This window comes from Rhizobium sp. Root1220 (assembly GCF_001426265.1).
Lineage (GTDB): Bacteria > Pseudomonadota > Alphaproteobacteria > Rhizobiales > Rhizobiaceae > Rhizobium.
Genome location: NZ_LMDG01000035.1, coordinates 171584 through 228132 on the forward strand (window position 1 = coordinate 171584; position 56549 = coordinate 228132).

Consider the following 56549-nt stretch of genomic DNA (forward strand, 5'->3'; position numbering starts at 1 on the left):
GCCGCCAATATTGCCGATTGCATCGGCTTCGGAGCGCCCCAGCCGCAACCACGCCTCTTGCACGGCATCATCCGCCTCGGCACGCGATCCCAGCATGCGGTAGGCGACCCCTCTGAGATGCCCCCTGTTCGCCTCGAATTCCGCCGCCAGCCAGTTTCTCTCGTCCATCCGTCACATTCCTCCATGCTCTTCCGTCAACACCATGACGAACGAAACCGGGACTGTGTGACAGTGCACCGCCGGCGGCGTCAATTGTGGAAAACACCTCAAGGAGACACATGATGCAAGCAAGAATGGGAAATCCGGCAGTCGTTCTTCCGGAAGCAATGCAGGCGCTGATCGCGCTCGCCTCGGTGCCGGCCAAAACAGGCCTCTCGCCGATCCTGCTCGAACTGGTTAACCTGCGGGCCAGCCAGATCAACGGCTGCAGCGTCTGCATCGACGGCCACCCGCGTATTGCCAGGAAAGCGGGCGAAACCGACGAGCGGCTCTTTGCCGTCAGCGCTTGGCGCGATACGCCCTATTTCAACGACGCCGAACGGGCAGCCCTTGCGCTGACCGAAGCAGTAACCCGTGTCAACGATCGTGCCGATCCGGTCCCGGACGAAATCTGGGACGAAGCCACGCGGCATTTCGACGGCAAGAGCCTTGCCGCCCTCGTCATCGCCATTGCCAATATCAATGTCTGGAACAGGCTGAATATCGCAACCCGGCAGATCGCCGGCGAATGGAGACCCTGAAACGCAATCGGGCCGCTGCGCGCTTGGCAGCGGCCCGGCCAAGTCGCCTTGGGAGGCTTAGACGATGCCACCGCTTCCGCCCACGGACGCGGGACGCTCAGTCGCAACCTTCTTGCGGTAACCGCTGGCACGGTATGTCGCGATCGGATCGATCGCACCACCGGCACGCCGGCGGGCTTCCGCCAGGATCGGTTCGACGTCGGCGCGGTAGGCGCGCTTCAGCGCTTCGCTCGCCATCATGGCGTCATTCTGGTCCTGGTAACCGGCCAGCGCCTTGCGATCGACGATGAGCGCCTGTGCGTAGGCACGGCGGATTTCGTTGGCGCTGTTGATCAGGCTTTCAATCGGGTCGGTCACGTTGTGCGACTGGTCGATCATGTGGGCCGGATTGAAGTCGTTGACACCGCGCTGTTCTGCTTCCACCAGCTCGTTGAAGACCAGGAACAGGCGATAGGGGTCGATCGAGCCGGCATCCAGATCGTCGTCGCCGTATTTCGAATCGTTGAAGTGGAAGCCGCCGAGCTTGCCGAACTGGATCAGCCGGGCAACAATCATCTCGATATTGGTATTCGGCGCATGGTGGCCGAGATCGACGAGGCAATGCGCCTTCGGGCCAAGCGTCTGGGCGATCATGTAGTTGGTGCCCCAGTCCTGCACGACGGTCGAATAAAAGGCCGGCTCGTACATCTTGTGCTCGGAAAACAACTTCCAGTCGTCCGGCAGCGCCTTGTAGATGTCGGCCATGGAGGCGAGGTAGCGTTCGAAGGCGCGGGTGAAATTGCTCTGGCCGGGGAAGTTGGAGCCGTCACCGACCCAGACTGTGAGCGCCTTCGAGCCGATCGCCTTGCCGATCTCGATGCATTCCAGATTGTGCTCGACAGCCTGCGCCCGCGTTGCCGCGTCCGTGTGGCTGAGCGAACCGTATTTGTAGGAATGCTTCTGGCCGGGCGCATCCGAGAAAGTGTTGGAGTTCATCGCGTCGAAGCCGAGGCCGAGCTGATCGCCCTTTGCCTTGAGTTCCTTCGCATCCGTCTTGTCCCATGGAATGTGGAGCGAGACATTCGGCGTTGCCCGCGTCAGCTCGTTGATGACGGAGCAGTCGTCCAGCTTGTCGAAGATGCCACGCGGTTCGCCGGTGCCGGGGAAGCGGGCAAACCGGGTGCCACCGGTGCCGACGCCCCATGAGGGAACGGCAACGAAGAACTCCGACACGCGCCGAGTGATGGTTTCTATATCGACGCCGCGGCGGGAGAGATTGGCGCCGAGCGCCTCGTAATCGGATTTGAGCGCAGCTGAGCGCTTGTCGTTTTCCTGCGCGATCAGATCCTGCGCAATTCGGCTATCTGTCATCAATTCCTCCCTTGCCGCATTGAACCAACGGCTCCTGTCCGCGTTTCGATGCGTGAAATACTGAAATCATGAACGAGGCAACCTTGGACATCGTACGCATTCTTGTCGCGATCATCCTGCCACCTGTCGGCGTATTCCTGCAGGTCGGTATCGGCCTGCAGTTTTGGCTGAATATTCTGCTGACGCTGTGTGGCTACGTCCCGGGGATCATCCACGCAATATGGGTGATCCTCCGGAAGTAGGGATCAGCGCGGGAAACTCTGTGCGTTGCCGGCATCGACGTTGATGATGTTGCCGGTGGACTTGGCGGACACATCCGAAGCCAAGAAGTAGATCGCTTCGGCAATGTCTTCTGGGAAGACGTTGAGCTTCAGCATCGAGCGCTTGCGGTAGTGCTCCTCCAGATCGGTGATTTCGATCTTCGAGGACGCCGCACGCTGTTCGCGCCATTCGCCGTTCCAGATCTTCGAGCCACGCAGGACCGCATCCGGGTTGACGGTGTTGACGCGGATGCCGGCCTCTGCGCCTTCAAGCGCCAGGCAACGGGCGAGATGGATCTCGGCCGCCTTGGCGGTGCAATAGGCAGCTGCGTTCGGCGAGGAGGCTAGGCCGTTCTTGGAGGCGACGAACACGACGTTACCGCCGAGATCCTGCTTGCGGAACAGGCGGAAGGCTTCGCGCGAGACGAGGAAGTAGCCGGTCGCGAGAATGTCGATGTTCTTGTTCCACATCGCAAGCTCGGTGGTCTCGATCGGTGCCGACGAAGCGATACCAGCGTTCGACACCAGAATATCGACGCCGCCGAATTCGACGCAGGCCTGCGCGAAGGACGAGATCACTCCGTCTTCCTTGGTGACATCGAGCTTGACGCTGCGCACCGCATCGCCGCCGAACTGCTTCGCGAAATCGGCTTGGGTGCCATCGAGTGCTTCCTGGTCGATATCGGCCAGAACCACGCAAGCTCCTTCGCCGATCAGGCGGGCAGCCGTCGCGCGACCGATACCGCCGGCGCCGCCGGTAACGAAAGCGACCTTGCCGGCGAGGCTCTTCGGTTTCGGCATGCGCTGCAGCTTAGCCTCTTCAAGCAGCCAGTACTCGATGTCGAAGGCTTCCTGTTCCGGCAGGCCCTGATATTCGGAGACCGTCGAGGCGCCGCGCATGACGTTGATGGCGTTGACGTAGAATTCGCTGGCTATTCGGGCGGTGGCCTTGTCGCGGGCAAACGACACCATGCCGACGCCTGGGACGAGGAAGATGACCGGGTTCGCGTCACGCATGGCGGGCGAATTGGCATGCTTGCAATCGTTGTAGTAGCGGGCGTAGTCGGCGCGGTAGTCTTCGAGCGCCTTGTCGAGACCGGCAACGATCGCGTCCACATCCGGCTTGGCCGGATCGAAATCGACGATCAGCGGGCGAATCTTGGTGCGCAGGAAGTGATCTGGGCAGCTGGTGCCGAGCGCGCCAAGCGGCTGCAGGTTCTTCGAGTTGACGAATTCCAGCACGGCGTCCTGATCGTCGAAGTGGCCGAGCTTGCGTTCTGCCTTGCCGATGCGGCCGCGGATCTCAGGCATTAGGCGGGCGGCAATGGCGCGGCGTTCTTCCACCGGCAGGCTCTGGGTGACGGCGCCGCCGAAGATCGTCTTGCCTTCGGTCTTCTCGGCAAACCAGACGATCGCCTTGTTGATGATGTCGAGCGTCAGCTCGTAGCAAACCTTGGCATCGTTCGCCCAGGTGAAGAGGCCGTGGCTTTCAAGCACGACGCCCTTGGAATTCGGGTTTGCCTTGACGAAGGCTTCGAGGTCCAAACCGAGCTGGAAGCCCGGGCGACGCCACGGCAGCCAGCCGATATCGGCGCCGAAGATTTTCTGCGTCAGTTCCCTGGAGTTCTTCGACGCGGCAATCGCGATGATCGCGTCCGGATGCATGTGGTCGACATGCGTGAAAGGCACGAAACCATGTAGCGGCGTGTCGATCGAGGCGGCGCGGCTGTTCAGGTTGTAGGTGCAATGCGGCAGGAAGCCGACCATGCGGTCTTCGTCCTCGACACCCTTGTAGATGCCCTTCAGCGAATCGAGCTTGTCCTGGTAGAGTGTCGCGAAGCCGTCGAGCTTGATCGTGCCGACGTCGCCGCCAGAGCCCTTCACCCAGAGAACCTTGACCTTTTCGCCGGTCAGCGGATCGGTTTCCATGACCTTGGCCGAGGTGTTGCCGCCACCGTAGTTGGTGATGCGCTTGTCGGCGCCCAGCAGATTCGAGCGATAGAGCAGCTTTCCAGGCTCATCGAGGCCTGTCGCATACGAATCGTCCCAACGATTGTCAAGAAGCCGGACAGTTGCCGCCATGTCATCCTCCCATGTCAATTTCTTTGAAGCGCGAACAAACTCAGCGCTCCTTTGCGGTGACGGTATCGCTCATCAAAATGGGCATTGTCAATCGAAAACGATCAAATTCGATTATTGTGCAGCGCAATATGAAATTTCTTGATCGTTTTTGATTGACACTTTGTCACAACTGCGAAATAAGCAAGCTAGGAGGAACCCATGCACGAACGCGAACGCCATCGCATCATATTGAGCGCCGTTCAGGAAAAGTCGGTTGTTACGATTCAGGATATTTCCGAATTGACCGAGGCTTCCGAGGCGACGATCCGGCGTGACATCGCGGCCCTCCACGTGCAGGGAAAGATCCGGCGCGTGCGTGGCGGCGCAGAAGCCGTGCATCCGCCGCAGCTTGGCAATCTCGCCGGACGACCGTTTCGGGTTTCCGAATCGGTCAACATCGATAAAAAACGCTCAATCGCGCGAGCAGCCGTAGATCTTTGCGATCCCGGCGATGCGATCATCATCAATGGCGGGACGACCACGTTCCAGATGGTGCATTTCATGGCCGCACATCGCATGCAGGTGATGACCAACTCGTTCGCGATCGCCGAGCATCTGGTCAAGCACTCGAAAAACACGGTGACAGTGCCCGGTGGCGTGATCTACCGCGAACAGAGCCTTATCCTGTCGCCGTTCGACAACGACGCGATCCGTAATTTCTATGCTCGCCGCTTCTTCATCGGCGCGCAGGGAGTCGGTCCGCTCGGCATCATGGAAGCCGACGCGCAGATCATTCAGAGCGAACAGAAGCTGATGCATCAGGCCGACGAACTCATCGTCATGGTCGATTCCAGCAAGTTTCACCGCCGGTCGAGCCTTATCCTTTGCCCGCTCGACCGCGTTTCGACAATTATCACCGACGACGGAGTCCCCGAGGACTCCGTCCGGATGATCGAAGATGCGGGCGTCAAGCTCGTCATTGCGAGCATGGTCTCGCAAGCGAAGGAGGATTCCTCGTCGGTTGCTTGAGTGGCGCCGTCAGGATGTAGTCAAGTCTTATCAACGTGGGAGGATGAAAGAATGAAACTCGCAAAGACACTCGCCGTCAGCGTCGCGTTCGCCGTGGCCTTGATGGCAGGCGCCGCAAGCGCCAAGGACATCAAGATCGGACTGGTGGTGAAGTCTCTCGGCAACGGCTTCTTTGAAGCCGCCAACAAGGGCGCTCAGGAAGCAGCCAAGGAACTCGGTGGCGTAGAGGTGATCTACACCGGCCCGACCTCGACCACAGCCGAAGGTCAGATCGAAGTCATCAACTCGCTGATTGCCCAGGGCGTTGATGCCATCGCCATCTCCGCCAACGATCCGGACGCTGTCATTCCGGCCCTGAAGAAGGCCAAGCAGCGCGGCATCAAGGTCATCTCCTGGGATTCCGGCGTCGCAAAGGACGGCCGCATCCTGCAGCTCAACCCTTCGTCCAACGAGCTTATCGGCAAGATGTGCCTGACGCTCGCCAAGGATCATCTCGAAGGTGGCAAGGGCGACTTCGCCATCCTGTCCGCAACCACCACCTCGACGAACCAGAACATCTGGATCGACCAGATGAAGAAGCAGCTCAAGGATTTCGACGGTCTGAACCTCGTCACTACTGTTTACGGCGATGACCTGTCCGACAAGTCCTACCGCGAAGCCGAAGGTCTGCTGAAGTCGAACCCGAACGTCAAGGTCATCGTCGCTCCGACGACGGTCGGCGTTCTGGCCGCTTCCAAGGTCGTTGAAGACAAGGGCCTCGTCGGCAAGGTCTACGTGACCGGCCTGGGCCTGCCGTCCGAAATGGCTGGCGCGATCAAGTCCGGTGCGACGAAGGAATTCGCCATCTGGAACCCGATCGACCTCGGTTATTCGGCAACCCAGATCGCCTACCACCTGGTCAAGGGTGACGCGACCGGCGAGCCCGGCACGGAGATCGAAGCAGGCCGTATGGGCAAGATCAAGATCGACGACAAGGGCGAAGCCGCCATGTCCGATCCGTTCGTCTACAATGCTTCGAACATCGACCAGTTCTCGAAGGTCTTCTAAGGCCTCGTCCATCCCAGCAAAACCCGGCGGTTCGCGCCGCCGGGACTTTCCCATTGAACACTGGTAAACGCTGATGAACACTGCCCTTCAACAACCCGTCGCGGGCACAAAGGCGGGTAATGCCCCCGCAATTCTGGAAATGCGCGGCATTTCGCAGATCTTCCCCGGCGTGAAGGCTCTCGATAACGTCAGCATCGCGCTCTATCCCGGCAAGGTCACCGCGCTCATCGGCGAGAACGGCGCCGGCAAATCGACATTGGTCAAGATCCTGACAGGCATCTATCGGCCGAACGAAGGCGAAATCATTGTCGACGGCAAGCCGACGACCTTCGCCAATGCACAGGCCGCCATCGACGCAGGTGTCACGGCCATTCATCAGGAAACCGTGCTGTTCGACGAGCTGACGGTGGCCGAAAACATCTTTCTCGGCCATGCGCCGCGCACAAGATTCCGCACCATCGACTGGAAGCAGATGAACAGCCGCGCCAAGGCGCTGTTGACCTCGCTTGAAAGCAACATCGACCCGACGATCCGCCTGAAGGACCTCTCGATCGCGCAGCGCCATCTGGTGGCGATCTCGCGCGCACTATCGATCGAGGCTCGAATCGTCATTATGGACGAGCCGACCGCAGCGCTCTCGCGCAAGGAAATCGACGATCTTTTCCGTATCGTCGAAGGCCTGAAAGCGCAGGGCAAGGCCATTCTCTTCATCAGTCACAAGTTCGACGAGCTCTACGAAATCGCCGACAATTTTGCGGTCTTCCGCGATGGCCGCGCCGTCGGTCACGGCGATCTCAAGGAAACGCCGCAGGACGAAATCGTCAGGCTGATGGTCGGCCGGGACGTCGAAAATGCGTTTCCGAAGATCGACGTTGAGATCGGAGCACCGGTCCTGCAGGTCGAGAAATATTGTCACCAGACGGAATTCCGGGATATTTCGCTCAGTCTGCGCAAGGGCGAAATCCTGGGCATTTACGGCCTGATCGGTGCCGGCCGGTCAGAACTCTGCCAGTCTCTTTTCGGCATAACCAAGCCACTCTCCGGCAAGCTGACGCTCGACGGCAAGGAGATCACCGTCAACTCGCCGCAGGATGCGATCCGCGCCGGCATCGTCTACGTGCCGGAAGAGCGTGGCCGCCATGGCCTGGCGCTGCCGATGCCGATCTACCAGAACATGACGCTGCCGTCGCTCGGCCGCACCTCGCGCAAGGGCTTCCTGAAAGCCGCCAACGAATTCGCACTCGCCCGCAAATACGCCGAGCGCCTCGACCTTCGCGCCGCCGCACTCTCGGTGCCAGTCGGGACGCTCTCCGGCGGCAACCAGCAGAAGGTCGTGATCGGCAAGTGGCTGGCAACCCTGCCCAAAGTCATCATCCTCGACGAGCCGACCAAGGGCATCGACATCGGCTCGAAGGCGGCCGTGCATGGCTTCATCAGCGAGCTCGCCGCCGAGGGTCTTTCGATCATCATGATCTCGTCGGAGCTGCCCGAGATCATCGGAATGTCCGACCGTGTTCTCGTGATGAAGGAGGGCCTGTCAGCCGGCCTCTTCGACCGCTGGCACCTGACGCCGGAAACGCTGGTGCGCGCTGCCACCGGTAACGCTTGAGGTTATCTGCATGTCCAGACTCCTGAAAAAACGCGAAACGCTGCTTTTCATCATCATCGTGGTGATGATTGCCGTCTTCTCGACGCGTGCCCAGGGCTTCGCGACGCCCGGAAACCTTGCCGGCATCTTCAACGACACGTCGATCCTGATCATTCTGGCGCTGGCGCAGATGACGGTGATCCTGACGAAATCGATCGACCTGTCGGTCGCCGCAAACCTTGCCTTCACGGGCATGGCCATCGCGATGATGAACGCGACCTATCCCGATCTGCCACTCGTCGTCCTGATCCTCGCTGCAATCCTGATCGGTGCCTTTCTCGGCGCTATCAATGGCTTCCTTGTTTGGGCGCTCGAAATCCCGCCTATCGTCGTGACCCTCGGCACCCTCACCATCTATCGCGGCATGGCCTTCGTGCTTTCAGGCGGCGAATGGGTGAATGCACACCAGATGACGCCGACGTTCCTGAATGTCCCGCGCACCGTCGTTCTCGGCATGCCGATCCTGAGCTGGGCCGCCATCATCATCGTCGCTCTCATCTATGTGCTGCTGAAATACACCCAGTTCGGCCGCTCCACCTATGCTGCCGGCGGCAATCCGACCGCTGCCGTCTATGCCGGCATCGATGTAGGCTGGACCAAATTCCTCGCCTTCGTGCTGTCGGGCGCACTCGCCGGTCTGGCAAGCTATCTTTGGGTCTCGCGCTACGCGGTAGCCTATGTCGATATTGCCAACGGCTTCGAGCTCGATAGCGTTGCAGCCTGTGTCATTGGTGGCATCTCGATCGCCGGCGGTGTTGGCTCCGTCATCGGTACGGTGCTCGGCGCTCTCTTCCTTGGTGTCATCAAGAACGCCCTTCCCGTCATCGGCATCTCGCCGTTCACGCAGATGGCGATCTCCGGTACCGTTATCATTCTCGCGGTTGTCTTCAATGCAAGGCGCGAGCGCAATCGCGGTCGCATCATCCTGCGCGACAAGGCCGCCGCTGAAAGCCCAGAGGTGGTAGCATGAGCACCGTCGTTTCCACCCCGGCCGAAAAGCGCGTCATCCCCGATCGCCTCGGCACGCCGTTCAAGCGCATCATGTCGAGCTGGGAAGTCCTGCTCTTCGGCGTCGCCGTGCTGATCTTCATCTTCAACTCGCTCGCCTCCCCCTACTTCCTGGATGCCTGGAACCTGTCCGACGCGACCTTCAACTTTACGGAAAAGGCGATGATCGCCTTTGCGATGGCGTTGCTGGTCATATCCGGAGAGATCGACCTGTCGGTCGCCGCCATCATCGCGCTCGCCTCGACCGCCATGGGAGCGGCAGCGCAGGTCGGCGTCGGCGCGCCGGGCCTCGTCCTCATCGGTATCGGCGTCGGTTTGCTCTGCGGCATGTTCAACGGTTTCCTTGTATCCGTCATGAAACTCCCGTCGATCGTCGTCACCATCGGCACGATGAGCCTGTTTCGCGGCATTTCCTACATCGTGCTCGGTGACCAGGCCTATGGCGGCTATCCTGAGGATTTTGCCTTCTTCGGCCAGGGTTATGTGTTCTGGGTCTTTTCCTTCGAGTTCGTGCTGTTCATCGTCGTGGCGATCCTCTTCGCGGTCCTGCTGCACGCCACCAATTTCGGCCGCCAAGTCTATACGATCGGCAACAACGATTTCGCCGCCCGCTTCTCTGGCATCCCGGTCGAGCGTGTGAAGTTCATCCTGTTCATGCTTACCGGTGTCATGAGCGGCGTGGCTGCCGTCTGCCTAACCTCTCGGCTCGGTTCCACTCGTCCTTCGATTGCCCAGGGCTGGGAACTCGAAGTCGTGACCATGGTCGTGCTGGGCGGCGTCTCGATCCTGGGCGGCTCCGGCAAGATCGGTGGCGTCGTGATCGCTGCATTCGTCATGGGCCTCGTGACCTTCGGCCTTGGCCTGTTGAATGTCCCCGGCATCGTCATGTCGATCTTCATCGGCCTGCTGCTGATCATCACCATCGCGATCCCGATCATCGCGCGACGCATCAAATCCATGAGTTCCAAATGACGATGGAAAAACACGCCTTCAAGATGATGCTCAACCCGGGCATGGAAGCCGAGTACCGCAAGCGGCATGACGAAATCTGGCCGGAACTGGTCGATTTGCTGCACCAGTCCGGCGCTAGTGACTATTCTATCCATCTCGACCGCGAGACGAATACTCTGTTCGGCGTCTTGACCCGCACCAGCGACAACACGCTCGCAAGCTTGCCCGAGCATCCCGTCATGAAGAAATGGTGGATGCACATGGCCGATATCATGGCGACCAACCCGGACAGTTCCCCCGTCCAGAGCGATCTCGTCACCGTCTTTCATATGCCATGACCGCTAACCCACAATTCGCCCGCGTTGCCGTTCTCGATATCGGCAAGACCAATGCCAAGGTCGTTGTGCTCGACAGCGCGACCGGCGCGGAAATCGCCGGCGTCAAGACGCCGAACACCGTCGTGGAAACAGGTCTTTATCCGCACTACGACACTGATGCGCTGTGGGCCTTCGCGGTTGGCGCGTTCAAGCGCTTTGCGACCTCGCCCGGGTTTGATGCAATCTCGATTACGACCCATGGCGCTTCTGCCGCGTTGCTTGACGCCACCGGAGCATTGGCCATGCCGGTGCTGGACTATGAGTATGAATATCCGCAGCCGATCATCGACGCCTATGCAGCGCTGCGCCCACCCTTCGAGGAAACCTATTCGCCTCCCCAATCGATGGGGCTGAACGTCGGCGCACAACTGCACTTTCAGCAGGTCGCGTTTCCGGAGATCTTCGCGAAGGTAACTACGATCGTCACCTATCCGCAATACTGGGCGGCACGTCTGACCGGCGTCGCGGTGAACGAGTTGACGTCGCTCGGCTGCCACACGGATCTCTGGAACCCGCGGACATCGACATACTCGAGCCTTGTCGACAAACTCGATATCAGGACCCGAATGGCGCCGATCCGCTCGGCTTTCGACGCGCTCGGTCCCGTCTTGTCCGCCATCGCCGACGAGATCGGTCTCGCTGCCCCGATTCCTGTCTATTGCGGCATCCACGATTCGAACGCGTCGCTGCTCCCGCATCTCGTCAATCGCCAGGCACCCTTCGCCGTCATTTCGACAGGCACCTGGGTCGTCAGTTTCGGCGTCGGCGGCGATCTCGATCACCTTGACCCGAAACGCGATACGCTGGCGAATGTCGATGCCTATGGCCGCGCCGTACCCTCCTCCCGTTTCATGGGCGGGCGAGAATTCGAGACGCTGTCAGCCGAGATTGGCCCTGTGTCGAAGGACAAGGCTAGCATTGCGATCGCACCGGTGATCGAAAAGGGCATGATGCTGCTGCCCAACGTTGCACTGGGATCCGGCCCTTTTTCAGGCCAAATCCGACGCTGGATCAACGACGACGGTGCGACTGCGGAGGAACGTTATGCGGCCGCCTGTCTCTATCTGGCGTTGATGAGCGAAGCGTGCCTGGACCTCATCGGCGCGAAAGGACCGGTCGTTGTCGAAGGCCCGTTTTCCATCAACGAGACGTATCTCGCCGTGCTCGCCAGCTTGATTGATCGAGACGTCATTGCCGTCCCAGGCTCGACCGGCACGAGTGCCGGAGCGGCGCTGCTGGCCGGCATCCACCCGGTGACTGGTGCCGAGCAAAATTTCGTGCCCCGCGATATTCCGGGGCTGCGCGATTATCGCCGCCGCTGGTATGCCGAGATGGCATGACAGTCTTTCCCTATCGGCCCCTTGCCCCATTTACCAATGCCGGTAGTGTGGCATGACAGGATCAGGTGAGGAAAATACGACATGGCAGTTTCATCCACCGAGGATTTCGATCCACGGGCGCTCGCAGCGCGACTTCACGGCCTTCAGAAGGCGGGCAAGGAAGCCCCGACCGCAGACTTCGTTTTGCCGGGCACGCTAAGGGATGCCATGGATGCGCAGAATTTTCTGGCGGCGGAAGAGCGCATCTCGACAGCTGCCTGGAAAGTGGCGATGTCGCCCGACGGCCATCCGGTTACCGCGCCACTCAATCCCTATTTCGAGGCGTCTTCAGGAGCAACGATTGGCTGGCAGCCGGGCATGAAGTTCGAGGCGGAGGTGGCGGTGCGCCTAGGCAAGGATTTGCCGGTGCGCACCGACGGCATTTATACCCGCGCTGAAATCGCCGATGCCATTTCCGAAGCCTATCTTGGTGCAGAGCTATTGGCGAGCAGCATCGAAGAAGCCGGCGCGCTGTCCTTCCTGCTCTTCCTGGCGGACCGGATCGGCAACAGGGGTTATGTTCTCGGTCCAACGTTGCCGAAGAGCGTGATCGATACGATCACGAACACGCCCATCCGTGTTACCCTGAACGGTCAGCCGATTTATGATGGTCCGGCGCAGCATCCGAAGGGCGATGTGCTGGTGTGGCTGCTGGACTACGCCAATGACAAGGTCCGGCCTCATACGTCGCTCAGAAGCGGCGCTCTGATTACAACCGGTACACTTTGCGGGGCAATCGAACTGACCTCGCAAGGCGACATGGAGATTGTGCTCGGCGAAGGGACGCATCTCAGCTTTTCCGTTGCCTGAGCACGCCTGCGACTTGAGGCTACCGCCGTTGACGAGATGACACTAGCCTTCGCCAGGAACCTTGGGCCTGGTGACGCATTCCTGGCAGACATGACATCTGGGAGGAAGTGATGAGGAGTTTTTGTCTAACTGCGCTCGCAACCTGGCTGCTCGCCGTCACATCTGCCGCAGCGGACGAGGGGCCGTTTCTGAAGTCGCTGGCCGGCGAGTGGACCGGTGGCGGAATGATGAAACGAAGCACGAGTTCCTCGCCCATCAATCTCAATTGCAGTTTTCAGTCGAAGGCAAATGGCGAAGTGTTTTCGATGAACGGGACATGCCGAGGGATGATCGTCGTGTCGCGCGAGGTTTCGGCACAGCTGACGGCGACCGACAATCAATATGCCGGCAGCTACATCGGCCCCTCCGGTGGAGTCTCAGGCCTCCAGGGCAAGCGCAGCGGTGATGCGATCAATCTTGCTGTGCGATGGTCCAGGATCATCAATGGTGATCGCAGCGCCAACATGACGATCCAGCGCGTCAACGCCAATACAATTCGCATCCAGACGATCGACAAGGACCCGACGTCCGGAGAGCGAGTGATCACCAGTGAACTCAACCTGCGCCGCGATTGATGGCAACTCTCGCAGCAACAAGGATGGCACCCTATATAAATCGCAAAAAGCCGGCGATTTCCGGCGGCTGAACCGGAGACATGTATGAGCCGCGATCCATACGAGCTTCTGGGTGTGAAAAAGGACGCCACGCAGAAGGACATTCAGAGCGCCTTCCGCAAGCTGGCGAAGAAACTTCATCCCGACCTCAATCCGGGCGACAAGAAGGCTGAAGAGCGTTTCAAGGAAATCTCCGGCGCTTACGAGATCCTGGGCGACGAGGACAAGCGCGGGCGGTTCGACCGTGGTGAGATCGACATCACAGGGGCCGAACAGGCGCCGCGCAACTATTACCGCGACTATGCCTCCGCGGCCGGCCCCGGCAACCCTTATCAAAACAGCTCCGGCTTTGCCGATTTCGGCGACAGCGACGATATGTTCTCCAGCTTTTTTTCGCGCAGGTCACGCGGCGGGGAATTTCGCGCGCATGGGCAGGACAGGCAATTTTCGATGGAGGTTGACTTCCTCGACGCCGTCAACGGGACAAAGACCCAGATACGGCTTCCTGACGGACCGGCGCTCGAGCTTCAAATTCCGGCCGGAACGCGCGACGGGCAGACGTTGCGGCTAAAGGGCAAGGGCGATCCCGGCATCGGCGGTGGCCCGTCCGGGGATGCGCTGGTCGAGATCAGGGTCCGCCCGCATCGCTTCTACGTTCGCGACGGCGACGATATCCGCTTCGACCTCCCCATTTCGCTATCCGAGGCGGTACTGGGCGGCAAAGTGCGGGTGCCGACGCCGTCCGGCGCGGTCAACCTGACCCTTCCACCCAACTCAAACACCGGAAAGGTTCTTCGTCTGAAGGGCAAGGGCGTGGCGAAGCGCGACGGCGTGGCGGGTGATATCTATGTGACGCTCAAGATCGTCCTGCCTGAGGCGCCCGACCAACAGCTTACGGATTTCATGACGAGCTGGAGTCCTGCCAACCCGCAAGATCCGAGAAACAACATGGGAGAATAGCCATGGATGATCTTGAGTTCCGCCGTTTTCTGAAGATCGACGTGACCGTGCTCGAAGTCTGGGTCGAGCAGGGATGGCTCGTTCCCGAAACACGTGGCGACAACCGGGAATTCCACGATGCCGACATAGCACGCGGCCGGCTGATACTCGATCTGACCCGGGATATGGGTGTCAACGAAGCCGGGGTCGATCTCGTCATGGACCTGATTGACCAGATCCACGGGCTACGGGGAACACTTCGCGAAATGCTCGCTGCCATGGAACAGCAGGATGAGGAAGTGAAGCGCAGGCTTCGCGGCAAACTCGATGAACTCCGCGGGGTGCGCGGTCTCTGACACCGCAACATGCAAGGGAGGCGGAATTGACGCACGATCACAACAACGGTGACGGTGATCCCCAACACGAGCATCCTGCCATCGACTGGCGGGACAACGGCGTGAAGGTCATCCCCGGAAATTCACTCGACCCCAATACAGCACAGACCCCGGGAATGAACCGGGCCACGGCGATCAACAATGCCCGCGCGGGCGCCGAAAAGATCTGGGCCGGAACAGTCACTATCCATGCCAACGCCAAGACCGGTGCGCACCATCATGGCGACCTCGAAAGCATTATCTACGTGGTGAAGGGCAAAGCGCGAATGCGCTGGGGCGAGCACCTGGAATATACCGCCGAAGCCGGACCGGGCGATTTCATATACGTTCCGCCCTTCGTGCCGCATCAGGAAATCAATGCCAGCCGCGACGAAACACTGGAATGCGTCCTGGTCCGCTCGGGGCAGGATCCCGTTGTCGTTAACCTCGACATCGAGCCGGTCGAGAAGCCTGAGAACGTTCCGTGGATCGATCCGATCCACAAATAGCGCCTCGACTACAGCGAGTCCTTGAGGATCGCGGCGAAGCGAGGGTCGAATGCACGGCTGATCGGATCGGCAGCCGCCCCCAGCGCCACGGCCCATGGGTCGGTCATGCCAAGCTGGAACCGTGGAATCGATCGGTTCGGTCGGTCCGCGATCGACGGAAGGAGGGGTTCCATCGCCTCGACGAGGCGTCTCGCCAGCGCCTCCGGCGCACCGCCGCAAAGAATAACAGTCTGCGGATCGAATATGGTCTCTAGCAGGTGCAGGCTCCAGCGCAGATCCGTGACTGCTTCCTCGATCCAGGAGAGTATCCTCGGATCATTCCTGGAGGCGAGATCATTGACCTTGGCGTAAAGGGAGGGATCCGCCGGATCGATCGTTAGATGCTGGTACAGCGACGCGAGCGAGGCGCGGTGCTCGAGCGGTGTAGGGTGACCACTGGCGGACAGCAGCGCCATGCCGATCTCACCGGCATTGCCGTTCGCCCCGCTATAGAGTTCGCCTCCCAGGATCAGGCCGGCGCCGATGCCGTATCCTAGATAAAGGCAAACTGCGTGATCGAGCCCATGTGCGGCGCCGACCATGCGCTCCGCGGTGGCGCAGGCGGCCGCGTCATTCTGCAGGCCGACGTTCAGTCCCGTTCCCGCCGCCAATGTTTCAAGCAATGGAAACTGCTGCCATGCCGCCATCATCCAGGGATCGTCTCCGGCGGTCGCCACGCCGAAAGGACCCGGCATGGCCGCCCCGAGGCCGACCAGCCGACGCTCCGACTGAACCACCAGAGCCCCCAGCTCCCGGCGGACGGTCCCAACCAGATCGAGGATGACCGTGACGCCGCTCGACGGCCCATCCGGCGGCAGGTTCGCTTCGGCACGGGTGAGGATATTTCCGACCAGATCGACGGCGATCGCCCGCGTGACGTGGCGATCGATCTGGAGACCGATTGCAAAGGCTCCTTCCGGGACAAGCCGATAAGGCGTCGAGGGCTGGCCCCTGCCCTTGCGGACAACCTCCTGCGCGGTCACGAGCCCGTCCCGTTCGAGTTCATCGATGATGTTCGACACCGTCTGCTTCGTGAGCTTCGATGCGCGCGCCAGGTCGGCTCTGGAGAGCGCTCCATTCACCCTGAGGGCATCAATCATCACACGCCGGTTGTGGGCGCTGGTGCCTTCGTGATTGGTGCCGCTCTTGGCCCTTATCGGCCGCGCTTCGTTCATGTCGAATTCCCTCTTGACAGCAATTAGATATTGAAGAAGAAATAAGTCAAGACAATTGACTTATTAAGGAACCGAAGAGTTCCAGGGAACGAAGCGGGCCGCCAAAAGGCTCCGACGACGCTCCGAAATATGGCAGCCGGCAAGCCGGGTGTCGTTACGACAGCCGATGGCGACGCCTTGTCGCCAGCGGAAATCGCGTGAATGTCAAAAAACACTGGAGGCTGGAATGTTGAAATCCCTAAACGAGACACTGCTCGGCGCAGCATTGATCGGCGCATCCTTCGCACCGCATGCCTTTGCCGAAACGACGATCAATGCGCTGTTCATGGCGCAGGCTGCCTACAGCGAGGCGGACGTCCGCGCCATGACCGAGGCTTTCGCCAAGGCGAACCCTGACGTCAAGGTCAATCTCGAATTCGTTCCCTATGAAGGCCTGCACGACAAGACCGTGCTGGCACAGGGATCCGGCGGTGGATACGATGTCGTCCTGTTCGACGTGATCTGGCCGGCCGAATACGCCACCAACAAGGTGCTTGTCGACGTCTCCTCGCGAATTGACGACGACATGAAGAAGGGCGTCCTGCCGGGCGCGTGGACCACCGTTCAGTATGACGGCAAGTCCTATGGCATGCCGTGGATCCTCGACACCAAATACCTCTTCTATAACAAGGAAATCCTTGAAAAGGCCGGCATCAAAGCCCCTCCGAAGACCTGGGACGAATTGACGGAGCAGGCTAAGACCATCAAGGACAAGGGTCTGCTGGCAACGCCGATCGCCTGGAGCTGGTCGCAGGCGGAAGCCGCGATCTGCGACTACACGACGCTGGTCAGCGCCTACAAGGGCGACTTCCTGAAGGACGGCAAGCCGGACTTCCAGAACGGTGGCGGTCTCGACGCGCTGAACTACATGGTCTCCAGCTACAAATCCGGCCTGACCAACCCGAATTCCAAGGAATTCCTCGAAGAAGACGTCCGCAAGGTCTTCCAAAACGGTGATGCCGCCTTCGCGCTGAACTGGACCTACATGTACAACATGGCCAACGACCCGAAGGACAGCAAGGTCGCAGGCAAGGTCGGCGTCGTTCCGGCCCCGGGTGTTGCGGGCAAGAGCGAAGCCTCGGCCGTCAACGGCTCCATGGGGCTCGGCATCACCGCCGCCAGCAAGCATCCCGACGAGGCCTGGAAGTACATCACCTTCATGACGTCGCAGGCGACACAGAACCAGTATGCCAAACTCAGCCTGCCGATCTGGGCCTCATCCTACGAGGACCCCGCGGTGACGAAGGGCCAGGAGGAACTGATCTCCGCCGCCAAGATCGGTCTCGCCGCCATGTATCCGCGCCCGACGACGCCGAAGTACCAGGAACTCTCGACCGCGCTTCAGCAAGCGATCCAGGAATCGCTGCTTGGCCAGTCGTCGCCTGAAGACGCGCTGAAGTCCGCCGCGGAAAACAGCGGCCTCTGATACTGCCTCCAGGCGGCCGGCAAGGCCGCCTGGTCCCCCGTTCCATTCCGATGAACTTGAGAGGGCGCCTTATGTCCGGCACCTGGATGACAACCCGTGCGTGGCTCTTGATGCTGCCGCTGCTCGTGGTGATGATTGCCGTCATCGGATGGCCGTTGATTGATACCGTCGGCCTCTCCTTCACCGATGCCAAGTTGGTCGGTACAGCGGGCAATTTCGTCGGCATCGACAACTACGTGAAGATGATTTCCGGCACTAACTTCCAGCGTACGCTTGTCACGACGACGTGGTTCGCGGTCGTTTCGGTTGCAGCTGAAATGGTCATCGGCGTCCTGGCCGCGCTTCTTCTCAACCAGAATTTCCACGGCCGTGCTGTCCTTCGCGCCCTGATGATCCTCCCCTGGGCGTTGCCGACCGTCGTCAACGCCACGCTCTGGCGCCTGATCTACAATCCGGAGTATGGTGCACTGAATGCAGCGCTCACTCAACTCGGCCTTATCGACGCCTATCGTTCCTGGCTCGGCGAACCCGGGACCGCGCTTGCGGCGCTGATCGTCGCCGATTGCTGGAAGAATTTTCCGTTGGTGGCCCTGATCGCCCTTGCCGCCCTGCAGGCTGTCCCGCGCGACATCACGGCAGCCTCGCTGGTCGATGGTGCCGGCCCGGTTTCTCGGTTTCGCTTCGTCATCCTGCCCTATCTCGCCGGGCCTTTGATGGTCGCGCTGGTACTGCGCACGATCGAGGCATTCAAGGTCTTCGACATCATTTGGGTCATGACGCGCGGCGGCCCGGCCAACAGCACGCGCACCCTTTCGATCCTTGTCTATCAGGAGGCGTTCTCCTTCCAGCGGGCGGGCTCAGGCGCATCACTTGCGCTGATCGTAACACTGCTGGTGACGGTGCTTGCCGCAGCCTACGCCGCCCTTGTCCGCAAGACCGCCGGGAGTGCCGCCTGATGGAACGCAGAAGCCCTGTCTTCACCGCCTTCATCCATGCCTGCGCGCTGCTTCTGGCGGCCGTCATCCTGGCGCCGATCCTGTGGCTCTTCATCATGAGCATCTCGCCGGCTGCCGATCTTGCAGCAAAACCGCTTCGGTGGTGGCCGCAGTCGGCGGACTTCTCCCGCTATGGCATCCTGCTCTCAACGCTGGAAAACAGCGCCGGCGCCGCCTTTACCTCATCGCTGCGAAATAGCATCGAGGTGGCGGCCATGGCGACGATCGCGGCAATCGCGCTCGCCATCCCCGCCGGCTGGGCCGTTTCGCGCACACCCTCGGTGGGCTGGTCGTTGTCGATGGTGATTGCCACCTACATGCTGCCACCGGTGGCACTCGCCGTGCCGCTATACATGGGCCTCGCGCATCTCGGCATGCTGAACAACGTCTTCGGCCTCGCGCTGGTGTACCTGACGATCCTCGCACCCTTCACCACATGGCTGATGAAATCGGGTTTCGATTCGATTCCGAAGGAAATCGAAGCTGCGGCGATGATCGATGGCGCGGGCCTGTTCCAGACCTTGCGGATCATCACGCTGCCGCTTGCCATGCCGGTCATGGCCACTTCGGCGCTGTTCGCTTTTCTGCTCGCCTGGGACGAATTTTTCTATGCGCTGCTGTTCACCTCCGACCAGCGCGCCAAGACACTCACGGTCGCCATTGCCGATCTGGCCGGCGGCCGTGTCTCTGATTACGGACTGATCGCGACCGCCGGTGTGCTGGCCGCCCTGCCACCGGTGTTGGTCGGTCTCGTCATGCAACGTGCCCTGATTTCGGGGCTGACAAGCGGCGGCGTCAAGGGATGATCATGACCCAGCAAAACACACGACCCGTCGGCCTCGTTGCAATCGACCGGGAGATGGCACGCCAACACGACGATGCTCTGGCTTCCTACGAAAACGCGAAGGCTGTCGCCGAGACAGTCGCGGTATCGTTGAGAAAAACCGGCAAACTGCTGCTGCTCGGCATGGGCGGCTCACACGCAGTCGGCCGCGCCGTCGAACCGCTTTATCGCGGACTCGGCATCGATGCGATTGCCCTGCCGCTGTCCGAGCAATTGGGACAACCGCTCTCGCTCGACGGGCGCACCGTTCTCGTGACCTCCCAATCGGGCGAAAGTGCGGAAGTCGTCCGCTGGTTCAACGAAACCGGCGGTAGGACGGACACGTTCGGCCTGACGCTCGAAGGCGGATCATTCCTTGCCCGTTCAGCGACGTCGCTGATCGGTGCCGGCGGCACGGAACTGGCATTTGCGGCAACCCGCAGCCTGACGGTCAGCTTTGCGCTCCATCTCGCCGTCCTCGCCGCTCTCGGCGAGGATCCCGCGGAAGCGCTTGCCGCACTGGCATCTCCAGAAACGCCCGCCATCGAGGCCGCGCTGGCTTCGCTGGAAGACGTCGCCACAGCCGTGACATCCGGGCGCCGCCTGCAGGGCGTTGCCGAAGCGTTGGCGCTTGGTCTCACCGAGCTTTCGCGCCTTCCCTGCTTTTCGCTGGAGGGCGGTCAGCTGCGGCATGGACCCATGGAAATGCTGGGGCCAAAAATCGGAGTCATTCTCTTCCGTGGCAAGGACGATACGACAAGCCTTGTCACCGCAATGGCCGTTTCCGCAGTTGAAACGGGCGCTCCGGTGGTCGTCTTCGACGCGTCCGGCGAAGATCCGGTTGAAGGCGCGGTGACCGTAGGCTTCAAGCCAGCCACGGGGCTAGCGGCCGTCTTCTCGATGCTCCCGACGGCGCAGCGATTGATGATCGCCTTTGCCGATGCGCGTGTCGAGAATGCCGGAACGCCGGTGCGCACCACCAAGATCACCCGGAGCGAATAACATGCGGCCCCTCGCTGTCATCGGCAATGTCAACGTCGATCTCATTCTCGGCCCTGCAGCTCCCTGGCCGAAGGCAGGAACGGAGATCATCGTCGACCACGACGAGTTGCGCGTCGGCGGAGCCGCCGGAAACAGCGCCCTTGCCTGGGAAGCGCTCGGGGTCGAGTTCGAGATCGCCGCGAATGTCGGCAACGACCAGTTCGGCCGCTGGCTGAGCGAGGCCTTCGGCGGACGCGCTGCTAAATGGCCGGTGCGACCGGAGGGAACGACGTTATCGGTCGGCATTACGCATCCGGACGGCGAGCGCACGTTCTTTACCACGCGCGGACATCTGCCCCGCTTCAGCCTCGCTGATGTCTTCGCTGTCCTGGACGATACAAGGCTTTCGGGCGGTTACGCGCTGCTTTGCGGCTCGTTCCTCACGGACGAACTAACGCAGGAATACGATGCCTTTTTCGACTGGGCGGACAAGCACGCCGTAACCGTTGCGCTCGACACCGGCTGGCCGCTCGAAGGCTGGACGGTCGAAAATTGCGACGCCACGCGGGACTGGCTTTCGCGTTGCGGGATTGCGCTTCTGAACGAGGTCGAGTCGACCATGCTCGCAGGCCTTGAAGATCCGATCGAGGCGGCCCGTGAAATCCGATCGCACATGCCCGAAGGCGCGATCGTCGTCGTCAAGCGCGGCCCGGATGGAGCGCTTGCAATCGGCTCTGACGGCCAGCTGGTTTCGGTGGCGGCTCCTTCCGTTAGGGTAGTCGATACGATCGGCGCAGGCGATGTCTTCAACGCCGCATTTCTCGCGGCACTTGCCGACGGCAAGTCCGTTTCTGCCTGCCTGTCAGCCGGCACCACGGTCGCGTCGCGGGCCATTTCCACCCTCCCCCGCAGCTATGGCGGACAAACAGCTTCCGAGGAGACCGTTCGATGAGCGCGCTCGAGATCCAGAACATCCGCAAGACGTACGGCGAGGTCGAGACGCTGAAAGGCATCGACATCGCCCTTGAGAGCGGCGAATTCCTGGTTCTGCTGGGCTCGTCTGGTTGCGGCAAGTCCACCCTGTTGAACATCATTGCGGGCTTGGCTGAGGCAACGAGCGGCGATGTGCGTATCGGCACCCGCTCGGTACTTGGCGTGCATCCGAAGGATCGCGACATCGCCATGGTGTTCCAGTCTTACGCGCTCTACCCGAATCTGACGGTTCACCGGAACATCGGCTTCGGCCTGGAGATGCGCAAGGTTCCGGCCGACGAGCGCGACAAGGCCGTGCGCGACGCCGCCAAGCTACTTCAGATCGAAAGCCTACTCGATCGCAAGCCCAGCCAGCTGTCCGGCGGTCAGCGTCAGCGCGTGGCCATCGGCCGGGCGCTGGTGCGCAAGCCGCAAGTATTCCTCTTCGATGAACCGTTGTCGAACCTTGACGCCAAGTTGCGCATGGAGATGCGCACCGAACTCAAGCGTCTGCACCAGATGCTGAGGACGACCGTCGTTTACGTCACACATGATCAGATCGAGGCGATGACCCTTGCGACCCGCATCGCCGTCATGCGCGACGGCCGTATCGAACAGCTCGGCACACCGGCCGAGATCTACGACCGTCCGGCAACGCTCTACGTCGCGACCTTCGTTGGCGCCCCGCCGATGAACCTGTTGAACGTGACGATGAGGGGCGGCGGCCTGGAAATCGACGGCTCGGAGATCGTCCTGCCGTTGCCAGCTGATCTGACGACGCAACCAAAAGACGGGCAGAAGCTGGTTCTCGGGCTGCGCCCGGAAGCGCTGCGGCTTGGCGGTGGCGGAACGACAATTGCTGCGAATTGCGAGGTCGCCGAACTTACTGGCCCCGAACTTGTCGTAACGGCCTTCGTTGGTGTTCAGCGGCTGATGGCCTGCCTGCCAGCCCGCACGCCATTGGACAGCGGTCAGGCGTTGGCGCTTTCCGTCGACCGCGAGGCGATACACCTCTTTGATCCGGCTACCGGGCTGCGTTTCGACTGACGCTGGGCAACAAAGACCAGACAGCCATCGATACCAACGACCTCAATCAGCCCGGCGCATCAAGGCCGATGTCGAGAGTGGGAGCGCTGTGCGTGCACCAGCCGACCGAGATCAGGTCGACGCCGGATGCGGCAATTGCAGCAGCGGTCGCGAGTGTGATCCGGCCCGACGCTTCGGTAATCGCTCGACCACCGACGATATCAACCGCTTCGCGAAGCTGCGCCGGCGTCATATTATCGAGCAGGACGGCATCGACACCGATATCCATGGCCTGGCGAAGCTGATCAAGCGTATCGACCTCAACCTCGATCTTCACCATATGGCCGACGCCAGCCCTGGCAAGGCGGATCGCTTCCGCTACGCCGCCTGCGATCGCCACGTGGTTGTCCTTGATCAGAACCGCATCGGAGAGCGCAAACCGGTGGTTCATGCCTCCCCCGGCCCGCACGGCATATTTTTCCAGTGCGCGCAGGCCGGGCGTAGTTTTACGAGAGCAGGCGATCGACGCTTTCGTACCGCTCACGGCGGCAACCAGCCCAGCGGTTACCGTCGCGATTCCGGAGAGATGACCGAGAAAATTCAGCGCCGTTCGTTCACCGGTCAGCAATCCACGCGACGGGCCGCTGACCGTAGCGATCACATCGCCGGCCTTGACTGCTGCACCATCCGGCAGATGGCGCGCGAGCGAGATCGCCGGATCGACGAGCGCGAAGGCAAGTTCCGCGGCGTCGAGCCCGGCAATCACGCCGGGCTGCCGCGCCACCATCACCAGCGACGAGTGGTGATCGGCCGGTATGACCGCAGCCGAGGTAATGTCGCCTGCGAGGCCAAGATCCTCCCCGAGTGCGGTTCGCACAATCGGCTCGATGACGAGGCGCGGGAGGGGGGAAAGGATCATGTCAGGCACTCCGGGCAAGAGAATGTGTGGCGTTGCGGGCAATTTCGATTGCAGCGGCAAGGGTCTTCGTCTGCCGCTCTGCGACCGCGAGCTTCAACGGAAAATCGGTACGCGCATGCGCCCCGCGCGTTTCCGTACGCAGCATTGCGAATACTGCTATCAGCAAGCCGACAATCGCGGGATCGGCGCTCGAGCCATCGGCTTCGACCAGCGGCAGAAGCGCAGCGATCGCCCCGTGCAGTGCTCCGCCATTGCGCAGAACGCCAAGGTGACGCGACACGATCGATCGCGTGGCAGATATGTCAACGGGCGGCGGAAGGACACTCACGACAGGCGTGACGCGCAGTGGGCCTGTACCGCGAACGTCCCGCGCCGCCCGCATGCCCATGACAGCGGCCTCAAGCAACGAATTGCTGGCGAGCCTGTTCGCGCCGTGCAACCCCGTCGAAGCCGCCTCGCCGACGACCCACAGGCCGGACACCGAGCTGCTGCCGTTCCGGTCCGTCGCAACGCCGCCCATGTGGTAGTGCGCAGCCGGCCGCACAGGAATGAGTTGGCGTGCCGGATCGATGCCAGCCTCTCGGCACAGTCTATGGATCGTGGGAAAGCGGGAACCAAACCGATCGCCAAGGGCGCGACGGGCGTCGAGAAACACCCGTTTCCCGCAGGACAGCTCGGCGCTGACAGCCCGCGCAACGACATCGCGAGGCGCCAACTCGGCACCGTCGATGCCAGACATGAAACGATCGCCCCTGTCGTTGACCAGAATCGCTCCCTCGCCGCGCACCGCCTCGCTGACCAGAGCCAGCGGTCGGCGCGGCGAATCGAGACCGGTCGGATGGAACTGCACGAATTCCATGTCGGCAAGTGTTGCGCCCGCCCTCGCCGCCAGCGCGATCCCCTGGCCAAAATTGGACACTGGATTGGTCGTGGCGTCAAAGAGGCCACCAATGCCACCGGTCGCCAACACCACCCTGGACGTTCGGATGACAGCAGTGCCGCCCCCCTTCGCCATGACCAGACCTGTGATCGAGGGACCATCGGTCAACAGAGCACGCACATCCGACCGGTCGAAAACCTTTATCGAGGGTGTGTTCAGGACGACCCGCACCAGCGCATCGACGATTGCAGCCCCCGAGCCGTCACCGGCAGCGTGGACAATCCGGCGCCGCGAATGCGCCGCCTCGAGACCAAACAACAGCTCGCCCGCGGCATTCCGGTCGAAACGAACACCTGCGCCTTCCAGTGCGGCGACGACATCCGGCGCCTCGGCTATGATGCCGGCGGCCACCTGCGGGTCGCACAACCCGTCGCCGGCGGCAATCGTGTCGGTCAGATGAAGATCGACGCTGTCGTCGGCTCCGAGGCACGCGGCAATCCCGCCTTGCGCCCAGGCGCTTGATGTCTCCCCGCCGAGCGCAGCGCGTGTGACGATGACGACAGGCTGCGGCGCGAGCGTCAGCGCCGTCACCAACCCGGCCAGTCCACTGCCGACTATCACCACGTGGTCTGCAAACGCGTCGAGGATCGCCGTCATATCGAGAGCATCCTCTCGACAGCACGGCGCGCGGCAACCGCCACAGCCGGATCGACCGCAACTTCGTGACGATTGTACTCGAGCGCCTCGCGGATATTGGCAAGCGTGATACGCTTCATGTGCGGGCAGAGATTGCACGGCCGAATGAATTCAACATTCGGGTGGTGGACCGCGACGTTGTCGCTCATCGAGCATTCGGTAAGCAACACCACGCGCGAGGGCTGCTTTCGCGCGACGAAGTCCGACATGACCGCCGTGGAGCCGGCGAAATCGGCCGCGGCCACGACATCTGGCGGACACTCCGGATGCGCGAGCACCGTGACGCCGGGATAGTTCTCTCGCAACTGCCGGATGTCGTCTGCCGTGAAGAGTTCGTGCACCTCGCAGTGTCCGTGCCAGGCCAGGATTTCGACATTCGTTTCCCGCGCAACGTTGCGGGCAAGGTATTCGTCCGGGATCATCAGCACGCGCGGAACGCCGAGCGACTCGACGACCTGCTTGGCGTTTCCGGAGGTGCAGCAAATATCGGAGGCCGCCTTCACCGCCGCGGATGTGTTGACATAAGTGATGATCGGCACGCCAGGATGGGCTTGGCGCAACAGCTCGACATCCGCGGGCGTGATGGAGTCGGCGAGCGAACAGCCCGCCGCCATATCCGGGATTAGCACGGTTTTTGTCGGGTTGAGGAGCTTTGCCGTCTCCGCCATGAAGTGCACGCCGGCAAGCACGATCACGTCGGCATCGACGTCAATCGCCTTGCGTGCCAACGCCAGGCTATCGCCGACGATATCGGCAACACCGTGGAAGATCTCCGGTGTCTGGTAGTTGTGGGCCAGGATCACGGCGTTGCGCCGGCGCTTCAACTCAAGGATCGCCGCGACATCGTCCTCGAAGGACAGCCACTCGGCTTTGGGGATGACACGCTGGACGCGGTCATAGAGCGAGGATGCGGACAGGCGATGGTTCATAGCCGACTCCTATTTATGCTCTATTTGAGCATATTAAGAGCAAATAGATATTCTCGTAGTGAGCATATGTCAATTGCGAGAGAGCGGCAATTTTGACCCGGCAAGCGATCGCTCTTCAAGGATAGCGTGTCGATAGCGGAAAAGCTTCGCTGGCCGGCCACCGGTCTCGCTTGTCGTATCGCCGGTCTCCTCGACCAGTTCCTGTTGCTCCACCAACCTGCGGAAGTTCTGCTTGTGCAGCGTCAGGCCGGCAAGGGCCTCGACGGTGCGTTGCAGCTGCAGCAGCGTGAAACTCTCCGGCATCAACTCGAAGACGACGGGGCGGTACTTGATCTTGGCGCGCAGTCGCGCGATGCCGGTGGCAAGGATGCGCCGATGATCGGCAAACATGGAGCGACCCGGACCGCTCTCGGAGCCAGCCTCCGGAACAAGACCAGCCTCATAAAGCAGTTCATAGCGTTGCAGCACCAGATCCTCGTTCCACGCGGCGTTGCCAAGACCGAAGGCGAAGGCCACGCGGCGCGCTCGCTCCTCGCGCCGATCCAGATCCCGGCCCGCCCATTCCATGAGGCTGGGCTCTATGCCCCTCAGAATAGCGGGCTTGCCCAATCGCCAGTCTTCCCATGGAAAATACTCGTACCAGCCATGCCAGCCCGGCCGACCGCCGCCGGGCGCCGCCTGCTCGCGCACCAGGCCGAGATAGCTGATGGAAATCGTTCTGCCACCGAGGATCTCGTTGTTCCGGTCCCGGTCTGCGAAGGTATAGAGCTGCTCCAGATAACCGAGCGGGTGGGCTGTCTGCTCCTGCACCCACTCCCTGAGTCCGCTTTGCAGCGTGCGATGCCCCATCTCAAACGATCCGGAAGGCAGAGCCACTCCAGAGCGAATGGTCATGACACGCGGCTCGCCGCCCGTCACCGCCGCAAGCACAGCTATCAATTCTGCGTGAGCAAATCCGATCGTCAAGGCAGATGCGAATCCTGTTGTTATCGAACAGGCAATCTCTGGCACATGGAATCCATGCACGAAAGCCTAACCGTGCCATCGCTGTCTGCATTTTTGTCAAGCGCTTTACAGGCGCTGCAAAATCCGGAGGGAATTGCCCAACACGCCCGGCACCTCAGCGTTTGTCGGGACCCGCAACCGCGTACCCGGCTACGATCTATGGTTGATCGCGACGGTGGCAAGAAATGTGACGACGCAACCAGACGCCGTGTGCCTGAACGATTAATCTTCAATGTGTTGCCAACGGAACAACACCCGGCGACAAAAAACGAATCAACACAATTGATCCGTTCAAATATCTCCGTTAGGTTGTTCACTGGTATAATAGTCGCGCAACAACCGGCGTCGAAAGGACAAGGCGATGACAGACGGGCCCCATGCAGTTGATGTTCACGTCGGAAAGACAATCCGTATCAAGCGCCTCATGCGCAAAGTCTCGCAGACCGAGCTTGGCGACCGGGTTGGTGTAACGTTCCAACAGATTCAAAAGTACGAAAAGGGCTCCAACCGCGTTTCAGCCAGCATGCTGGTAGAAATTGCCGGCGCACTTGACGTAGACGTTCGCACATTCTTCGAAGATATGGCGCACGGTACCGCGAACGACAATCCGACACCCAGCGAAGAATTTGTCGTCTCGCGTGACGGCGTGCTTTTGAACGCCGCCTTTCTGTCGATCAAGAACGAGCAAATCCGTAAGAAGATCGTAAAGCTCGTACAGGCAATTGCTACGATGGACGATATCGACGTCGACGTTTCCGAATAGGCGACCGGTCTCAAGATACCCCCGCTCTGACGGTCAATGGCAGTCGATGAGGACCAGATTGTTGCTGGCGTCTTTCATTGCCATCTGCGTCTTTGTGCCTATCAGCTTCTCGAGATTGACGTCGAGTTCCCGTTCCGGGTCGATGCCATCCCAATCGATGACGACCTGAAGAAGAGCCATGTTGGTCAAGTGTGTCAGATTGTTCAACTTGAGCTTCTGGGCTTCATCTTTTGCGGCCGACAACAACCGGAATATCCTGGCGTACTCGCTGCCAGTGCCTTCGTCCCTCGTCTGTATGTTCATTTCATTTCGCCTTCCCTGATCGCCCCCAAGGCTTCTCTGGAGACATCATTCAGCGTCGGCGTTATTCAAGCGTTACAGGCGTGACATTGCTCGCCATCTCGGCGCGCAGTGTCTCCCAATGCGAGGTTGCGGCAAAGCCCCAGTGGCGCTCGCCAACGGCAAACTCCGCGTCCTGCAGGTACTGTAGAACACGGTCGGCATCCTGCCGCTTGCGCTCGATCTTGCCTGCCCGGATAGAACGCAATATCTCCTTGGCCCGGCTTTCGCTTGCAAAGGCACAACCTTCGACGGCCTTGGGATAGGTCCGCTCGGAAAAATGAAGCGATCGGCCCGCAAGCAGAAGCATCTTATGCTCGCCGAGCGAAAGATCGCCATGCCGAAACAGGGCGTCGATGGTCGGCTGAAAATCCACCCACGGGATCGAAAGCGGCAACCAGCCGAGTTCCTCCGGCGCATGCACCAGCGCAACGGCCTCGTCATCGATCAATCGACCGTCGGCGTAGTCCTCATAGATCGTTCCGAGCCCTATCATGCCGAAAGCGGCGCACTCAGCGGCGCGCAGCGCGCCCATGCTGGCGCCACCGACCACGATCACGTCCCGCTGCAGCGCATAGAGGATTTCCTTGTGCCACACCGAGGGGACTTCGCCGAAGTATCCGTCAACGATGCCGATCGCACTCGCCCCATCCTGCACGGCCTGCAATATATCGCCGCGCGCCGCCGGCCCGCGAAATTCGATCGAGGGATTTTCGGCGCGAAGCTTGCCCATATCCGCCCCGAAGCTCGGACCTGCGAAAATCACCTTCATTGTGCTACTCCCTGCATTGCGCTGACGGCGCGCAATCCGAGTTGAATGAACTCCCCGCTGACATCCACCTCAAGACCTGGAACAATGACGCGGACGACCGAGACAGGAAGGCGTGGATGCGGCAGAGGCACCGCCACAACCTGTTCGATCCCCCTCGCCCGGAGGCGAGCGATGATGTGGTGGATGTTTTCCTGGATGCTGCGCTGTGACGGCTCGGCGCTAAAGCTTGGGGCGACAGGAGCCTCCCCGCAAAGATCGATCAGCTGCTGCATCGGCCCATTGGCATCGAGCCGCTGGTAAAGCCGTGGCGAGAAGTCGTCGCGACTGCCGGCAATCGCCGTTAGTCGGCTCTGCGCCGCTTCGGTAATTGCACGAAGTGCTGCGCGCACCGGGTCCGGATGGCACCCGCACCCGCCGCAGACATGCGTCCAGCGAGCATCGACGCGATCGCCAAGATTGTCTGGCACGATAACAGCAAGAAAACTCGGGACGCCGATATCCGTCGTCATGTCGAGCAGCAACAGGCGCATGCCGGCGCGCTTGATACGGTCGACGATGATGTCGAGAACCGCATCACCGAACACGGCCGGGTCGACGCGCGCGCCACGCAGCTGCTCAAAGGGCCTCAGCTGGGTCAGCGCCCAGGCGTCACGCTCGACCAGTTCGCAAAGGCCGTGCAGCACCGCTTCGGCAGGCCGGTTTCCGGACGCAAGGCCGTCGCTCGACTGCTCGAAGCCGGATGGTCGCACGCCGCGATGGTCAAGCCCGACAAGCGACCAGGGAACGAAAACCGGGCGGTTCGTGACAATATCCAGGCCCTCGCACCACGAAATCGGTTCGGCGCCGATTTCGGACGGAACGCAACGGGCAACCGAATCAAGGTCGATGATGGGTGCTCGCTCGGCCCGCATGCCGTCGACCGTTGCGACGATCAGATCGCTTGGTTGAATTTCGGCAACACGCGTTTCCACCGCCTCCATGGCCGCCGACGTCATTGCCGCTTCTTCGTCTATACCCTTCCCCTGGAAGACCGAGAGCGTGTAGCTGTTCGGCCTAGTAGCGAAGGCGACGGGAATTTCCAAAAGGTCCAGCGCTGTCAGCAGGCCGACGCGGGTGATGCCGAGTTCGGCGAAGTGAGGTTTGATCGCCGCGAATGTCTGCCCAGGCGTCAGCGAGCGGTCGTGGTACGTGTTGACGCCGGCCGATGAATGGCTGAGATCCTCTACCATGCGCTCAAGTGTGGACTGGACAGACATTCGCATCGATCTCAACGGAACTTCAGTGCGTGGACGATGCTGGCCGTTGCGTTCGTGTCGAACTGCACGGATTCCTGCTTCAGGACCGCTTGTGCCGCTGCCGAGAGGCGCACTGCTGTCGGCTTGATCTGTGTGGTCGTCATTGTTTCATCTCCTGTTGGAAGCAGTGTTGCACTGCGGACAGGAAGATGATGCACATATGGCGTTATTCCGGCGTGACTGAGATCGGCGCCAAAGCGGCGCCACCGGCACCGAATATGTAATGCTTTAGGACAGTCCCGCCATGCGAAGCCCGTCAATCAGCTGGCGGGTGTCGTCGGGCTTCCGATCGGGTACAAATTTCCAGACGTCATCAGTGCGGAAATCCGGAAAATTATCGAGCACGATCGCGGCATAATGCTCCGCCGTCTTCAAATCGCCGTTCTTGGCATGCGCTGCGGCGAGAAGCCGCGATGTAGCCGGGCGATCCTTGACGCGATCCAGAACTTCGATCGCCTTTGCATAGTTTTCCTGGACGAAATGGATGCCCCCGAGGTTCCAGTAGTAGTAGTCGGGCGGGAGCGGGTTCAGCTTGAGCGCCGCCAGGCTGAGCTCTAGCGCCCGCTCGGTCTGCCCGTCGTGCAACAGCGCATCAGCGTGATCTGCCAGAATGTCGGCATCGTTGGGATTGAGCATCTGCGCTTCGGCAAAGAAATCGAGACTGTCGTCGAAACGGCGTCGATAAAGCGCCACGAAGCCCAATTCGCGCATCGCCCGGCCGCTGTTCGGATCGCTGTCGCGTGCGAGCCAGGCCGAACGATCGGCCTCCTCCAGAAGTTCCGTATCCTTCATGCCGCGCACCAGCCACTCCATGCCAAGCACACGCGCCATTCCCGCATGCGCCGACGAGAACCTGTCATGCCGCACAAGCGCGGACTTGAACCATTTGCGCGCTTGGCGCAGATGCTGCAGGTCGGTTTTCGAAACGAGCCGCTTCCCCTCCAGATACAGGCGGTAGGCCGATGGATTGACATCATGCATCATGTCCACCAGCTCACGTCGCTCGATGGTGTCGGCAAGCGTCATCACGATGCGCCGCGCAAGCTGGCCAAAGGATTGGTTCAGCTTCTGCATGGCAAGCGGGAGGTCTATCGCCCAGAGCACTTCGGCGGTCGACGTCTTTGTAAGCCGGCAGCTCGCGCAGATATCATCCTCGCGGCCGTGGATCGTCACGTAAACGGTGTAGTCGAAACGCAGCTCCTGCGGCGTCGGCTGGATGGCGCCGCCGGCGAGGTTGCGGGTGAGGATCTCGACACTGGTATGGGCTGCGATGACCTTGAAGCCTCGCTGCTGGCTCAGGCCGATCGTCACATCCTCCAATAGCGCACGGCCGACGCGCTGCAACAGCGGATCGGACAACATGGTCTCTGGCGGCAGGATAAGTACGCGCGGCTGACCCACCGGGTCGAGCAGCGGGCCAGCCTGCGGAGCAACAGCCAATGCGGCCGGAGCAATGATGCCGAGTTCCCGAGCGAGGGCCTGGGTCGCGACATCGGGCTCAGCGCCATACTCGGCCTTTAATTCGTTGCGGCAACGGAAATAGGCCTGACGCGCAGCTCCGGCATCACCAGCGTCTGCGTGTGCTCGCATGAGAGCGCGGCATCCAACTTCATGCGCTGGGTCGCCCTCGACAAGCAGTCCGGCGAGCAGCAGGATTTCCGCCGAGGTGCGCTTGTCCGCCGCTTCCAGCAGCCCGACGATATGGGCGTCGCGACGCTCGGCAATACGCTGGCGCTCGACGGTGATGCGCTCGTCGGCTTCGATCGTCGGGGCCTTGAAACCCTCCAGAAGGTCGCCCTTCAGCAAGCCCCAGCTTGCTGGTGCCAGCGGCGGCGCGGTGTCCCGCAAAAGCAAAAGATCGGCGTCCCAGCCCTCATCGTTGAACAGAACGTGCGTGTTCGTCGCTTTGATTAGGCGCGGCAGGTGGTCCGCAACACTGCGATCGATACGCGCAAGAAGTTGACGCAGGCTGCCGGCGCGCTGCTTGGACAGATCAGACTGCCAGAGGATGCCCCGCACGATCTCGCGTTCCATGGAAAACTGCGGCGAGGTTACAAGAAGAGCCAGCAGCGCATAGGCCTTTTCAGGCAACGCAATTTCATGCCCATCCGCGAAGAGCGCAGACGTTCCGAGCAAGCGAAGGAGGCGGCCTTGTTTACCTGCCGATGTCACGGGCAACTCGCGATTGGATATTCCAACGCGAGTATAAGGAGAAACGATCGCAACGCAAAAGGATAATGCCGACTCGGTTGAATTTTTCAACCATTGGATGCTTCAAGCATTTGCCGTCAGCTTCCCCAATACAACCTTCTCCCGTCGCGAAAAGCCAGCTCGACGCCGAGCCCGCGAAACGCGCCGATCAAAGCGTAAAAAAGAAAACGCCGGCCTCTCGGCCGGCGTTTTCAAAGCAATTATCGGAGCTACCCTTAGGCGGCAACCGAAGCCGAACCCGAAAGCGGAACTTCCGAAATTGTCTTCAGAACCTGCGAAGCGATCTGGTAGGGGTCGCCCTGAGAGTTCGGGCGGCGGTCTTCCAGATAGCCCTTGTAGTCGTTCTTGACGAACGAATGCGGTACGCGGATCGAAGCACCGCGGTCGGCCACGCCGTAGGAGAACTTGTTCCACGGAGCCGTCTCGTGCTTGCCGGTCAGACGCTTGTCGTTGTCTGGTCCGTAGACGGCGATGTGATCCATCAGGTTCTTGTCGAACTGCGCCATCAGGGCTTCGAAATATTCTTTGCCGCCGACTTCGCGCATGTACTTGGTCGAGAAGTTGCAGTGCATGCCCGAACCGTTCCAGTCGGTGTCGCCGAGCGGCTTGCAGTGATACTCGATGTCGATGCCGTACTTTTCAGTCAGGCGCTGCAGCAGGTAGCGAGCCATCCAGATTTCGTCGGCTGCCTTCTTGGAGCCCTTGCCGAAGATCTGGAATTCCCACTGGCCCTTGGCCACTTCGGCGTTGATGCCCTCATGGTTGATGCCGGCAGCGAGGCAGAGGTCGAGGTGCTCTTCGACGATTTCGCGCGCGACATCGCCGACGTTCGAATAGCCGACGCCTGTATAGTACGGACCCTGCGGAGCCGGGTAGCCCTGCTCTGGGAAGCCGAGCGGACGGCCGTTCTGGTAGAAGAAGTATTCCTGCTCGAAACCGAACCAGGTGCCTTCGTCGTCAAGAATGGTGGCACGGGAGTTGGATGCATGCGGGGTGACGCCATCCGGCATCATGACTTCGCACATGACGAGAACGCCGTTGGTGCGGGCCGGATCCGGATAGATCGCAACCGGCTTCAGAACGCAGTCAGAGCTGCGGCCTTCAGCCTGCATGGTCGAGCTACCGTCAAAGCCCCACAGCGGAAGCTGCTCAAGCGCCGGAAAAGCGTCGAATTCCTTGACCTGCGTTTTACCGCGGAGATTTGGTACCGGTGTGTACCCGTCGAGCCAGATGTACTCGAGCTTATACTTTGTCATTTGCGAGTCTCTCAAACATAAGGTGTGAGCAAATCCTCAAGCGAATGTGACTGCCGAAGCGATCACAGCCGCGAAGGGATAAGGTCTGCAATGCACATGGCGTGCCAGTTTGCCTGCGGCGGCTCACAAGGCTGCCGCAGGCAAAAGCCAAGGAAGGGCCGATCGTCCCTGAAAAGCAGGTTTTGCGTTTGCGGAACTGATAGCGGACTCAATCAGTTAGTAGGCATAGGAATTTTGCCAGGCGCAGCACTTTTCCTGGCCATCAAGCTTGAGAGGTGACCGCAACATTTTTCTGCACCAAACGCCATTTGACGTATTTTTATGCATATGACGCTTTTATGGACTTTATGAAAATCTGATATAAACGTCAGCAAACCGAAGTGCTTATATTTCAAACAAATATTGCACTTTTTTCAATCATTTCGCGCAAACTCTGTGCATCTGTGATATGTACTCATCAGCGCTAAGGAGCGTTACTTGGTTTGGAGGCATTAAATGGCCACTGGTACGCATCACGGATCAGCAACGATCTACACCTTCCCCGGCGGGCGCTTTACGTCCGCGCGTCTCCGTCAAAAAGCCGAGCTCGAGAAGGATATCGTACACTCGGTTTACGATAGCTGCTGGTATCATGAAGAGGCAATGAAGGAAGCTGACGCGCCGGCAAAGCCGAAATTCGCGCCTCGGATCATTGACTGAATCCAATCTCCTCCTCCGTTCGTCCGCTTGCCCGGCTGGATAGGCGTGTTCTTGAGATCAGCTGACGGACCGTCACCGCGTTTGGCTCAACGGTTTCGCACAGTCTTCAAATTCAACCGATCTTGCGCAACAACCACACTCGCGTCATGAGAGAGTTCGAAGATCGAGTTCGGGCGCAGTCATGACGAAGAAAGATATCGCGATCATCGGCGGTGGCCCGGCGGGCCTGATGGCCGCTGAAATATTGTCATCAGCAGGCCACCAGGTCACCGTCTACGAGGCGATGCCGACAGTTGCGCGCAAATTTCTTCTTGCTGGCAAATCCGGTCTGAACATCACCCATTCCGAAGACTATGATCGCTTCGCGACGCGGTTCGGGGCATCGTCCGACCGCCTGCGCCGTGCGCTCGACGCCTTCACCCCGGATAAGGTCAGGACCTGGGCCGAAGGTCTTGGCACCGAAACGTTCGTGGGGTCCTCGGGACGTGTGTTTCCAGTGGTCATGAAAGCCTCTCCGCTTCTTCGTGCCTGGCTGAGGCGTCTTGATGCCCAGGGGGTGAAAGTCCTCACCCGCCACCGCTGGATCGGTTTTTCCGGAGACGGCTATCTCGTCGAAGCAACTGACGGCCGAAAGGTCGTCCACCCCGATGCGGCGCTCCTGGCGCTCGGCGGGGAAAGCTGGCCGCGTCTCGGCTCCGACGGACGTTGGACACCCTGGCTGAAGGAACGGGGTATTGCCATCGAGGGTTTCCAGCCGGCAAATTGCGGTTTTGACGTCAGCTGGAGCGAAGCCTTCAGACAGCGTTTTGCTGGCGAGCCGGTCAAATCGGTGCTGGCGACCTCCTCCGCGGGGGCGATCTCCGGAGAGTTCGTCATCACAAGGCACGGCATCGAAGGCAGCCTTGTGTATGCTCACGCCCACGCGCTTAGGGAAGAGTTGGCAGCGGGCGGAAAGGCCGCTCTAGAAATTGACCTGGCGCCTGGGCGCACGCACGAACGTCTCATGCGGGACCTTGGTCGGCAGGATCCCAAGGCAAGCATGGCAAGCCGACTGCGCAAAGGTGCCGGCATCGACGGCGTCAAGGCGAACCTGCTGCGCGAAATGGCCGGCAACCTCGACCTCAGCGATCCCGGCCAGCTCACGGGCCTGATCAAAGCCCTGCCGATTCCCGTTCAGCGGCCGCGGCCAATCGCTGAAGCGATCTCCTCGGCGGGCGGCATCGGATGGGACGAAATCGACGAGACCTACATGCTCAAGGCGTTGCCCGGCCTTTTTGTCGCTGGTGAAATGATCGACTGGGAAGCGCCGACGGGCGGTTACCTGCTGACCGCCTGCTTCGCCACCGGGCGTGCCGCGGCACACGGGATCGAAGCTTGGCTCGGGCCGCGATGACGGCTCAATCAGCCGCCCATAGTCCGTAGTCAACTCGACGAGCCTGCCTTGCGCGCTGCGGCGAGATTGCCGGATACAGCTGTACCGAGAAACATGGTGTCGCTTGCGAGAATGAAGAAGCTGATGCCTGCTCCTCGCCACCTGCCGATATCGTCGGGCGATGGCCGGAAAATGCCCACGGCGCGGCCCGTGTTTAGAGCCGCCGACGTGATCGCCCCGATAGCCTGGTCCAACTTTTCATGGCCAGCCGGTCCGAGCGCGTCGATCGAAACAGACAGATCACCGGGACCGATGAAAATCAGGTCGACGCCGTCGACGGCGACGATTTCCTCGATATTGGCCAGCCCCTCGGCGGTCTCGACCTGTATCGCCAGCACCAGTGTCTCGTTTGCCTTCGCCAGATAGGTCGGGATACGGTAGCCGTAACCCGCCGCTCGCCCAGGGCCAACGCCGCGGTTGCCGATCGGTGGATAGCGCGTGGCGGACACTGCCGCCCTCGCCTGTTCGGCAGTCGAAACCCTTGGCACGAGGACGCCCGACGCCCCGGCGTCGAGCACCGCCGCAATGGCTTCCGGCGCATGACCGGGAACGCGCACTATCGCCGGCACCGCATGCACGTCCGCCGCGCGCACCAGATCCTCGATACGCTCGCGCCCGATCTGGGCATGTTCCCAGTCGATGCAGATGAAATCGGGAGCGGCCTGCGCCATCACCTCGATGGCCACCGGATGCGGGATCGCCGAAAAGGTGCCGACAAGCAGCGACCGGTCGAGGCACTTCGTGCGAAAATCACTCATCTAGAATCTCCGGTCGGTTCTGGTGGCCCGTAAAATAAAAGGTTTAAACATAAAGCAAATTGCCCTCAAGCCGAAAACATGGTCAATCTGAGGCAGAAGCAGCACCAGACTGCGCAATACAATGAGGGAGGAATATCGTGAAACAGCATCCGCTCAAGGGGGCAAACCCTATCAAGCTCGGTGTTTTCTCCACCAACGCCGATGGCGGTCTTGCGATCACGGATGTCCCCGAGCGCTGGACCGCTGGCTGGGCCGACAATCTGACCGCCGCCCAGATCGCCGATCGCGCCGGTCTAGAATTCCTACTTCCAATTGCCCGCTGGCGTGGCTTCGGTGGCAAGAACCGCGTCCGAGAGTGGTCCTTCGAGACGTTTACGTGGGCAGCAGCCCTTGCGGCGTCGACCGAACAGATCGGGCTGTTCATGACCGTGCACGTGCCGCTGGTCCATCCGCTCTATGCCGCAAAGGCGCTGGCAACGGTCGATCATGTCAGCGGCGGACGGGCGGGTTTGAACATCGTCTGCGGTTGGAACCCCAAGGAATTTGCGATGTTCGGCACGTCGCTGGTTGAAAGGGGATATGATCAGGCGAACGAATGGCTGCAGGTTCTGGAGCAAGCGTATGTGTCGGATACACCGTTTGACTACGATGGCACCTATTACAAGCTGAAGGAGGCAATCAGCCGACCGGCAAGCCTGCAGACGCCACGTCCAGTTACGATGAACGCAGCGTTCGGCGGACCCGGACGCGATTTCGCGGCAAGGAACTGCGACTATCTGTTCACGACTTTCACCGAGATCGCCGACGCGGGCAAGCATGTCGCCGACATACGTGCCCGCGCCCAAAGCATCCAGCGCGAGGTCGGCGTGTATACCGTATGCCACGTGGTGTGCCGGGAGACGCAAGCCGAGGCGGACGACTACTATCAGCGCTATGCCGTTGCGCTGGCCGATCACGAAGCGGTCGATGTCCACATGGCCGGCAAGAAAGAGTTCTCGCAGTCGCACGATCGCGAGGCCTACGATCGCTACCGGCAGCGCTTTGCCGGCGGTGCGGGCAGCTATCCGCTGGTCGGCACACCCGAACGCATTGTCGAAGACATGATCGCCATTTCAAAGCAGGGTTACGCCGGTATCGCGCTCTCCTTCGTCAACTATACGCAGGAACTGCCCTTCTTCTGCGATCGCGTTCTGCCACTGCTGAGGCAAGCCGGCTACCGACAATGAGCGACCAAACGGAGCTTGAAGAGCGGCTTCAAGCGCGGATAGATTGATCGCCCGGATCGAATCTCCACGGCAGGAAGAATAGGATAGTGCGGATGGCCCTTGGCCCTGTTTCATCACGGACGACGATCCAGGAGGCGGTTTACCAGCAACTCCGCAGCGCTTTGATGGGGGGAAGGTTCGACCCGGGGCAAACGTTGACGATAGCCTCGCTCGCCGAAACATTCGGCACCAGCAATATGCCGGTCCGCGAGGCTTTGCGACGCCTCGCGGCAGAAAATGCGCTCGAAGTTGCACCGAACGGCTCGGCACGCATTCCGCCGGTGACCGCTGCGAGGCTGGACGATCTTGCGCGCGCCCGCATCGCTGTCGAGGGTCTTGCCACCGAGCTCGGCGGTCCACGGCTGTCACCCGCCGACATGACCCTGCTCGAAACGATCATTGATCAGCAGCATGCCACGGCCCGAGAGAACATTTATGAGCTCATCGACATGAACCAGCGCTTCCACTTCACCATCTACCGGGCGTCGGGATCCGAAGTTCTTTTGCAGTTGATCGATACACTGTGGCTTCGGCTCGGTCCCTACATGCGCTTGCTCGCGGGCTCCGTAGGCCCGTTGATCCAGAAAGGCGAGCTCGATCCGGCGGGGTTCCACGGCGTCATCATCGAGGCATTGAAGAGCGGGGATTTTGTCGGCGCGAGGCAGGCAGTCGGCAACGACATTCGCCACACGCATGAAATTCTTCGGAATTTTTGCGGTGGAAACGGCAACTAAACCTCAGCCACACATCGTCGAAATGGCTCTGAACGGAGGCCCGTCCAAAATTAGTTGAACTGTCAAATATTTTGTGATCAAATGATCAAATGTTGGCGCGAGGTGCACTCAGAGCAGCGTCAGTCAGGCGATGGCATTGCAGGAGCGACCATGAGCGTATCGGTTTCCACCAAGAGTTTTACTGGCCAGAACAGCTTCCCCGTCGACGAAGTTCGCGCCATGTTCCCTTCCATCCAGAAGGCTGGGGACTTCATCTTTCTCGACAATGCCGGTGGTGCACAGGTTCCCCAGGCTGTCGTTGACGCGGTAGCGAACCATCTCGTCGACTTCAACGTTCAGCGGATGGCAAAGTACCAGCATAGCCAGGGCGTCGACCGAAATCTCGATGAGGCCCGCGAAACCGTGGCACTTCTCGTCAATGCCTATCGCCCTGAAGAAATCTCCTTCGGCCTCAATGCGACGTCCTTCATCCGCCTGGTCAGCCTCGGCATTGCCAAGATGCTTCAGGAACGCAACGAGATCGTCGTCACGGACATGGATCATGACGCCAATATCGCCACCTGGCTTGCGCTGGAAGCGGACGGCGCCAAGGTCGTATGGTGGCGCATGCGCGACGACGGCACCTTGCACGTCGAGGATCTGAAGCCGCTCCTGAACGACAGGACCCGCCTTGTCGCCTGCACGGTCACGGCGCATTCGATCGGCACCATCGTCGACGTCGAGGCCGTGGGGAAACTCGCGCACGCCGCCGGCGCGGAGGTGTTTCTGGATTGCGTCCACTACGGTCCGCATGGCCTGATGGATGTTCAGGCTTGGGATTGCGACTATCTGGTTTGCTCCGGGTACAAGAATTTTTCCCCACACATGGGTTTCCTGTGGGGACGCTATGATGCGCTCTGCAAGCTTCCAACGTTCAAGGAAGACTTCATTCCTGACGTACCGCCCTACAAGATCGAAGTGGGCACGTTCACCTACGAGAACGTCGCAGGCATGAACGCCGCGGTGAAGTATCTCGAGGCCCTCGGCCGCCGCTTCCTGTCCGGCGCCGGCCATTCGCGCCGCGAAGCGCTGGCGGCGGCAATGGGTGCGATCCGCGAGTATGAACTGACCCTGTCGCGCGACATGATAGCCGTCCTCAAGAAGCACGGCGCCGTGATCTACGGGGTCTCCGACGAAGAGCGGTTGTCACAGCGCGTTCCGACCATCTGTTTCAACATTCCCGGCATCACGCCACAGCAGATCGCCGCGGACATGGGAGAGGCGGGCATCGGCTTGCGCGACGGTCATATGTTTGCGCCACGGCTGATGAAACGGCTTGGCTTGTCGATGGAACAAGGCGCCATCCGCGTCTCGCTCGTTCATTACAACAAGACCGAGGAGATCGGCCGGTTCGACAAAGTGCTGGGCGAGATTCTTGCAAAACGGAAAGTTTAACGGCAAGCCGCTGACGACAAAACCATCTCGGGCGCAACAAGACCTTTGAAACTTAAAATTTCTCTTGAATTGCGCCCGACTTCGAATAACGTTTTTAGCCGGGCGTTGATCTTTGCTTGTGAGGCAGGAGGCGTCCGCTCAGAGCTGTAAGGACTGATTCTTGTCTTTTTTGCCGCCACCCCTTTCTGCGGAAACAGCGAAGGCTCGCCATGCTTTCGAAGGAATCCGCGCGCAGATTCGCGATCTCAGAACCGAAAACATAGCAGCGCTGGCAATGCGTGCCCGCGAGCTCGGGGATGTCATCCCGCTCTGGTATGGCGAAGGCGACATGGTGACGCCGGCCTTCATCCGGGACGCCGCCAAGGCAGCACTGGATGAAGGCTCGACCTTCTACATTCCGAACATGCGTGGCCTCGATGCGCTCAATCAGGCGCTCAGCCGATATCAGTCAGACCTGCACGGCCGCCCAATTCCGGTCGAGCGGACGACTGTGGCGCCTAGCGGCATGCAGGCGCTCTATATTGCCCTGCAGCTTCTCGTCGATATCGGCACGAATGTCGTTTATGTCGCGCCGCAATGGCCGAACATCCACAATGCCATCCATCTGATCGGCGGCGAACCGCGCCCTGTTTCGCTCGACTTCGATACCGATTGGCGCCTCGATCTCGACAAGCTCTTTGCGGCCTGCGATGCCCGCACGCGGGCGATCTTCCTGTCGACCCCATCCAATCCCACCGGCTGGACGGCAAGCGCCGCCGAGATGCAGGCACTTCTGGAATTCAGCCGTCGCACCGGCATCTGGATCATATCGGATGAGGTCTACGGTCGGCTATATTTCGAGGGCAACGTCGCGCCCTCGATCCTCCAGATTGCCGACGACAGCGACCGCGTGATCTCGATCAACAGCTTCTCCAAGGCCTGGGCGATGACCGGCTGGCGGATAGGCTGGCTATCTCATCCGTCAGGGATTGCCGATCAACTGGCGGCCATGACGCAGTATATGAACAGTGGCACGGCGGGCATGATCCAGGCCGGCGCCGTTGCAGCCCTCACCGACGGCGAGCCGCTTGTGGCGGAAATCCGCGGTAAGGCGAAAGCCGGTCTCGACCTTGCCTACGAGCGCCTTGGCGGGATTCCGGGCATGATCCTTCCCGACAAGCCACGGGGTGGCATGTATGCGTTCTTTGCGCTCGAGGGTCGCGCCGATGCGCGGGAGGCCTGCGCGGATATTCTCGAGAAGGCCCGCGTGGGTCTGGCGCCGGGTCATCTCTTCGGCAATTCTTCCGCGGCTTTCCTGCGCATGTGCGTATTCCGCGACATCGAACAGATAGGGATTGCGCTCGATCGCATGGTCGACGCGATGACATGACGTTCCGCCACAAGGCGGAACGGGAAATACCGGCGCCGGCGAGATCCGGCGCAGGCCGACAAACCAGAGGGAGATAAAAAATGAGCCTGACCCGTCGAAACCTGTTGGCCCTTGCGGCCGCCATCGGCCTCGCCGGTGGAGTATCCACCGCCTATGCGGCCGACGTCCTGAACGTCGGTTCGTATCCGAGCAACCCCCCCTTCGAATACAAGAACGACAGCGGCACCTTCGAAGGCTTCGAAGTCGACATCGTCACCGAAGCGGCCAAGCGTATCGGCCTGAAGCCGGAAATCGCCGATTATGGCTTCCAGGCCCTTTTCGCGGGCACCACATCGAAGCGCATCGACGTCGCGATCTCCTCGATCACCATCACACCGGATCGCCTGAAGTCGCAGTCGTTCACCCAGCCCTACTACGATTCCGACATGGGCGTCGCCACCAAGACCGACAGCGACATCAAGGGTTTGGGCGATCTCAAGGGCAAGACAATCGGCGTGCTCTCCGGCTCGACCGGTGACAAGTGGGTCAAGGATAACACTGCAGCCAACGGCTTCGGTGACGTCAAGGGCTACAATGCCCAGCAGGAAATGTTCCTCGACCTCGGCGCCGGTCGTGTCGATGCCGTCATCAGCGACATCCCCGGCATGGAGTACCTCTTCGTCAAGATGAAGGGCTTTGCCGTCAAGGATCGCATCAAGACCGGCGAACAGTACGGTCTGATGATGACGAAGGATCACCCGCTGCTCGAGAAGATGAACGGCGCGATCACCGAAATGAAGAAGGACGGCACCCTCGCCGCCATCCACAAGAAGTGGTTCGGCAGCGATGCACCGGCCGGCTCGTCGACGATCACCGAGCTGCCGATCCCGAAGGCATAAGCTCACGACTGAGTTCGAATCCGTCATGCCGGCCTGCGGGCCGGCGTGATGCCTGACTCTGTTTCTGCGAGGAATGCCCATGTCGCTGGTCGAGACTTTCTTCAACGCCGATGTCCTGCTGTCCAGCCTGCCGGCACTCCTTCGTGGTCTCTGGAACACCCTCCTGCTCGGTCTTCTTGCTATCATCGTCGGCGTTCCCGCCGGGCTGGTCGTGAGCCTGATCCGGCTCTATGCGCCAAAGCCGTTGCGCCTTCTGACGACGATCTACATCGACATCTTTCGCGCGGTGCCGGTGCTTGTCGTCCTGATCCTGATTTACTACGCCCTGCCGTTCCTCGGAATCCGCCTCTCGTCCTGGGCTTCGGCGGTTCTGGCCTTCTCGATCGTCATGGCCGCCTATTCGGCCGAAATTTTCCGCTCCGGCATCGAAAGCGTCCCGCGCGGCCAGTTCGAGGCGGCAGACGCTCTCGGCCTGCCCTTCCTGGTGACGCTGCGCAAGGTGATCCTGCCGCAAGCGCTGCGCATCGTAATCCCACCGACGACCAGCAACTGCGTCTCGATGTTCAAGGACACCTCTCTCGCCTCGACCGTGGCGTTGCCGGAACTGCTCAAGGAAGCAACAGATGCGCAGGCGCTCTACGCCAATCCGACGCCTCTGATCGGCGCAGCACTGGTCTATATCATGTTCCTGTGGCCGATGGTTCGGCTGGTCAGCCTGCTGGAGAAGCGCTTCAAGGCAGAAAAGACCCGCTGAGAGCGGTATGCCGACTATTCGAAGTCCGTACCGGAAAGGTGGTTGCTGACGGAAGCCTTGACGGCCCCGATCCGGGACCAGAGGGCCGCCACATCCGCCGGGTCGACATCGGCCATCATATCGCGCAGCCAGCTCTCGTGAGCCGCCGCCATCGTCGCGAAAAGATCGTCGCCCTTGGCTGTCAGCTTGGCGACCGTCACGCGGCGATCGTCGTCCGGTGTCTCGCGAACGATGAGCCCATCCGTCTCAAGCCGCTCCACCAATCCGGTCACGTTGCCGTTCGTCACCATGGTGCGCTTGGACAGTTCGCCGAGGCGAAGCCCGCCATGCTCGCGATAGAGTTGGGCCATCAGATCAAACTGCGGCAGGGTTGCGCCGAACTCGTTTCGCAGGCGGCGACGAACCTCCTGCGAGATCAGCTTCGTGGTGGAAAGCATTCGCAGCCAGAGCCGAAGCTCCTGCTTTTCATGGGCGCCCCGGACAATGGTCTCCAGGTCGACGGTATCGACTTCCGCCTCTGCCATTTCACTCCACTCGAACCATTTGGGATAGTTCCGATGGTCTAGGCATCAATATTTGAAATGTCAAAGGAATTGCTTTTGATGGAGGCCGTTATGACCGGGAAAGCATCTTTGCAAGCATGAAGCCCGACCCTGCTCCCGTTCCCGCGCCCGGCCAGGTGGAGGCGCCGCACATATAGAGCGACTTTACCGGCGTCGCATAGCGCGAATATCCGGCAACCGGACGGAAGATGAAGTTCTGGTCGAGATGATGGCTCCCCGACAGATTGTCGCCGCCGATCAGGTTCGGGTTCTCGCGCTCCAGGTCTGTGGGCGAGAAAATCGCGCGGCCGAGGACTTTCGAGCGCAGGCCCGGCGCATAGCGCTCGAGGATGTCGAGAACGCGCTCGGCATAGGCCTCCTTCGCATCATCCCAGTTCCGGGCAGTGATTTCGCCGGCCGCGTCACCATGGAATTCGGCGGGCAGTACCCGCACCTGCACCCAGAGGACATGCTTGCCATCCGGCGCGCGCGTCGGATCGATCGCCGTCGGCTGGCCGACGACCAGCGCGGGTTCGGATGGAAGCAGCCCGGCAGCGGCTTCGGCGTAGACACGTGACATCATTTCGAGGTCGGGTGCCACGTGAACATAGGCGAAGCGCTTGAGTTCCTCGCCGGCACGCCAGTCGGGCAATCCGTCGAGGGCGAGGTGAAGCATCATTGTCCCAGGCCCGGCGCGAAATTGCTGGATCTTGCGATCAAAATCGGCGCGCGCCGCGTCGGCCGCGACAAGTCGGCCAAACAGGTTCCTGGGATGAATATTGGCGATCACCGCTTTCTGGGCTTCCAGGATTCTCCCGTCGGCAAGCACGACGCCCGTCGCCCGACCTCCGGACAGTCTGATGTGCTCGACGGGAGCGCCAAGGATCAATTCGCCGCCCCTGGCCTTCAAGACGCCTGTCATCGCCGCGATGATCGTGTCGGCACCACCCTTGCCGATCACCATGCCGAACGCCTGGTTGGCCATCGATTCAAGATAGGGGAACAAGGCGCCGCCGGCGACATCGGGGGAGAAGTCAAGATGCAACCCCCAGGCCGCCATCATCGTCTTGAGCTTCGCGTGCCTGAACCGTGCATCGAGAAAATCGCGTGGAGAGGCGAAGAGAAGCCGCAGCGTGTCGTAGAGCCAACCGGTTCCCTTCTGTCGCCAGGCTTTCCAGACAACCTTTGCAGCGGCAAATGACGGCATCGGCGCTCCGAGAAGACCAAAGATATGGGGTGCATCGGAACCGAATTCCGCAAGCATCGCCCGCCAGGCGAGGGCGTCCTCAGGGGAGAGGGCGGCAATGCCCGCGCTTGTCTTTTCGAGATCGGAATTGACGCCAAGAAAAGTGTCGTCGCGAAACACCGTCGCAAAGCAGTCGGCAGCGGGAACGAAACCAAGGCCATGTGCGATCAGCGCTTCCTTGTGCTCGGCAAAAAAGCCCGAACCGGCAAACATTGACAGGTTCATGGCGGCAACGTCGTGACGGAAGCCCGGGATGGTCATCTCACGCGTCTTCACAGCGCCGCCAGCTTCCGCATTGGCCTCCACCACGGCAACTTTCCATCCCTTCGTCGCTAGGTGGACGGCCGCGGCGAGACCGTTGTGACCCGCGCCCACCACCACTGCATCGTAGCTCATCCTGAACCCCTCGTTCACTTTGATTTTTATTCGCACATGCATACATCTTCGAGAGTTGCATTCAAGAGCCCGACGGTCAGCAAGCCCTCGGAAGCATCCCAGTGGTCCACTTGATCTCTATCAGATGCCCTTTGTTTCGGAACAAACGTCGCGGTTTCGTCATGTCGAGGCAAATGCAACGCGTGTCTTTCTCGCTGGCTGCAGATACTTGCAATATCATATGTCGTGGCATAGGCTCCCATCATCCAGCAGCCGCGGGCATAGACAAGAAGCCTAAAAGCCCTTTGCACCGTCGCGCTGGCATCTCGCCAAGGGGAACCCTGAAATGTCGTCTACAGCTCTTTCCAATCTCGCAACTGCACTCATCTCCGGCGCCGTGAAGGTCGTCGATCTCACTGCACCGCTCGGCCCCGATACACCGGTGCTCTACCTGCCGCCGCAGTTCGGCAAGAACACCCCGAACGTCAAGGTGCACACCATTTCGGCTTACGACCAGGACGGCCCGTTCTGGGCTTGGAACTGGCTTGAACTTGGCGAGCACACCGGCACGCATTTCGACGCGCCCTGTCACTGGATCACCGGCAAGGACAACCCGAACAATACGACCGATACCATTCCGCCGCAGAACTTCGTAGCGCCGGTCAACGTCATCGACCGCTCGAAGGAATCCGCCGCCAATCCCGACTATCTGCTGACCGTCGAGAGCATCAAGGAATGGGAAGCCGAGCATGGCGAGATCGAGGCCGGCAGCTGGGTACTGCTGCGCACCGATTGGTACAAGCGCAACGGTTCCACCGAGACCTTCCTGAACGCCGATGAGAATGGTCCGCATTCGCCCGGTCCGACCGCCGAGGCGATCGAATATCTGCTGACCAAGAACATCATCGGCTGGGGACAGGAAACCATCGGCACCGACGCAGGCTCGGCCGGCGGCATGAACCCTCCCTTCCCGGCGCACAACCTGATGCACAAGGCCAACCGCTACGGGCTCGCCAGCCTTTGCCAGCTCGACCAGCTCCCGGCAAAGGGTGCAGTCCTGATTGCTGCTCCCCTGAAGCTCGTCAAGGGTACGGGCTCGCCCGTTCGCGCACTGGCGCTTGTCACGAAGTAACTTCCACGGGCCGGAGCCAGGCTCCGGCCCGTTTCAGATTTCTAGCTGCGCCGGGGCGACGCAATGGCTGAATACGACTACATCATCGTCGGGAGTGGCATCAACGCGCTGGTGGCAGCCGCGATGCTCGGCAAGAAGGGCCGCAAGGTCCTCGTTCTCGAACGGAACGAGCAAATCGGCGGCTGCCTGCGCAGCGAGGAAGTAACAGAACCCGGCTTCGTCCATGACGTCATGGCGACGACGATGGTGCTGTTCCTCACTTCGCCGGCCTATGGTGCACTCGGCAAGGATCTCGAAGCGCGTGGACTCGAATTTGCGCATGCGGACCTGCCGACAGGCGTCCTGCGGCCGAACGGCTCGCATGTCATTTTCGCCAAGGACCGGCAACGCAACGTCGCAACCTTCGACGGTCTCAGCGCCGGCGACGGCCAGGCCTTCTCCAGGGAGATGGACAAGCTCGGTGCCGATGCACCCTTCCTGTTCTCACTTCTCGGTGGCGCGCTATGGTCCGGCACGACGCTGAAGACGGTGGCAAAGCAGGGCTGGGGACGCGGGCTACGCCAACTCGCCGCCTGGTTCGGCGAAGCACTCGTGCCCGCCCGTGGCTACCTGGAAACCACTTATAAATCTGAAGACATGCATGCCCTGTGGGCGCCGTGGGTTCTGCATTGTGGACTGGGACCCGAAAGCGCCTATTCCGCCGAGATGCTGAAGGTCATCGGCTTTGCCATTGAACTGGCGGGCTGCCCGATCGCCAAGGGAGGCGCTGTCTCTCTTCTGAACGCCTTCGAGAAACTGATTTCCGATCATGGTGGCAAGATCCGCACCGGCGCCGACGTCGCGGCAGTTACGGCAACCGCTTCAGGTCAGGCCGGCGGAGTCACACTGGCGAGCGGTGAGACCCTTACTGCCAACCGCGGTGTGATCTGCTCGACAACGCCGAACCAACTTTACGGGCGGCTGACCAAGGACTGGCCGCAGCCCCTGCCGGTGGAAACCGCCGAGAGCGTTGCCCGCTTCCGCTACGGAAAGGGCAACATGCAGATCCACTACGCGCTCGCGAAGCCACCCAAATGGAAGGCAAATCCGGAGCTCGGCAAGGTGGCGCTTCTTCATCTGACATCCGGCCTCGACGGGGTGTCGCGCGCCGCCAACGAATGCGAGCGTGGCCTGCTGCCGACCGAGCCGACGATCTGCGTCGGCCAGCCCGCATCCCTGGATCCGAGCCGTGTGCCTGAAGGAAAATCGATCCTCTGGCTGCAACTGCCAGAGGCACCGCGCTTCATCAAGGGCGATGCGGCGGGCGAGATCGCGACCGGGTCCGAAGGACTGTGGACGGAAGCCATCCGTGAGCGCTACGCCGATCGCATCGAGGCGATCCTGTCGAACCACATCGAGAATTTCGAAACCATCAAGCTCGCCCGCAGGGCCTATTCTCCAGCCGATCTCGAGGCAATGAACATGAACCTCGTCGGCGGCGATCCCTATGGCGGCTACTGCGGTGTCGACCAGTTTTTCCTCTGGCGCCCGTTTAAGTCTTCTGTTAACCACCGCACCCACATTCCGGGCCTCTATCATATCGGCGCTTCCGCCCATCCCGGTCCGGGGCTGGCAGGCGGTTCTGGATTTTTGCTGGCTTCGTCGCTCTCCTGACGCAGGACAAGGAAACGCTCATCCATGGAAGAACGGTTTTCAGGCACGGTTCTGCGGCGCAAGGAGGACGGTTACGAGACGCGCCCGACAATGGGCGAGATCGGTCTTAACCATTTTGCCCCATACCTGATGAACCGGCTGATGGCGCGCTGGAACGCCAACCTTGCTGATGAACTCAAGGAACAGGATATCAGCACAGCCAAGATGCGAACGCTCGCCGTCCTGAGCGTCGCATCGTCGGTGACGATCAACGAACTCTCCGTCTTCGCCGTTACGGAGCAATCGACCATGAGCCGGACACTCGATTCGCTCGAGGAACAAGGCTACATCCGACGCCAGCCGCGTGCGGAGGACCTGCGCATCCGCGACGTCTCGATCACGGAAGAAGGCAGGGCTGCGTTCGAAAAGCTCTGGCCGACCATGTACGACCTCTTCCTGCAGATGTTCGACGGCGTGGACGAGGTCGAATACCGCGCCTTCCTTTCGACGCTGCACAAGGTTCTCCACAATATCCGCAAGCATGAGATTTGAGGCTGCGTGCCCTAAAGCGTCGCGACCGTCTTCAACGCCCCATCCAGCGCGATCCCGTTCTCATCGAGCAGTGCCGCTTGCCTCAGGCGCCGCATCCACGCAGCGCCATCGTCGCGGCGCTCAAGCAGCGGCAGGGCCGACATCACCCGATCGAATTTGGAAAGGCCACGGGCGTGGGTGTCGGAATAGCCTTTCACCAGGCGCCGGTTGTTGAGAACTTCGACCGCCAGGTCATAGTTCTCTGCAAGCAACCGTACAGCCGCCTCGAGCCAGGTTTCGCGATGCTCGACCTCGCGCATGTTGCGCAGGGTGCCGCGGCGCGTGCTTCGTAGCGCCGAGACGACATAGAGGCCCAGGAACCAGAACAGCGTACCGGTCTTGACGCGTCGCCCCTTGTTGACGAACCGGTCGAGGCGATTGAAAACAGCCGGCCGGTTTTCGATCCAGAGGCCGACGTGCTTCGGCAAGGTGCCGCAAACCTCGTCCATGCGGGGGTGCATATACTCCGTCATATAGACAATCTGATCGTCCCTGGCGCCGACTTCCTGACGGACGCGGTCGAAGCGAGAGCCTCGTACCTTGAGGTCCGCGACACGAATGACGTCGTCATAGGCCATTGCCACGGCGACATATTTTGCCGCCTGGACGGTGAAGGCATAGTCCTTCTCCGCTCCGCCAGAGGCCTTGTCGCGGAGGAGCAGCGCGCCGACGCGGCTCAGATACTCGTCGGCATAGGCCGGATCCTGAAAGTCGGTGAGCTTCCTGACGCCGGCGTAGAGGAGCACATGGGCCGGCTCGGGAAACTCACGGCGAATCCTGTCGAGGAGCGCATCAAGCTTCGCGTGGCCAACGGTTGACGGCAGTGGATCGAGGCGCTTTTGCGGCTTGTCGGACACCGGATCGCGTGGTTTTTCGATGGTGCGTTCATAAGCGGCGTTGAAGGCGCGCAGGCTGGGCTCGATGCCTTTGCCGCCCGCCCTGATCATCGCCTCGAAAGCCTCCTTAGCGAACGGCAGCACGCCAGCCGCCGCGAGAGCACCGAACATGGAAGCGGAGATCACGCTGCCATTCTTGACTGCCAGCGCTTCCATGTCGAAAGCAATCGTCTTCTTCGCTGCGAAATCCGTCGCGTCCATGACGACTACGGGATTGCCGATGCCATCGCCCGGTTTCTCCTTTTCGCCGACGGCGAAGGCGCGATGCGTCGATGCGATCAGCGTCGTCCTGTCGGGTGTGACCAGGCCGCGAAGCACCGAGCGTCCCGCTTCCATCAGTTCGGCGGCAAGCACGACATCGACATCGCCCGGAGTCGGCATCAGCGCGAAGATCGGTTCATGGCCATCGCGCGCGGGCAGCAGTTCGAGATAGTAGATCGTCGCGCCGGTTCGCTGCGCGACACCGGGAACGGAGGTCGTTTGCGCCATCCAGCCCTGGGATTCGGCAAGCCCGACCACCCAGTCGGCCAGAACGCCGCCGCCCTGGCCACCCATGGCAAGGATCGCCAGCGAGATCGGCTTGTCGGTCGAAAGGCGGGTGCTCATGCTGACATGCTCGTTCATGGCCGGTCTCAATCCGCAAAGACGATACGACGGGAGGCACGGCGCGCCTGCAGCCAGCCGATGACGGCGCTGCGGACGCGAGCGGTGAAACGATCCCAACCCGTCGGATTGTGAATAATGTCGGCGCGATAGAAGGACGGACAGAGTACCGCCGCCTCCGACACTTCGCCGCAATTGCCGCAGCCGACGCAGTTGTTGTCGATCGCCGCCACCGGATCGTCCTTAAGCGGATCGTCGGTGTGCTTGATCGACAGCGACGGACAGCCGGAAAGGCGAATGCAGGCGTGGTCGCCGGTGCAGACGTCCTCGTCCACCCCGAAACGCTCCTTGACCATGCGCTGACCGTCCTTCACCGCCTTGGCGAATTGCGGCTTCACGCGGCGCTGCTTGTTCAGCATGCATTCCGACGAGGCGACGATGATCTTCGGGCCGGGCTCTTTTGTCGTCAGTGCCTCGCGCAGCGTATCGCGCATCTTGGCGACGTCATACGTCCGGTCGATCTGCCGAACCCATGTCGCGCCGATGCCCTTCACCGCATTGACGATGGAATTGTTGGTCTTCCGGCGCGGGTTGAGCGCGCGCGACGACATGACGTCCTGCCCACCGGTCGCGGCGGAATAGAAATTGTCGACGACGAGGATGACGCCGTCCTGTTTGTTGAACACGGCGTTGCCGACCGATGTCGCAAGGCCGTTGTGCCAGAAGCCGCCGTCACCCATGACAGAGATCGACCGCTTGTCCGCCTCAACATTGAAAGCCGAGGCCGACGCCGGGCCGAGCCCGTAGCCCATCGTCGTTCCACCAATATTGAAGGGCGGCAGGATCGAGAACAGATGGCAACCGATATCGGCCGAGACATGGTGCTCGCCGAGCTCCTGCTCCACGAGCTTCATGGCCGCGAAAATCGGCCGTTCCGGACAGCCGATGCAGAAGCCCGGCGGACGCGGCGGCACAACTTCGGCCAGCGCCTTGACCTTGGGGTCGTTGAGAACCGGCGTCGGGTCGGGCAGCGGCGGCTGGTTGCCGAGAAGCACGCGCTGGTGCGTTTCGAGGAAATCCCTGATGCCCTTCATCAGCACCGGCGCGGTATACTCGCCACCGAGCGGCAGGACGTCCTTGCCGGATACCTTTGTCTGGATGTCGCGGCGACGCAGAATGGTGTTCAGCGACTGCTCGATGTACTCGGGCGCGCCTTCCTCGACCATGAGCACTGCCCTCTTGCCGACACAGAAATCGGCGACCTGATCATCGACCAGCGGATAGGCAACGTTGAGAACATAAAGTGGAACCGAACAGTTGCCATAGACATCCGCAAGGCCAAGCTGCTGCAGCGCGCGCATGACGCCGTTGTACATACCGCCAAGGAGAATGATTCCGACCTCGCCCTCGGAGGGGCCGAAGTATTCGTTGAGTTCGTTATTCTTGATGAAATCGACCGCGGCCGGCCAGCGCTTGCCGAGCTTTTCCTTCTCATGGAGGAAGGACGCCGGCGGCAGGACGATGCGGTTGACGTCGCGCACCGGGTTTTCAAGCGCCTGTTTCAGCGTGAACTCCGGCCGCTTGTTGTTCTTGGCTTCGAACTGGCCGTGAACGTGACAGCTGCGGATGCCGACCTGCAGCATGACGGGCGTGTTGGAGGCTTCCGAAAGCTCGAAACCCTTTTCAACCGACTGCACGATGGACGGCAGATTGGGGCGCGGATTGAGAAGCCACATCTGCGATTTCATCGCATAGGCATGGCTCCGCTCCTGCATGATCGAGGAACCCTCGCCGTAGTCCTCGCCGATGATGATCAGCGCGCCGCCGGTCACCCCGCCGGACGCTAGATTGGACAGGGCGTCCGATGCGACGTTGGTGCCGGCCGTCGACTTCCAGGTGACGGCCCCGCGCAGCGGATACATGACGGAAGCCGAAAGCATGGCCGCTGCGGCAGCCTCGGACGCAGAGGTCTCGAAATGGATGCCGAGATCCTCCATTACGTCCTTGGCATCCGCCAGAACGTCCATCAGATGTGAGATGGGCGATCCCTGATAGCCGCCGACATAGGACACCCCGGACTGCAGGAGGGCTTTAGTGATTGCGAGGATGCCTTCGCCGCGGAAGATTTCGCCTTCGCCCAGCTTCAGATCCTCGACTTCACGCGCAAACGAGCGTTCGGCCATTGCATTCCCCTTCGTCCATTCGGACTGCTTCTCTATTCATTTGCAAAAACATATTTCGGCTCGCGCTTCGCTGTCAATCGGCAAATGTCTGCTGACTCTTTTCCCCGTTACACTCTGGCATCGATGCACCTGCCTGCGAGACTTAAAATTACATGCCTACGCATATTGTTTGTAAGCAACGAAGATTTTTCAAGTTGCAACAAAGCGCTTGCCGGTTCCCAATACTTATTTTAAGGTTGAAACATTCCGACAATAAATCGCCAGCGGCAGGCGGGTGCAAAGCCTCCTTCCGCTCAACAGGGGAACGGATTGACTATGACGACGCTTACTCGGCGCGAGGCATTGAGCCTGGGCGCAGCAACCTTCATTACTGGGATTCTCGCAGGTCGAAACATTGTTTCCGCCTCTGAAAACGGCACGCTGACGATAGCCTTCAACGTCAATTTGCCGTCCTTCGACCCCACGACCGGCCCGTCGGCGGTCAATCCGACCATCCAGGCAATCTACCGGTCGGTCTTCGACCAGTACATCGGCCAGGGACCGGACCTGAAGTTTCAACCCGGCCTGCTGACGGACTGGGGCTGGAACGACGACAAGACCAAGGTCTGGATGGACGTCCGCGAAGGCGTGACGTGGCACGATGGCTCTCCGTTTACGCCGGAGGATGTCGTCTGGTCGCTGACGCGCGCAGCGGACCAGAAGGGCGGCAACCCGATTTCCTTTATCTGGTCGACTGCCGGCAACTACAAGATCGAAGGCAACCGCATCACTGGTGATGTGCTGCGCTTCGAGCCGACCTACTTCAAGTGGATGGCGTTTCTGACTGGCTACGTCCTGCCCAAAGCCTATTACGAGAAAGTCGGCGCAGAAGGCTTCGAGAAGAAGCCGATCGGCACCGGCCCCTATATGGTCGACGCGTATGAAGGCAACGCCTTCCTGCGGCTAAAGGCAAACCCCAAGTACTTCGGTGGCAAGCCGGCCTTCGACACGGTCGTCTTCAAATTCGTGCCTGATACGACGAGCCGCGTTGCTGAAATCGAATCGGGATCTTCCGACGTCACGCTCGAAATTCCCTACGAGGATTTCGATCGCCTGAAGACGAAATCGGGACTGGCGGGCGTCGCTACGCCGATCTCCGATATCGGGATGATCTTCATCAACAACGTCGACGTGATGCTGGACAAGAACGTGCGTCTGGCCGCCCACCACGCGATCGACAAGAAGGCGATCGTTGCCCGCTTGCTGCGCGGCTACGGCGTGCCGATCGACACGCTCGAGGCGCCCGAATACGATGCCTTCGATCCGTCGATCGTCGTCGGCTTCGACGCCGAGAAGGCAAAGACACTGCTCGCCGCGTCCGGCTACTCGCCGGAGAAGCCGGCCAGGTTCAAGATCCAGACCACCCGCGGGTTCAAGCCCAAGGACTACGAGATGATCCAGGCGATCGTCGGCATGTGGCGCAAAGTCGGAATCGAGGCCGATATCGAGGTCTACGAAATCGCCAAGCACTACGAATTGCGTGCCGCCGACGCTCTGGCGCCTGCCGCCTTTTACAACTGGGGCAACGCGATCGGCGATCCGACCACATCGACGGGCTTTGCGATGTTCGGCCCCTCGCCGCACTCGGTCTGGAATACCGACGACCTCGACAACATGATCGCACCGCTTTGGGGCGAGAAGGACGAGGCAAAGCGCATCGCCGGGTGGAAGGCTGTCAGCAAGTACATTGCAGAACAGGGTTACGTGATCCCGCTTCTCCAGTACGCCCAGCCGATTGTCTACAAGTCGAGTCTGAAGGTCACCCCGAACGTTTCGGGCGCTCTGCAGCCGACACTGGTCGCCAAGGCGTAGACATGCTTCCAACCGGATGATGAATCCGGCTACGGGCGGGTCGAGTGGCCCGTCCGCATTCCGAAATGGCATCCTTTGCAGACGCTGCTGCCGCATCCTGGCGGCACTCGGTGTCCTGCGAGAAATATGAGCTGATGATAGCGCTTTCTATCTTCAATCGCGTCGTCATGGCCGCCGTCACCCTATTCGGCGTCGCCCTGATCGTGTTCGTCCTTCTGCGCGTCGTGCCGGGCGATCCGATCGCCATGATGATTTCGCCGGGCGCAAGTGCCGCGGACATTGCCGCTCTGCGCGCGCATTATGGCCTCGACGCAAGCCTGACCATGCAGTTCGGCTTGTGGCTGAAGGCTATGCTGGGCGGCGACTTCGGCACGTCGATATCCCTGAAACGCAGCGTGATCAGCCTGCTCGGCGAACGTCTGCCGGCAACGCTCGAACTCGCCATCGCGGCCCTTGTCGTCGCGGTCGGATTGGGGGCGGCAATTGCGGTCGTCGGCACGCTGCTGCGGCGCAGCCCGCTCGAGCCCGTCATTGACGCATTGAACGGCCTCTTCCTGGCCGTTCCGGATTTCGTGTGGGCCCTAGCACTCGTTCTGGTGCTTGGCGTCTTCTATCCGCTGCTTCCGCTTTCCGGCCGCATCGACCCGATGATCGACTTGCCGTTTGCGACACCATTTTACCTCATCGAAAGTCTCGTCCGGCTGCGGTTTGCCGTATTCGGCGATGTACTCGCGCATATGGTCATGCCGGTTCTGGCGCTTGCTCTGCCGCTTGCCGCGATCATCGCCCGCGTCCTCAAGGCGGCATTGTCCGAAGCAATGGTGCAGGACTATATCCTGCTCGCAAGGCTGAAAGGCATGTCGGAGCTTCGCCTCGTATTGCAGGAGGCACTGCGCAATGCGATCGGCCCGACCATCGCGCTAACTGGCGTTCAATTCACCTTTCTCATCGGCGGCACGGTCATCGTCGAACGCATCTTTTCCTATCCCGGCATCGGCAACATGGCGATCGATGCCGTCATCAACCGCGACCTGCCTCTGATACAGGGACTGGTGCTCGTGTTCGGGGTGCTGTTCATTCTGGTCAACCTGCTTGTCGACTTGCTCGTCGCTGCGTTCAATCCGAGGCTGCGTCATGGTTGATATTGCCTCCCGACCGATGCATCCGGCGCCTGTGCGGCGGCGCCTTCGCGCGCTTGCAGCCGAACCAAAGGTCGTGTTTGGCGGGGCCTTCATCCTTCTCCTCATCGTCTTTGCCATCTTCGCCCCATGGCTCGCGCCAAAGGATCCGCTCGAGCAGGACCTGATGCTCGGCACTCTGCCGCCTGCCTGGATCACTGGCGCCGAGCCCGGCTATTGGCTTGGTACGGATGATCTCGGCCGCGACGTGCTCTCCCGCCTGATCTTCGGCACCCGCATCGCCCTGGTCGTCGCCTTGGTCGCGGCAACGCTTGCTGCGGCGATCGGCACTTTGCTGGGCCTGATTGCCGGCTGGTACGGCGGCTGGGCGGACCGGGTCATCTCACGCCTCGTCGACATATGGATGGCCTTCCCGCCGGTCCTGCTGTCAATCCTTCTCGTTGCCGTTTTCGGCGCCGGCGTTCACTCCGTTATCGCTGCCATCGTCATCATCGACTGGACGCGCTTCTGTCGCGTGGTGCGATCCGAGACGAGATCGCAGGCGCAGATGGACTATGTGACGGCCGCGCAGACCATCGGCTTTTCGCGTGTCCGCATCCTGTTCTCGGAGATCCTGCCCAATGTCGCGCCGGTCCTGATCGCGCTGATCAGCCTGGAAATGGGCATTGCGGTGATCGTCGAGGCGATTCTGTCCTTCGTCGGCCTTTCCGTCTCTTCGGATACTCCGACGTGGGGCGGCATGATTGCAGCCGGTCGACAGATGATCTACCAAGGCTGGTGGGTGATGGTCGCGCCCCTGATCGCGCTGTTCGCAACGGTCCTTGCGTTTAACCAACTGGGTGACGGCCTGCGCCGTGCCCTTGACCCGGTGATGCGCCGATGAGCCACGAACCGCTGCTCTCGATAACCGGACTGACGGCCGTTTCCGACCGCGACGGCGGCACTCCGATCCTCAGGAACGTGTCGCTGACGCTAGCGCGCGGCGAAGTACTTGGCCTAGTCGGCGAAAGCGGTGCCGGAAAATCCACCATCGCAAAGGCGTTGCTCGGCATCCTGCCAGCCACCGTTCGCGTCACCGGCGGCTCCGTCCTATTCGAGAATCGCGATCTGCTGACCCTTCCTTCGGCTGCGTTGCGGCAGATCATGGGAAGCGAGATCGCGCTGATACCGCAAGACCCGCAAACGGCTCTCAATCCCGGACGGCGCATCGAGGCGCAGTTGACGGACGGCCTCAGAATGAAGCGGGGGATGTCCGGCAGGCAGGCGCATGCACGGGCAATCGCGCTTCTCGAGGAAGTGCATATCCGCGATCCCGAGCGTGTGCTCAGGGCCTATCCGCATGAGCTTTCCGGCGGCATGC

Annotated in this window: 55 protein-coding genes (2 of these 55 running past the window's edge); 36 read left to right on the plus strand and 19 right to left on the minus strand. The window is 60.9% G+C overall.

Annotated elements, in window-relative coordinates; translation table 11 throughout:
* Window positions 1-168, minus strand: partial view of a sigma-70 family RNA polymerase sigma factor gene (locus tag ASC90_RS24160; RefSeq protein WP_056546107.1) — the 5' portion only. Its footprint begins 708 nt before the window's first position; only the first 168 of its 876 coding nucleotides appear in the window; it begins with the start codon at window positions 166-168; its stop codon lies off the left edge, out of view.
* 113 nt (window positions 169-281) lie between these two features.
* Between ASC90_RS24160 and ASC90_RS24165 the strand changes: the two genes are divergently transcribed.
* A complete protein-coding gene (locus ASC90_RS24165) occupies window positions 282-740 on the plus strand; it encodes a carboxymuconolactone decarboxylase family protein (protein WP_056546414.1) in 459 nt (152 codons plus the stop codon).
* A gap of 57 nt (window positions 741-797) precedes the next feature.
* Here the strand turns inward: ASC90_RS24165 and rhaI are convergent, their stop codons facing one another.
* Window positions 798-2090 (minus strand): L-rhamnose catabolism isomerase, encoded by a 1293-nt coding sequence (gene rhaI, locus ASC90_RS24170; RefSeq protein ID WP_056546109.1) that lies wholly within the window; start codon window positions 2088-2090, stop codon window positions 798-800.
* Window positions 2091-2173: 83 nt separating this feature from the next.
* On the opposite strand from rhaI, the gene ASC90_RS28515 reads away from it, so the two are divergent.
* A complete protein-coding gene (locus ASC90_RS28515; RefSeq protein ID WP_082520042.1) occupies window positions 2174-2332 on the plus strand; it encodes a YqaE/Pmp3 family membrane protein in 159 nt (52 codons plus the stop codon).
* Window positions 2333-2335: 3 nt separating this feature from the next.
* Here the strand turns inward: ASC90_RS28515 and ASC90_RS24175 are convergent, their stop codons facing one another.
* Window positions 2336-4432 (minus strand): bifunctional rhamnulose-1-phosphate aldolase/short-chain dehydrogenase, encoded by a 2097-nt coding sequence (locus tag ASC90_RS24175; protein WP_056546111.1) that lies wholly within the window; start codon window positions 4430-4432, stop codon window positions 2336-2338.
* Between the two features lie 198 nt (window positions 4433-4630).
* Here ASC90_RS24175 and ASC90_RS24180 point away from each other — a divergent pair, with 198 nt between their 5' ends.
* From ASC90_RS24180 to ASC90_RS24235, 12 genes are all read left to right on the plus strand, one after another.
* Window positions 4631-5440, plus strand: a complete 810-nt coding sequence (locus ASC90_RS24180; protein ID WP_056546113.1) for a DeoR/GlpR family DNA-binding transcription regulator — start codon at window positions 4631-4633, stop codon at window positions 5438-5440.
* Between the two features lie 51 nt (window positions 5441-5491).
* Entirely contained in the window at window positions 5492-6487 is a 996-nt protein-coding gene (gene rhaS, locus ASC90_RS24185) for a rhamnose ABC transporter substrate-binding protein (RefSeq protein WP_056546115.1), read from the plus strand.
* A gap of 73 nt (window positions 6488-6560) precedes the next feature.
* Window positions 6561-8096 carry a sugar ABC transporter ATP-binding protein gene (locus ASC90_RS24190; RefSeq protein ID WP_056546116.1) on the plus strand — a complete coding sequence of 512 codons (1536 nt, stop codon included), beginning with the start codon at window positions 6561-6563 and terminating at the stop codon, window positions 8094-8096.
* A gap of 10 nt (window positions 8097-8106) precedes the next feature.
* Window positions 8107-9105, plus strand: a complete 999-nt coding sequence (locus ASC90_RS24195) for an ABC transporter permease (RefSeq protein WP_056546118.1) — start codon at window positions 8107-8109, stop codon at window positions 9103-9105.
* Window positions 9102-10115 (plus strand): ABC transporter permease, encoded by a 1014-nt coding sequence (locus ASC90_RS24200; RefSeq protein ID WP_056546120.1) that lies wholly within the window; start codon window positions 9102-9104, stop codon window positions 10113-10115. The genes ASC90_RS24195 and ASC90_RS24200 overlap by 4 nt, the downstream gene beginning before the upstream one ends.
* Window positions 10112-10432: an L-rhamnose mutarotase gene (gene rhaM, locus ASC90_RS24205; protein ID WP_056546121.1), complete on the plus strand. Its 321-nt coding sequence runs from the start codon at window positions 10112-10114 to the stop codon at window positions 10430-10432. Before ASC90_RS24200 ends, rhaM begins: the two co-directional genes overlap by 4 nt.
* A complete protein-coding gene (locus ASC90_RS24210) occupies window positions 10429-11811 on the plus strand; it encodes an FGGY-family carbohydrate kinase (protein ID WP_056546124.1) in 1383 nt (460 codons plus the stop codon). The genes rhaM and ASC90_RS24210 overlap by 4 nt, the downstream gene beginning before the upstream one ends.
* An 81-nt stretch (window positions 11812-11892) precedes the next feature.
* Window positions 11893-12660: a fumarylacetoacetate hydrolase family protein gene (locus tag ASC90_RS24215; RefSeq protein WP_056546126.1), complete on the plus strand. Its 768-nt coding sequence runs from the start codon at window positions 11893-11895 to the stop codon at window positions 12658-12660.
* 110 nt (window positions 12661-12770) lie between these two features.
* Window positions 12771-13274 carry a hypothetical protein gene (locus tag ASC90_RS24220; protein ID WP_056546128.1) on the plus strand — a complete coding sequence of 168 codons (504 nt, stop codon included), beginning with the start codon at window positions 12771-12773 and terminating at the stop codon, window positions 13272-13274.
* Window positions 13275-13358: 84 nt separating this feature from the next.
* Window positions 13359-14273, plus strand: coding sequence for a DnaJ C-terminal domain-containing protein (locus tag ASC90_RS24225; RefSeq protein ID WP_056546129.1), 915 nt, complete (start codon window positions 13359-13361; stop codon window positions 14271-14273).
* Window positions 14274-14275: 2 nt separating this feature from the next.
* Window positions 14276-14608: a chaperone modulator CbpM gene (locus tag ASC90_RS24230; protein ID WP_056546132.1), complete on the plus strand. Its 333-nt coding sequence runs from the start codon at window positions 14276-14278 to the stop codon at window positions 14606-14608.
* A 26-nt stretch (window positions 14609-14634) separates the two neighbouring features.
* Complete coding sequence (locus tag ASC90_RS24235) at window positions 14635-15135, plus strand: cupin domain-containing protein (protein WP_056546134.1); 501 nt, start codon at window positions 14635-14637, stop codon at window positions 15133-15135.
* An 8-nt stretch (window positions 15136-15143) separates the two neighbouring features.
* Here the strand turns inward: ASC90_RS24235 and ASC90_RS24240 are convergent, their stop codons facing one another.
* Window positions 15144-16349, minus strand: coding sequence for an ROK family transcriptional regulator (locus ASC90_RS24240; RefSeq protein ID WP_056546137.1), 1206 nt, complete (start codon window positions 16347-16349; stop codon window positions 15144-15146).
* Window positions 16350-16575: 226 nt separating this feature from the next.
* Between ASC90_RS24240 and ASC90_RS24245 the strand changes: the two genes are divergently transcribed.
* The 6 genes from ASC90_RS24245 to ugpC all read left to right on the plus strand — a co-directional run bounded on the left by ASC90_RS24245 (window position 16576) and on the right by ugpC (window position 22632).
* Complete coding sequence (locus tag ASC90_RS24245; RefSeq protein WP_056546139.1) at window positions 16576-17814, plus strand: extracellular solute-binding protein; 1239 nt, start codon at window positions 16576-16578, stop codon at window positions 17812-17814.
* 71 nt (window positions 17815-17885) lie between these two features.
* Window positions 17886-18770 carry a sugar ABC transporter permease gene (locus tag ASC90_RS24250; RefSeq protein ID WP_056546141.1) on the plus strand — a complete coding sequence of 295 codons (885 nt, stop codon included), beginning with the start codon at window positions 17886-17888 and terminating at the stop codon, window positions 18768-18770.
* Entirely contained in the window at window positions 18770-19615 is an 846-nt protein-coding gene (locus ASC90_RS24255) for a carbohydrate ABC transporter permease (RefSeq protein ID WP_056546143.1), read from the plus strand. The genes ASC90_RS24250 and ASC90_RS24255 overlap by 1 nt, the downstream gene beginning before the upstream one ends.
* Window positions 19612-20634 (plus strand): SIS domain-containing protein, encoded by a 1023-nt coding sequence (locus ASC90_RS24260; RefSeq protein WP_056546145.1) that lies wholly within the window; start codon window positions 19612-19614, stop codon window positions 20632-20634. The genes ASC90_RS24255 and ASC90_RS24260 overlap by 4 nt, the downstream gene beginning before the upstream one ends.
* Window position 20635: 1 nt before the next feature.
* Entirely contained in the window at window positions 20636-21565 is a 930-nt protein-coding gene (locus ASC90_RS24265) for a PfkB family carbohydrate kinase (RefSeq protein ID WP_056546147.1), read from the plus strand.
* Window positions 21562-22632 carry a sn-glycerol-3-phosphate ABC transporter ATP-binding protein UgpC gene (gene ugpC / locus ASC90_RS24270; protein WP_056546149.1) on the plus strand — a complete coding sequence of 357 codons (1071 nt, stop codon included), beginning with the start codon at window positions 21562-21564 and terminating at the stop codon, window positions 22630-22632. The genes ASC90_RS24265 and ugpC overlap by 4 nt, the downstream gene beginning before the upstream one ends.
* A 46-nt stretch (window positions 22633-22678) precedes the next feature.
* Here ugpC and nadC read toward each other — a convergent pair whose 3' ends face one another.
* The 4 genes from nadC to ASC90_RS24290 all read right to left on the minus strand — a co-directional run bounded on the left by nadC (window position 22679) and on the right by ASC90_RS24290 (window position 27001).
* Window positions 22679-23530 carry a carboxylating nicotinate-nucleotide diphosphorylase gene (gene nadC, locus ASC90_RS24275; RefSeq protein WP_056546151.1) on the minus strand — a complete coding sequence of 284 codons (852 nt, stop codon included), beginning with the start codon at window positions 23528-23530 and terminating at the stop codon, window positions 22679-22681.
* Between the two features lies 1 nt (window position 23531).
* Entirely contained in the window at window positions 23532-25067 is a 1536-nt protein-coding gene (locus ASC90_RS24280) for an L-aspartate oxidase (protein ID WP_056546153.1), read from the minus strand.
* A complete protein-coding gene (gene nadA, locus ASC90_RS24285) occupies window positions 25064-26035 on the minus strand; it encodes a quinolinate synthase NadA (protein ID WP_056546155.1) in 972 nt (323 codons plus the stop codon). The genes ASC90_RS24280 and nadA overlap by 4 nt, the downstream gene beginning before the upstream one ends.
* 69 nt (window positions 26036-26104) lie before the next feature.
* The gene (locus ASC90_RS24290) at window positions 26105-27001 is read right to left on the minus strand and encodes a hypothetical protein (protein ID WP_056546157.1); all 897 of its coding nucleotides are present in this window, start codon (window positions 26999-27001) and stop codon (window positions 26105-26107) included.
* A 400-nt stretch (window positions 27002-27401) separates the two neighbouring features.
* On the opposite strand from ASC90_RS24290, the gene ASC90_RS24295 reads away from it, so the two are divergent.
* Complete coding sequence (locus ASC90_RS24295) at window positions 27402-27803, plus strand: helix-turn-helix transcriptional regulator (RefSeq protein WP_056546159.1); 402 nt, start codon at window positions 27402-27404, stop codon at window positions 27801-27803.
* Between the two features lie 33 nt (window positions 27804-27836).
* Here ASC90_RS24295 and ASC90_RS24300 read toward each other — a convergent pair whose 3' ends face one another.
* From ASC90_RS24300 to ASC90_RS24320, 6 genes are all read right to left on the minus strand, one after another.
* Complete coding sequence (locus ASC90_RS24300; protein ID WP_056546161.1) at window positions 27837-28106, minus strand: hypothetical protein; 270 nt, start codon at window positions 28104-28106, stop codon at window positions 27837-27839.
* 61 nt (window positions 28107-28167) lie between these two features.
* A complete protein-coding gene (locus tag ASC90_RS24305) occupies window positions 28168-28914 on the minus strand; it encodes a TfuA-like protein (protein WP_056546163.1) in 747 nt (248 codons plus the stop codon).
* Window positions 28911-30170 (minus strand): YcaO-like family protein, encoded by a 1260-nt coding sequence (locus ASC90_RS24310; RefSeq protein WP_056546165.1) that lies wholly within the window; start codon window positions 30168-30170, stop codon window positions 28911-28913. Before ASC90_RS24310 ends, ASC90_RS24305 begins: the two co-directional genes overlap by 4 nt.
* Before the next feature lie 11 nt (window positions 30171-30181).
* A complete protein-coding gene (locus tag ASC90_RS30320) occupies window positions 30182-30313 on the minus strand; it encodes a hypothetical protein (protein ID WP_280138342.1) in 132 nt (43 codons plus the stop codon).
* Window positions 30314-30437: 124 nt separating this feature from the next.
* Window positions 30438-32381, minus strand: coding sequence for a BTAD domain-containing putative transcriptional regulator (locus ASC90_RS24315; protein ID WP_082520043.1), 1944 nt, complete (start codon window positions 32379-32381; stop codon window positions 30438-30440).
* A gap of 254 nt (window positions 32382-32635) precedes the next feature.
* Entirely contained in the window at window positions 32636-33676 is a 1041-nt protein-coding gene (locus ASC90_RS24320) for a glutamine synthetase beta-grasp domain-containing protein (protein ID WP_056546167.1), read from the minus strand.
* Window positions 33677-34171: 495 nt separating this feature from the next.
* Here ASC90_RS24320 and ASC90_RS24325 point away from each other — a divergent pair, with 495 nt between their 5' ends.
* Complete coding sequence (locus ASC90_RS24325; protein ID WP_056546169.1) at window positions 34172-34375, plus strand: DUF2735 domain-containing protein; 204 nt, start codon at window positions 34172-34174, stop codon at window positions 34373-34375.
* A gap of 181 nt (window positions 34376-34556) precedes the next feature.
* A complete protein-coding gene (locus tag ASC90_RS24330) occupies window positions 34557-35768 on the plus strand; it encodes a TIGR03862 family flavoprotein (protein ID WP_056546170.1) in 1212 nt (403 codons plus the stop codon).
* A gap of 29 nt (window positions 35769-35797) precedes the next feature.
* On the opposite strand, the gene ASC90_RS24335 is transcribed toward ASC90_RS24330, so the two are convergent.
* Window positions 35798-36565: an aldolase/citrate lyase family protein gene (locus ASC90_RS24335; protein WP_056546172.1), complete on the minus strand. Its 768-nt coding sequence runs from the start codon at window positions 36563-36565 to the stop codon at window positions 35798-35800.
* 134 nt (window positions 36566-36699) lie between these two features.
* Between ASC90_RS24335 and ASC90_RS24340 the strand changes: the two genes are divergently transcribed.
* From ASC90_RS24340 to ASC90_RS24365, 6 genes are all read left to right on the plus strand, one after another.
* Complete coding sequence (locus ASC90_RS24340; protein WP_056546174.1) at window positions 36700-37791, plus strand: LLM class flavin-dependent oxidoreductase; 1092 nt, start codon at window positions 36700-36702, stop codon at window positions 37789-37791.
* 92 nt (window positions 37792-37883) lie between these two features.
* Window positions 37884-38564: a GntR family transcriptional regulator gene (locus ASC90_RS24345; protein ID WP_056546175.1), complete on the plus strand. Its 681-nt coding sequence runs from the start codon at window positions 37884-37886 to the stop codon at window positions 38562-38564.
* Window positions 38565-38714: 150 nt separating this feature from the next.
* A complete protein-coding gene (locus ASC90_RS24350) occupies window positions 38715-39998 on the plus strand; it encodes a cysteine desulfurase-like protein (RefSeq protein WP_056546177.1) in 1284 nt (427 codons plus the stop codon).
* Window positions 39999-40158: 160 nt separating this feature from the next.
* Window positions 40159-41367 carry a pyridoxal phosphate-dependent aminotransferase gene (locus ASC90_RS24355; RefSeq protein ID WP_056546179.1) on the plus strand — a complete coding sequence of 403 codons (1209 nt, stop codon included), beginning with the start codon at window positions 40159-40161 and terminating at the stop codon, window positions 41365-41367.
* A gap of 80 nt (window positions 41368-41447) precedes the next feature.
* Complete coding sequence (locus ASC90_RS24360; RefSeq protein WP_056546180.1) at window positions 41448-42245, plus strand: ABC transporter substrate-binding protein; 798 nt, start codon at window positions 41448-41450, stop codon at window positions 42243-42245.
* A gap of 79 nt (window positions 42246-42324) precedes the next feature.
* Complete coding sequence (locus tag ASC90_RS24365) at window positions 42325-42999, plus strand: amino acid ABC transporter permease (RefSeq protein WP_056546182.1); 675 nt, start codon at window positions 42325-42327, stop codon at window positions 42997-42999.
* 14 nt (window positions 43000-43013) lie between these two features.
* Here the strand turns inward: ASC90_RS24365 and ASC90_RS24370 are convergent, their stop codons facing one another.
* Both ASC90_RS24370 and ASC90_RS24375 read right to left on the minus strand, forming a co-directional pair.
* Entirely contained in the window at window positions 43014-43523 is a 510-nt protein-coding gene (locus ASC90_RS24370) for a MarR family transcriptional regulator (protein ID WP_056546184.1), read from the minus strand.
* 88 nt (window positions 43524-43611) lie between these two features.
* The gene (locus ASC90_RS24375; RefSeq protein WP_056546426.1) at window positions 43612-45183 is read right to left on the minus strand and encodes an NAD(P)/FAD-dependent oxidoreductase; all 1572 of its coding nucleotides are present in this window, start codon (window positions 45181-45183) and stop codon (window positions 43612-43614) included.
* Between the two features lie 325 nt (window positions 45184-45508).
* On the opposite strand from ASC90_RS24375, the gene ASC90_RS24380 reads away from it, so the two are divergent.
* The 3 genes from ASC90_RS24380 to ASC90_RS24390 all read left to right on the plus strand — a co-directional run bounded on the left by ASC90_RS24380 (window position 45509) and on the right by ASC90_RS24390 (window position 48478).
* The gene (locus tag ASC90_RS24380) at window positions 45509-46294 is read left to right on the plus strand and encodes a cyclase family protein (protein WP_056546186.1); all 786 of its coding nucleotides are present in this window, start codon (window positions 45509-45511) and stop codon (window positions 46292-46294) included.
* A 63-nt stretch (window positions 46295-46357) separates the two neighbouring features.
* Window positions 46358-47947 carry an NAD(P)/FAD-dependent oxidoreductase gene (locus tag ASC90_RS24385; RefSeq protein WP_056546188.1) on the plus strand — a complete coding sequence of 530 codons (1590 nt, stop codon included), beginning with the start codon at window positions 46358-46360 and terminating at the stop codon, window positions 47945-47947.
* A 24-nt stretch (window positions 47948-47971) separates the two neighbouring features.
* A complete protein-coding gene (locus tag ASC90_RS24390; protein WP_056546190.1) occupies window positions 47972-48478 on the plus strand; it encodes a MarR family transcriptional regulator in 507 nt (168 codons plus the stop codon).
* An 11-nt stretch (window positions 48479-48489) separates the two neighbouring features.
* Here ASC90_RS24390 and ASC90_RS24395 read toward each other — a convergent pair whose 3' ends face one another.
* Together ASC90_RS24395 and ASC90_RS24400 are read right to left on the minus strand one after the other, a co-directional pair.
* Window positions 48490-50037, minus strand: coding sequence for an indolepyruvate oxidoreductase subunit beta family protein (locus ASC90_RS24395; RefSeq protein WP_056546192.1), 1548 nt, complete (start codon window positions 50035-50037; stop codon window positions 48490-48492).
* Window positions 50038-50045: 8 nt separating this feature from the next.
* On the minus strand, window positions 50046-52199 hold the full coding sequence (locus ASC90_RS24400; protein WP_056546194.1) for an indolepyruvate ferredoxin oxidoreductase subunit alpha: 2154 nt from the start codon (window positions 52197-52199) through the stop codon (window positions 50046-50048).
* Between the two features lie 315 nt (window positions 52200-52514).
* Between ASC90_RS24400 and ASC90_RS24405 the strand changes: the two genes are divergently transcribed.
* The 4 genes from ASC90_RS24405 to ASC90_RS24420 all read left to right on the plus strand — a co-directional run.
* Window positions 52515-54050, plus strand: coding sequence for an ABC transporter substrate-binding protein (locus ASC90_RS24405; RefSeq protein ID WP_056546196.1), 1536 nt, complete (start codon window positions 52515-52517; stop codon window positions 54048-54050).
* A 134-nt stretch (window positions 54051-54184) separates the two neighbouring features.
* Window positions 54185-55192, plus strand: coding sequence for an ABC transporter permease (locus ASC90_RS24410; RefSeq protein WP_056546431.1), 1008 nt, complete (start codon window positions 54185-54187; stop codon window positions 55190-55192).
* Between the two features lie 16 nt (window positions 55193-55208).
* Entirely contained in the window at window positions 55209-56072 is an 864-nt protein-coding gene (locus ASC90_RS24415) for an ABC transporter permease (protein WP_056546435.1), read from the plus strand.
* Window positions 56069-56549, plus strand: partial view of an ABC transporter ATP-binding protein gene (locus ASC90_RS24420; protein WP_056546198.1) — the 5' portion only. 398 nt of this gene lie beyond the right edge of the window; only the first 481 of its 879 coding nucleotides appear in the window; the start codon lies at window positions 56069-56071; its stop codon lies off the right edge, out of view. The genes ASC90_RS24415 and ASC90_RS24420 overlap by 4 nt, the downstream gene beginning before the upstream one ends.

Coding starts and splice junctions, on each gene's coding strand:
- rhaS (WP_056546115.1), top strand. CDS start 5,492: ATGAAACTCGCAAAGACACTCGCCGTCAGCGTCGCGTTCGCCGTGGCC.
- ASC90_RS24410 (WP_056546431.1), top strand. CDS start 54,185: ATGATAGCGCTTTCTATCTTCAATCGCGTCGTCATGGCCGCCGTCACC.
- ASC90_RS24310 (WP_056546165.1), bottom strand. CDS start 30,170: ATGTCTGTCCAGTCCACACTTGAGCGCATGGTAGAGGATCTCAGCCAT.
- ASC90_RS24175 (WP_056546111.1), bottom strand. CDS start 4,432: ATGGCGGCAACTGTCCGGCTTCTTGACAATCGTTGGGACGATTCGTAT.
- rhaM (WP_056546121.1), top strand. CDS start 10,112: ATGACGATGGAAAAACACGCCTTCAAGATGATGCTCAACCCGGGCATG.
- ASC90_RS24225 (WP_056546129.1), top strand. CDS start 13,359: ATGAGCCGCGATCCATACGAGCTTCTGGGTGTGAAAAAGGACGCCACG.
- nadC (WP_056546151.1), bottom strand. CDS start 23,530: ATGATCCTTTCCCCCCTCCCGCGCCTCGTCATCGAGCCGATTGTGCGA.
- ASC90_RS24190 (WP_056546116.1), top strand. CDS start 6,561: ATGAACACTGCCCTTCAACAACCCGTCGCGGGCACAAAGGCGGGTAAT.
- ASC90_RS24345 (WP_056546175.1), top strand. CDS start 37,884: ATGGCCCTTGGCCCTGTTTCATCACGGACGACGATCCAGGAGGCGGTT.
- ASC90_RS24215 (WP_056546126.1), top strand. CDS start 11,893: ATGGCAGTTTCATCCACCGAGGATTTCGATCCACGGGCGCTCGCAGCG.
- ASC90_RS24390 (WP_056546190.1), top strand. CDS start 47,972: ATGGAAGAACGGTTTTCAGGCACGGTTCTGCGGCGCAAGGAGGACGGT.
- ASC90_RS24375 (WP_056546426.1), bottom strand. CDS start 45,183: ATGAGCTACGATGCAGTGGTGGTGGGCGCGGGTCACAACGGTCTCGCC.
- ASC90_RS24220 (WP_056546128.1), top strand. CDS start 12,771: ATGAGGAGTTTTTGTCTAACTGCGCTCGCAACCTGGCTGCTCGCCGTC.
- ASC90_RS24250 (WP_056546141.1), top strand. CDS start 17,886: ATGTCCGGCACCTGGATGACAACCCGTGCGTGGCTCTTGATGCTGCCG.
- ASC90_RS24350 (WP_056546177.1), top strand. CDS start 38,715: ATGAGCGTATCGGTTTCCACCAAGAGTTTTACTGGCCAGAACAGCTTC.
- ASC90_RS24230 (WP_056546132.1), top strand. CDS start 14,276: ATGGATGATCTTGAGTTCCGCCGTTTTCTGAAGATCGACGTGACCGTG.
- ASC90_RS24210 (WP_056546124.1), top strand. CDS start 10,429: ATGACCGCTAACCCACAATTCGCCCGCGTTGCCGTTCTCGATATCGGC.
- ASC90_RS24280 (WP_056546153.1), bottom strand. CDS start 25,067: ATGACGGCGATCCTCGACGCGTTTGCAGACCACGTGGTGATAGTCGGC.
- ASC90_RS24260 (WP_056546145.1), top strand. CDS start 19,612: ATGATCATGACCCAGCAAAACACACGACCCGTCGGCCTCGTTGCAATC.
- ugpC (WP_056546149.1), top strand. CDS start 21,562: ATGAGCGCGCTCGAGATCCAGAACATCCGCAAGACGTACGGCGAGGTC.
- ASC90_RS24380 (WP_056546186.1), top strand. CDS start 45,509: ATGTCGTCTACAGCTCTTTCCAATCTCGCAACTGCACTCATCTCCGGC.
- ASC90_RS24395 (WP_056546192.1), bottom strand. CDS start 50,037: ATGAACGAGCATGTCAGCATGAGCACCCGCCTTTCGACCGACAAGCCG.
- ASC90_RS24245 (WP_056546139.1), top strand. CDS start 16,576: ATGTTGAAATCCCTAAACGAGACACTGCTCGGCGCAGCATTGATCGGC.
- ASC90_RS24405 (WP_056546196.1), top strand. CDS start 52,515: ATGACGACGCTTACTCGGCGCGAGGCATTGAGCCTGGGCGCAGCAACC.
- ASC90_RS24320 (WP_056546167.1), bottom strand. CDS start 33,676: ATGACAAAGTATAAGCTCGAGTACATCTGGCTCGACGGGTACACACCG.
- ASC90_RS24240 (WP_056546137.1), bottom strand. CDS start 16,349: ATGAACGAAGCGCGGCCGATAAGGGCCAAGAGCGGCACCAATCACGAA.
- ASC90_RS24305 (WP_056546163.1), bottom strand. CDS start 28,914: ATGAAGGTGATTTTCGCAGGTCCGAGCTTCGGGGCGGATATGGGCAAG.
- ASC90_RS24300 (WP_056546161.1), bottom strand. CDS start 28,106: ATGAACATACAGACGAGGGACGAAGGCACTGGCAGCGAGTACGCCAGG.
- ASC90_RS24195 (WP_056546118.1), top strand. CDS start 8,107: ATGTCCAGACTCCTGAAAAAACGCGAAACGCTGCTTTTCATCATCATC.
- ASC90_RS24180 (WP_056546113.1), top strand. CDS start 4,631: ATGCACGAACGCGAACGCCATCGCATCATATTGAGCGCCGTTCAGGAA.
- ASC90_RS24295 (WP_056546159.1), top strand. CDS start 27,402: ATGACAGACGGGCCCCATGCAGTTGATGTTCACGTCGGAAAGACAATC.
- ASC90_RS24325 (WP_056546169.1), top strand. CDS start 34,172: ATGGCCACTGGTACGCATCACGGATCAGCAACGATCTACACCTTCCCC.
- rhaI (WP_056546109.1), bottom strand. CDS start 2,090: ATGACAGATAGCCGAATTGCGCAGGATCTGATCGCGCAGGAAAACGAC.
- ASC90_RS24255 (WP_056546143.1), top strand. CDS start 18,770: ATGGAACGCAGAAGCCCTGTCTTCACCGCCTTCATCCATGCCTGCGCG.
- ASC90_RS24335 (WP_056546172.1), bottom strand. CDS start 36,565: ATGAGTGATTTTCGCACGAAGTGCCTCGACCGGTCGCTGCTTGTCGGC.
- ASC90_RS24200 (WP_056546120.1), top strand. CDS start 9,102: ATGAGCACCGTCGTTTCCACCCCGGCCGAAAAGCGCGTCATCCCCGAT.
- ASC90_RS30320 (WP_280138342.1), bottom strand. CDS start 30,313: ATGACGACCACACAGATCAAGCCGACAGCAGTGCGCCTCTCGGCAGCG.
- ASC90_RS24330 (WP_056546170.1), top strand. CDS start 34,557: ATGACGAAGAAAGATATCGCGATCATCGGCGGTGGCCCGGCGGGCCTG.
- ASC90_RS24415 (WP_056546435.1), top strand. CDS start 55,209: ATGCATCCGGCGCCTGTGCGGCGGCGCCTTCGCGCGCTTGCAGCCGAA.
- ASC90_RS24365 (WP_056546182.1), top strand. CDS start 42,325: ATGTCGCTGGTCGAGACTTTCTTCAACGCCGATGTCCTGCTGTCCAGC.
- ASC90_RS24165 (WP_056546414.1), top strand. CDS start 282: ATGCAAGCAAGAATGGGAAATCCGGCAGTCGTTCTTCCGGAAGCAATG.
- ASC90_RS24370 (WP_056546184.1), bottom strand. CDS start 43,523: ATGGCAGAGGCGGAAGTCGATACCGTCGACCTGGAGACCATTGTCCGG.
- nadA (WP_056546155.1), bottom strand. CDS start 26,035: ATGAACCATCGCCTGTCCGCATCCTCGCTCTATGACCGCGTCCAGCGT.
- ASC90_RS24360 (WP_056546180.1), top strand. CDS start 41,448: ATGAGCCTGACCCGTCGAAACCTGTTGGCCCTTGCGGCCGCCATCGGC.
- ASC90_RS24400 (WP_056546194.1), bottom strand. CDS start 52,199: ATGGCCGAACGCTCGTTTGCGCGTGAAGTCGAGGATCTGAAGCTGGGC.
- ASC90_RS24265 (WP_056546147.1), top strand. CDS start 20,636: ATGCGGCCCCTCGCTGTCATCGGCAATGTCAACGTCGATCTCATTCTC.
- ASC90_RS24385 (WP_056546188.1), top strand. CDS start 46,358: ATGGCTGAATACGACTACATCATCGTCGGGAGTGGCATCAACGCGCTG.